This is a genomic window from Ureibacillus sp. FSL K6-3587 (assembly GCF_038593165.1).
Classification (GTDB): Bacteria; Bacillota; Bacilli; order Bacillales_A; family Planococcaceae; genus Ureibacillus; species Ureibacillus suwonensis.
On sequence record NZ_CP151969.1, the window covers coordinates 2,997,629 to 3,055,299 of the forward strand.

General features: G+C 40.2%; 54 protein-coding genes and 2 riboswitches (1 of these 56 cut by a window edge). Of the genes, 13 read left to right on the forward strand and 41 right to left on the reverse strand.

The annotated features are described in order from the left end of the window. From NSS77_RS14760 to NSS77_RS14770, 3 genes are all read right to left on the reverse strand, one after another. Positions 1-23: the 5' portion of a YxcD family protein gene (locus NSS77_RS14760; RefSeq protein ID WP_342469409.1), read on the reverse strand. Its footprint begins 274 nt before the window's first position; the window shows 23 of its 297 coding nt (coding positions 1-23); it begins with the start codon at positions 21-23; the stop codon falls past the left edge of the window. After that, positions 11-481 carry a hypothetical protein gene (locus tag NSS77_RS14765; protein WP_342469410.1) on the reverse strand — a complete coding sequence of 157 codons (471 nt, stop codon included), beginning with the start codon at positions 479-481 and terminating at the stop codon, positions 11-13. The genes NSS77_RS14760 and NSS77_RS14765 overlap by 13 nt, the downstream gene beginning before the upstream one ends. Before the next feature lie 227 nt (positions 482-708). After that, the gene (locus NSS77_RS14770) at positions 709-2,064 is read right to left on the reverse strand and encodes a transposase (RefSeq protein WP_342469411.1); all 1,356 of its coding nucleotides are present in this window, start codon (positions 2,062-2,064) and stop codon (positions 709-711) included. A 247-nt stretch (positions 2,065-2,311) separates the two neighbouring features. Here NSS77_RS14770 and NSS77_RS14775 point away from each other — a divergent pair, with 247 nt between their 5' ends. Then, entirely contained in the window at positions 2,312-3,292 is a 981-nt protein-coding gene (locus NSS77_RS14775) for a diaminopimelate dehydrogenase (RefSeq protein WP_342469412.1), read from the forward strand. Between the two features lie 540 nt (positions 3,293-3,832). On the opposite strand, the gene NSS77_RS14780 is transcribed toward NSS77_RS14775, so the two are convergent. The 3 genes from NSS77_RS14780 to NSS77_RS14790 all read right to left on the reverse strand — a co-directional run bounded on the left by NSS77_RS14780 (position 3,833) and on the right by NSS77_RS14790 (position 7,987). Then, a complete protein-coding gene (locus NSS77_RS14780) occupies positions 3,833-3,970 on the reverse strand; it encodes a hypothetical protein (RefSeq protein ID WP_342468482.1) in 138 nt (45 codons plus the stop codon). A gap of 467 nt (positions 3,971-4,437) precedes the next feature. Continuing rightward, positions 4,438-7,149, reverse strand: a complete 2,712-nt coding sequence (gene acnA, locus NSS77_RS14785; protein ID WP_342469413.1) for an aconitate hydratase AcnA — start codon at positions 7,147-7,149, stop codon at positions 4,438-4,440. A 283-nt stretch (positions 7,150-7,432) separates the two neighbouring features. Next, positions 7,433-7,987, reverse strand: coding sequence for a hypothetical protein (locus NSS77_RS14790; RefSeq protein WP_342469414.1), 555 nt, complete (start codon positions 7,985-7,987; stop codon positions 7,433-7,435). Between the two features lie 324 nt (positions 7,988-8,311). On the opposite strand from NSS77_RS14790, the gene NSS77_RS14795 reads away from it, so the two are divergent. After that, positions 8,312-10,225 carry a right-handed parallel beta-helix repeat-containing protein gene (locus tag NSS77_RS14795; protein ID WP_342469415.1) on the forward strand — a complete coding sequence of 638 codons (1,914 nt, stop codon included), beginning with the start codon at positions 8,312-8,314 and terminating at the stop codon, positions 10,223-10,225. Positions 10,226-10,358: 133 nt separating this feature from the next. Beyond that, the gene (gene yfkAB, locus NSS77_RS14800; protein ID WP_342469416.1) at positions 10,359-11,480 is read left to right on the forward strand and encodes a radical SAM/CxCxxxxC motif protein YfkAB; all 1,122 of its coding nucleotides are present in this window, start codon (positions 10,359-10,361) and stop codon (positions 11,478-11,480) included. Positions 11,481-11,512: 32 nt separating this feature from the next. Here the strand turns inward: yfkAB and NSS77_RS14805 are convergent, their stop codons facing one another. Continuing rightward, entirely contained in the window at positions 11,513-13,336 is a 1,824-nt protein-coding gene (locus NSS77_RS14805; protein ID WP_342469417.1) for a hypothetical protein, read from the reverse strand. Positions 13,337-13,621: 285 nt separating this feature from the next. Between NSS77_RS14805 and NSS77_RS14810 the strand changes: the two genes are divergently transcribed. Continuing rightward, positions 13,622-14,635: a C39 family peptidase gene (locus NSS77_RS14810; RefSeq protein ID WP_342469418.1), complete on the forward strand. Its 1,014-nt coding sequence runs from the start codon at positions 13,622-13,624 to the stop codon at positions 14,633-14,635. Between the two features lie 391 nt (positions 14,636-15,026). Here NSS77_RS14810 and leuD read toward each other — a convergent pair whose 3' ends face one another. The 8 genes from leuD to ilvD all read right to left on the reverse strand — a co-directional run bounded on the left by leuD (position 15,027) and on the right by ilvD (position 25,308). After that, positions 15,027-15,620 (reverse strand): 3-isopropylmalate dehydratase small subunit, encoded by a 594-nt coding sequence (gene leuD / locus NSS77_RS14815; RefSeq protein WP_342469419.1) that lies wholly within the window; start codon positions 15,618-15,620, stop codon positions 15,027-15,029. A gap of 18 nt (positions 15,621-15,638) precedes the next feature. Then, positions 15,639-17,051 carry a 3-isopropylmalate dehydratase large subunit gene (leuC, locus tag NSS77_RS14820; protein ID WP_342469420.1) on the reverse strand — a complete coding sequence of 471 codons (1,413 nt, stop codon included), beginning with the start codon at positions 17,049-17,051 and terminating at the stop codon, positions 15,639-15,641. A 15-nt stretch (positions 17,052-17,066) separates the two neighbouring features. Beyond that, on the reverse strand, positions 17,067-18,164 hold the full coding sequence (gene leuB, locus NSS77_RS14825; RefSeq protein ID WP_342469421.1) for a 3-isopropylmalate dehydrogenase: 1,098 nt from the start codon (positions 18,162-18,164) through the stop codon (positions 17,067-17,069). A gap of 121 nt (positions 18,165-18,285) precedes the next feature. Continuing rightward, positions 18,286-19,830 carry a 2-isopropylmalate synthase gene (locus NSS77_RS14830; protein WP_342469423.1) on the reverse strand — a complete coding sequence of 515 codons (1,545 nt, stop codon included), beginning with the start codon at positions 19,828-19,830 and terminating at the stop codon, positions 18,286-18,288. Next, positions 19,830-20,843 carry a ketol-acid reductoisomerase gene (gene ilvC, locus NSS77_RS14835; RefSeq protein ID WP_342469424.1) on the reverse strand — a complete coding sequence of 338 codons (1,014 nt, stop codon included), beginning with the start codon at positions 20,841-20,843 and terminating at the stop codon, positions 19,830-19,832. Before ilvC ends, NSS77_RS14830 begins: the two co-directional genes overlap by 1 nt. Positions 20,844-20,956: 113 nt before the next feature. Beyond that, a complete protein-coding gene (gene ilvN, locus NSS77_RS14840; RefSeq protein WP_342469425.1) occupies positions 20,957-21,478 on the reverse strand; it encodes an acetolactate synthase small subunit in 522 nt (173 codons plus the stop codon). Continuing rightward, entirely contained in the window at positions 21,475-23,232 is a 1,758-nt protein-coding gene (gene ilvB / locus NSS77_RS14845; RefSeq protein ID WP_342469426.1) for a biosynthetic-type acetolactate synthase large subunit, read from the reverse strand. The genes ilvN and ilvB overlap by 4 nt, the downstream gene beginning before the upstream one ends. A gap of 405 nt (positions 23,233-23,637) precedes the next feature. Continuing rightward, the gene (ilvD, locus tag NSS77_RS14850) at positions 23,638-25,308 is read right to left on the reverse strand and encodes a dihydroxy-acid dehydratase (RefSeq protein WP_342469427.1); all 1,671 of its coding nucleotides are present in this window, start codon (positions 25,306-25,308) and stop codon (positions 23,638-23,640) included. A gap of 689 nt (positions 25,309-25,997) precedes the next feature. On the opposite strand from ilvD, the gene NSS77_RS14855 reads away from it, so the two are divergent. Continuing rightward, entirely contained in the window at positions 25,998-26,255 is a 258-nt protein-coding gene (locus tag NSS77_RS14855; protein WP_342469428.1) for a GlsB/YeaQ/YmgE family stress response membrane protein, read from the forward strand. A 135-nt stretch (positions 26,256-26,390) separates the two neighbouring features. On the opposite strand, the gene NSS77_RS14860 is transcribed toward NSS77_RS14855, so the two are convergent. Further along, positions 26,391-27,080, reverse strand: coding sequence for a lytic transglycosylase domain-containing protein (locus NSS77_RS14860; protein WP_342469429.1), 690 nt, complete (start codon positions 27,078-27,080; stop codon positions 26,391-26,393). 245 nt (positions 27,081-27,325) lie between these two features. Between NSS77_RS14860 and NSS77_RS14865 the strand changes: the two genes are divergently transcribed. Next, positions 27,326-28,426 (forward strand): methionine biosynthesis PLP-dependent protein, encoded by a 1,101-nt coding sequence (locus NSS77_RS14865; protein WP_342469430.1) that lies wholly within the window; start codon positions 27,326-27,328, stop codon positions 28,424-28,426. A 96-nt stretch (positions 28,427-28,522) separates the two neighbouring features. On the opposite strand, the gene NSS77_RS14870 is transcribed toward NSS77_RS14865, so the two are convergent. The 5 genes from NSS77_RS14870 to NSS77_RS14890 all read right to left on the reverse strand — a co-directional run bounded on the left by NSS77_RS14870 (position 28,523) and on the right by NSS77_RS14890 (position 30,789). Further along, positions 28,523-28,666, reverse strand: coding sequence for a hypothetical protein (locus NSS77_RS14870; protein ID WP_172597784.1), 144 nt, complete (start codon positions 28,664-28,666; stop codon positions 28,523-28,525). Positions 28,667-29,350: 684 nt separating this feature from the next. After that, positions 29,351-29,977, reverse strand: a complete 627-nt coding sequence (locus tag NSS77_RS14875) for an SCO family protein (protein WP_342469431.1) — start codon at positions 29,975-29,977, stop codon at positions 29,351-29,353. Positions 29,978-30,095: 118 nt separating this feature from the next. After that, on the reverse strand, positions 30,096-30,245 hold the full coding sequence (locus NSS77_RS14880; RefSeq protein WP_342469432.1) for a YvrJ family protein: 150 nt from the start codon (positions 30,243-30,245) through the stop codon (positions 30,096-30,098). A 92-nt stretch (positions 30,246-30,337) separates the two neighbouring features. Beyond that, the gene (locus NSS77_RS14885; protein ID WP_342469433.1) at positions 30,338-30,550 is read right to left on the reverse strand and encodes a DUF2922 domain-containing protein; all 213 of its coding nucleotides are present in this window, start codon (positions 30,548-30,550) and stop codon (positions 30,338-30,340) included. Positions 30,551-30,570: 20 nt separating this feature from the next. Further along, positions 30,571-30,789, reverse strand: a complete 219-nt coding sequence (locus NSS77_RS14890; RefSeq protein ID WP_342469434.1) for a DUF1659 domain-containing protein — start codon at positions 30,787-30,789, stop codon at positions 30,571-30,573. Positions 30,790-30,924: 135 nt separating this feature from the next. On the opposite strand from NSS77_RS14890, the gene NSS77_RS14895 reads away from it, so the two are divergent. Next, positions 30,925-31,347 (forward strand): DUF2621 domain-containing protein, encoded by a 423-nt coding sequence (locus NSS77_RS14895; RefSeq protein ID WP_342471302.1) that lies wholly within the window; start codon positions 30,925-30,927, stop codon positions 31,345-31,347. Between the two features lie 87 nt (positions 31,348-31,434). Here NSS77_RS14895 and NSS77_RS14900 read toward each other — a convergent pair whose 3' ends face one another. From NSS77_RS14900 to NSS77_RS14925, 6 genes are all read right to left on the reverse strand, one after another. Continuing rightward, positions 31,435-31,947, reverse strand: a complete 513-nt coding sequence (locus NSS77_RS14900) for a cytochrome c biogenesis protein CcdC (protein ID WP_342469435.1) — start codon at positions 31,945-31,947, stop codon at positions 31,435-31,437. A 167-nt stretch (positions 31,948-32,114) separates the two neighbouring features. Further along, positions 32,115-32,831, reverse strand: a complete 717-nt coding sequence (locus NSS77_RS14905) for a cytochrome c biogenesis protein CcdA (protein WP_342469436.1) — start codon at positions 32,829-32,831, stop codon at positions 32,115-32,117. 124 nt (positions 32,832-32,955) lie between these two features. Further along, positions 32,956-33,582 carry a hypothetical protein gene (locus NSS77_RS14910; protein WP_342469437.1) on the reverse strand — a complete coding sequence of 209 codons (627 nt, stop codon included), beginning with the start codon at positions 33,580-33,582 and terminating at the stop codon, positions 32,956-32,958. Between the two features lie 99 nt (positions 33,583-33,681). Beyond that, entirely contained in the window at positions 33,682-34,584 is a 903-nt protein-coding gene (rarD, locus tag NSS77_RS14915) for an EamA family transporter RarD (protein ID WP_342469438.1), read from the reverse strand. 198 nt (positions 34,585-34,782) lie between these two features. Continuing rightward, positions 34,783-35,610 (reverse strand): N-acetylmuramoyl-L-alanine amidase, encoded by an 828-nt coding sequence (locus NSS77_RS14920; RefSeq protein WP_342469439.1) that lies wholly within the window; start codon positions 35,608-35,610, stop codon positions 34,783-34,785. A gap of 173 nt (positions 35,611-35,783) precedes the next feature. Further along, positions 35,784-36,737 (reverse strand): alpha/beta hydrolase, encoded by a 954-nt coding sequence (locus NSS77_RS14925; RefSeq protein ID WP_342469440.1) that lies wholly within the window; start codon positions 36,735-36,737, stop codon positions 35,784-35,786. Positions 36,738-37,106: 369 nt separating this feature from the next. Here NSS77_RS14925 and NSS77_RS14930 point away from each other — a divergent pair, with 369 nt between their 5' ends. Beyond that, positions 37,107-37,424, forward strand: coding sequence for a CotD family spore coat protein (locus tag NSS77_RS14930; protein ID WP_342469441.1), 318 nt, complete (start codon positions 37,107-37,109; stop codon positions 37,422-37,424). A gap of 50 nt (positions 37,425-37,474) precedes the next feature. Here the strand turns inward: NSS77_RS14930 and NSS77_RS14935 are convergent, their stop codons facing one another. The 7 genes from NSS77_RS14935 to NSS77_RS14965 form a co-directional block, all read right to left on the reverse strand. Continuing rightward, a complete protein-coding gene (locus NSS77_RS14935; protein ID WP_342469442.1) occupies positions 37,475-38,617 on the reverse strand; it encodes a toxic anion resistance protein in 1,143 nt (380 codons plus the stop codon). Positions 38,618-38,807: 190 nt separating this feature from the next. Next, positions 38,808-39,401 carry a peroxidase-related enzyme gene (locus tag NSS77_RS14940; RefSeq protein ID WP_342469443.1) on the reverse strand — a complete coding sequence of 198 codons (594 nt, stop codon included), beginning with the start codon at positions 39,399-39,401 and terminating at the stop codon, positions 38,808-38,810. 94 nt (positions 39,402-39,495) lie between these two features. Then, the gene (locus NSS77_RS14945; protein ID WP_342469444.1) at positions 39,496-40,278 is read right to left on the reverse strand and encodes an SDR family oxidoreductase; all 783 of its coding nucleotides are present in this window, start codon (positions 40,276-40,278) and stop codon (positions 39,496-39,498) included. Positions 40,279-40,474: 196 nt separating this feature from the next. After that, positions 40,475-40,585, reverse strand: coding sequence for a YjcZ family sporulation protein (locus NSS77_RS14950; RefSeq protein WP_342469445.1), 111 nt, complete (start codon positions 40,583-40,585; stop codon positions 40,475-40,477). A gap of 88 nt (positions 40,586-40,673) precedes the next feature. Further along, positions 40,674-41,441 carry an NRDE family protein gene (locus NSS77_RS14955; RefSeq protein ID WP_342469446.1) on the reverse strand — a complete coding sequence of 256 codons (768 nt, stop codon included), beginning with the start codon at positions 41,439-41,441 and terminating at the stop codon, positions 40,674-40,676. Between the two features lie 84 nt (positions 41,442-41,525). Beyond that, positions 41,526-41,666, reverse strand: coding sequence for a hypothetical protein (locus tag NSS77_RS14960; RefSeq protein ID WP_342469447.1), 141 nt, complete (start codon positions 41,664-41,666; stop codon positions 41,526-41,528). Between the two features lie 291 nt (positions 41,667-41,957). Next, positions 41,958-42,527, reverse strand: a complete 570-nt coding sequence (locus tag NSS77_RS14965; RefSeq protein ID WP_342469448.1) for a carboxymuconolactone decarboxylase family protein — start codon at positions 42,525-42,527, stop codon at positions 41,958-41,960. A gap of 197 nt (positions 42,528-42,724) precedes the next feature. Here NSS77_RS14965 and serC point away from each other — a divergent pair, with 197 nt between their 5' ends. Further along, positions 42,725-43,819, forward strand: a complete 1,095-nt coding sequence (serC, locus tag NSS77_RS14970) for a 3-phosphoserine/phosphohydroxythreonine transaminase (protein ID WP_342469449.1) — start codon at positions 42,725-42,727, stop codon at positions 43,817-43,819. Positions 43,820-43,909: 90 nt separating this feature from the next. Here the strand turns inward: serC and NSS77_RS14975 are convergent, their stop codons facing one another. Next, on the reverse strand, positions 43,910-44,278 hold the full coding sequence (locus tag NSS77_RS14975; protein ID WP_342469450.1) for a Replication termination protein: 369 nt from the start codon (positions 44,276-44,278) through the stop codon (positions 43,910-43,912). 795 nt (positions 44,279-45,073) lie between these two features. Here NSS77_RS14975 and ltrA point away from each other — a divergent pair. Further along, the gene (gene ltrA / locus NSS77_RS14980; RefSeq protein WP_342471303.1) at positions 45,074-46,330 is read left to right on the forward strand and encodes a group II intron reverse transcriptase/maturase; all 1,257 of its coding nucleotides are present in this window, start codon (positions 45,074-45,076) and stop codon (positions 46,328-46,330) included. Between the two features lie 98 nt (positions 46,331-46,428). Here ltrA and proS read toward each other — a convergent pair whose 3' ends face one another. Continuing rightward, positions 46,429-47,865, reverse strand: coding sequence for a proline--tRNA ligase (proS, locus tag NSS77_RS14985; RefSeq protein ID WP_342469451.1), 1,437 nt, complete (start codon positions 47,863-47,865; stop codon positions 46,429-46,431). Between the two features lie 596 nt (positions 47,866-48,461). Here proS and NSS77_RS14990 point away from each other — a divergent pair. After that, positions 48,462-50,453: a methyl-accepting chemotaxis protein gene (locus NSS77_RS14990; protein ID WP_342469452.1), complete on the forward strand. Its 1,992-nt coding sequence runs from the start codon at positions 48,462-48,464 to the stop codon at positions 50,451-50,453. Positions 50,454-50,508: 55 nt separating this feature from the next. Here NSS77_RS14990 and NSS77_RS14995 read toward each other — a convergent pair whose 3' ends face one another. From NSS77_RS14995 to NSS77_RS15015, 5 genes are all read right to left on the reverse strand, one after another. Beyond that, a complete protein-coding gene (locus tag NSS77_RS14995; RefSeq protein WP_342469453.1) occupies positions 50,509-51,672 on the reverse strand; it encodes a cation:proton antiporter in 1,164 nt (387 codons plus the stop codon). A gap of 170 nt (positions 51,673-51,842) precedes the next feature. Beyond that, on the reverse strand, positions 51,843-52,469 hold the full coding sequence (thiE, locus tag NSS77_RS15000; protein ID WP_342469454.1) for a thiamine phosphate synthase: 627 nt from the start codon (positions 52,467-52,469) through the stop codon (positions 51,843-51,845). Further along, the gene (gene thiD, locus NSS77_RS15005; protein WP_342469455.1) at positions 52,462-53,277 is read right to left on the reverse strand and encodes a bifunctional hydroxymethylpyrimidine kinase/phosphomethylpyrimidine kinase; all 816 of its coding nucleotides are present in this window, start codon (positions 53,275-53,277) and stop codon (positions 52,462-52,464) included. Before thiD ends, thiE begins: the two co-directional genes overlap by 8 nt. Further along, positions 53,277-54,026 carry a hydroxyethylthiazole kinase gene (gene thiM, locus NSS77_RS15010; RefSeq protein ID WP_342469456.1) on the reverse strand — a complete coding sequence of 250 codons (750 nt, stop codon included), beginning with the start codon at positions 54,024-54,026 and terminating at the stop codon, positions 53,277-53,279. Before thiM ends, thiD begins: the two co-directional genes overlap by 1 nt. Before the next feature lie 84 nt (positions 54,027-54,110). Beyond that, a riboswitch (TPP riboswitch) is annotated at positions 54,111-54,212 on the reverse strand. A 65-nt stretch (positions 54,213-54,277) separates the two neighbouring features. Beyond that, positions 54,278-54,379: riboswitch (TPP riboswitch) on the reverse strand. 97 nt (positions 54,380-54,476) lie between these two features. Further along, positions 54,477-55,130, reverse strand: a complete 654-nt coding sequence (locus NSS77_RS15015; protein WP_342469457.1) for a reverse transcriptase-like protein — start codon at positions 55,128-55,130, stop codon at positions 54,477-54,479. 224 nt (positions 55,131-55,354) lie between these two features. Here NSS77_RS15015 and NSS77_RS15020 point away from each other — a divergent pair, with 224 nt between their 5' ends. Further along, positions 55,355-56,086 (forward strand): hypothetical protein, encoded by a 732-nt coding sequence (locus tag NSS77_RS15020; RefSeq protein WP_342469458.1) that lies wholly within the window; start codon positions 55,355-55,357, stop codon positions 56,084-56,086. A gap of 39 nt (positions 56,087-56,125) precedes the next feature. Then, the gene (locus tag NSS77_RS15025) at positions 56,126-57,640 is read left to right on the forward strand and encodes a polysaccharide deacetylase family protein (RefSeq protein ID WP_342469459.1); all 1,515 of its coding nucleotides are present in this window, start codon (positions 56,126-56,128) and stop codon (positions 57,638-57,640) included. The last annotated feature ends 31 nt before the right edge of the window (positions 57,641-57,671 follow it).

Sequence of the window (57,671 nt, forward strand, 5' to 3'; positions counted from 1 at the left end):
TCAGACAATGTTATCTTCTCCAATGTTCCGTTACCTCTTTCTCATTTTTGCGTTTTAACATGAAATAAATTTTCATGATGAGATAGGCAATCAATAAAATCGCACCGAGATTGATCATTAATCCCAAAAGGCTTCCAAGAATGCCCATATCCGCAAACAGGCTGCCGAATAATAAGCCGGCAAGTCCGCCTACAAGGAGGCCTTTCATTAATCCGCCGGAAGAGAATCCGCCTTTCGTTGTGGAAGTGCCGGTTTTATTTGAATTTTGATTTGTTGTCGACTTATTAACATTGTTGTTTTTATTAGTGTCGTCGTTGGTTACACGGTTTTTTGAAGGGAATGTCGTTCCGCTGAACCCTTTTTTACCGGATTTATAAGATTTTGCTTCTACTGTCACATCCCCGCTGTCATGAAAAACAACCGTACCAACGTTAGAGAATACCAATGCGAAAGCAAGCAGTACCGCTGAAAGTTTTTTCATTCAAAATCCTCCTATATTTTCTCTTAGGTGTACATAAATTAAGTATAGCAAAATATAGGTTGCGAAAAAACTAAATGCACCTCTTAATTTCTATCATTTCCACCATGGATTAGAAAAAAATGATTTGTCCAAGCGTCGCATCGAATAGTCATTTGAATCAATTTCATAAATCATAGTTTTTCTGAAGTATAGAGTACCCCTATACTAAAAACTTTGTTTTTTTTAAATTATGCAACTTGGTTTTGTTGCTGTAATAAAGCATTGATTCGATCAACTGCTAGTTTGCAGGTATTATAAATTAACGTCACCAGATTGAAATGCATTTTTGCTTTCTTTCCTGTACGATGACGGACATTGTTTAATTGAAAGTATTCCTTTAAATAAGCGTTAACGCGTTCGACTGCTGTACGTTCTTGATAAAGCTGTTTCCATCGTTCTGTCCCACGTGCTGGATAGGTAAATTTACGGATATCTATATCACATTTGATTTTGAAAACTTTTTGGCAAAGGGTGTCTTCTCGTAATGGGCAAGTTGCACATTCCTTTGGACGTGTGAATTTTAATGTATTGTACTTAGCGTCAAAGCTGTCATATTGGTAACTATGTTCACGCACACAGGTTGGACGAAAATGTTCATCGAATCCTATATATTCTCCTTCTCGGCGAACGTTGTAAGGAATCACGACTCGCATGGACTGTGATACGGCTTGACGGTAAATAGGTTCAACATCATAACCAGCATCAAATATAGCTATTGTAAATTGACCGTTTCCTAAGTGATGAAGTTTTTTCAATAATGGAATCGCAGCTTTACAATCACTTAAATTACCTGAGGACATCAAACGAGTGATGATATATTGACTTTTCGTCGAAACAGCTAAATGTGCTTTATAACCAAACCAGAATGTATTTTTTCCTTTACTATTCTTTTTCACACCCCATTTTGGCTCAATCGGTACATCCTTCCAAAGGGTTTCTAATGGGATATCCAGCTGTTCTTTCAGTTCTTTTTCATAGGTTGATTGATTTCCTTTTTTCTCTACTTGTTCGGCTAACCAAACAGCTCGTTCAGCTTTCGTTTTACGACCACGTTTTTTAGGAGTTTTAGGTGCTTTCTTTTCTGATGGTGTGAAAGCATCACGAGCTTCAAAGTGACTCGCATCGATGGCGACATGTTCATCATTTAGAAAGCCTTCCAACATCGCTGTTTTGATGAGTGTATCGTTCATTTTATCTAGCACATCTGATTCACTAATGACTTGAATCATGCGTGAATAAGAGCTTTCAGATGGTACGACATCAGACACAAGGAATCCACAGTCGAAACGAAATAAAGGATCATGAACCAAACGTTTGACTAAATCCTTGATAGTTGGAATACGTTCGACAATACGTATAATCAGCGATTGAATCATTGCACCATCATTCAATTCACGTGGTGCACCTTTCAATGTCTTTTTAGAAAACAATTGAAATATAGGCTGAATGTCGATAGCACTAAAAATGGCTTCATAACGATGGGAACTTTCCATTTCTAATAATTGATGGATGTCAAAAAGAGAAATTTGTTTTACAATAGTCATAGGGTACTCACCTCTTTCGTATGGTTTGTTTGGTTACCTACCATTATAACGAAATTTGGGGAGGTACCCATTTTTTATTGTCTTGAATCCCTTGAAAATCAAGGGGTGAGAATTATGAAATTAACTCATTTAGTATAAAAAAAATATAATTTTATGCAAATCATTGTATGAAAATTTATGGTAAAATTATCTTCTGCGAGGTATTATAAAACATATATTTGTTGTTGTTTAGGAGGAAGGAGAACATATGAGTAAAATTCGAATCGGGATTGTTGGATACGGAAATTTGGGTAGGGGTGTAGAAGCAGCAGTTCAACAAAACCCTGATACAGAACTTGTAGCAGTTTTTACGCGTCGTGATCCGCAAACAGTGACGATCAATTCAAATGCGAAAGTCCTTCATGTGGACGATGCGTTATCCTATACAGACGAAATTGACGTGATGATTTTGTGCGGCGGTTCTGCAACAGATTTGCCTGAACAAGGACCATACTTTGCACAATATTTCAATACAATCGACAGTTTCGACACACATGCAAAAATTCCAGAATATTTTGATACAGTAAATGCGGCAGCTGAAAAAGCCGGAAAAGTTGCCATCATCTCGGTTGGTTGGGACCCAGGTTTATTCTCATTGAACCGTTTAATCGGCGAAGCGGTATTACCGGTTGGGAATACATATACCTTCTGGGGTAAAGGTGTGAGCCAGGGCCACTCTGATGCCATCCGCCGTATTGAAGGTGTAAAAAATGCGGTACAATATACAATTCCAATTGAAGATGCGGTGAATCGCGTGCGCAGCGGCGAAAATCCTGAACTTTCCACACGCGAAAAACATGCCCGTGAATGTTTCGTTGTGTTGGAAGAAGGCGCAGATCCAGCGAAAGTTGAACACGAAATTAAAACAATGCCAAACTATTTCGATGAATATGATACAACAGTGCATTTCATTTCCGAAGAAGAATTGAAGCAAAATCACAGCGGCATGCCGCATGGTGGTTTCGTCATCCGAAGCGGTGTGAGCGGATTGGGCGACAAACAAATCATCGAATTCAGTTTAAACCTTGAAAGCAATCCGACATTTACATCAAGCGTTCTTGTGGCATATGCACGCGCTGCATACAGATTAAATCAAAATGGCGACAAAGGTGCAAAAACAGTATTCGATATTCCATTCGGACTGCTATCACCTAAATCTCCGGCCGATTTAAGAAAAGAACTTTTATAATCTTGATTGTCAAAGAGGCTGGGACATAACTAATAAAGTGAACGAGCTGCAAAAAGATTTTTTGTAATAAATTGATTGGAGTGACGGGGCGACTCCTGCGACGAGCCCTCTCGAGACCCCGCAGGAGCGAAGGATTGAGCTCCGAGGAGGCTCGAGCCGGGCCCGCGGAAAGCGTCCCCGGAACGGAAATCAATTTTCTTCAATTATCAAAAAAACACCATTTTCTCCCGGGAGAAAATGGTGTTTTTTATCTCTTTTGTCCCAGCCTCTTTATTTGGTTTCTATACCAGCTGTATTCCCTGCCCTATTTCTTCACAAGATTGCAGCTCTTGCCATTTTGCAATGAAAGATTATAGTCAATCTCGTCCCGATCATAGTCAATCAACGAAGGATAATAGCCAAAGGGAAGATAATATTAGTCAAACTCCGCAAAATAATTGCCATCCCTTTTGAACGCACGATCGAGTAGGAGGGAGCGATTAACTCCCGTCCTCTCACACCACCGTACGTACGGTTCCGTATACGGCGGTTCAATTAAGATCATTGACGCAAGTTTTTATAACTTCCGTGAATAGCTGTTCTCTTTATGCCAGTGGTCACTCCACCCTCCAAGAGGTCTCCCACGGGATTCACCGCTTCCTTCCTCAAGTGAGGTACTACGTTTTCTGTGTTCATCATGACTCACTGAATGCCAAGGGCTATTCTCTCTTCATTGTTCGGTCCTTCTTAGTAGTTCTAAACCAACTAATACGATGACCTCTGCTGACTTCTGACGGTTCAGCTACTAATCGCTAAGTAGGTTATGAAGCGTATTTCACCTATCAGCCAGACCTCCCCGGGTAAGAATGTAATCTTTCCTTCCATCTATCTGCTTCATTTACTCTGTACCACCTTTGGCAGAAAGGACTTTGTTTTGTTTAGCAAACTCATCCAATGATACCTAGCCTTATCTGAAGTTCGTGTTCCTCAGACCGGAAGTTTGCCGCTCGCTTTCAGATTCCGCGTCACCACGGACACCCTTGCTCTTGGCTAACCTCTACTTCTGTCTTCGGGGTTCGGGACTTACACCCTATAGATTACACCCATGCCAGGCGCACCAAAAAAAGCAGGTTGATCAAATCAACCTGCTTTCATACTGCCAGAAATTATTTTCCAGCCAATTTGTTTCTTAATACCATTTGTAGGATACCGCCATGACGGTAGTAATCCACTTCCACTTCAGAGTCGAAACGAGCCAACGCTTTGAACTCAGTTACTTTACCTTCTGGAGATACTGCAGTAACTGTTAGAACATCGCGTGGTTTTACATCGTCTGTCAAGTTAACAGAAATTGTTTCGTCACCTTTTAATCCTAAAGTTTCTGCGTTTTCACCAGGCATGAATTGAAGTGGTAGAACACCCATCATCACTAGGTTAGAACGGTGGATACGTTCATAGCTTTGTGCGATAACTGTTTTGATACCTAATAAGTAAGTACCTTTTGCAGCCCAGTCACGGCTGGATCCCATACCGTAGTCGTTACCAGCAAGTACTACAAGACCTGTACCTTGCTCTTGGTATTTCATAGCTGCATCGTAAATGTACATTACTTCACCAGTTGGCCAGTAAGTAGTGAATCCACCTTCTGTACCAGGTGCAACTTGGTTGCGGATACGGATGTTTGCGAATGTACCACGCATCATGACTTCATGGTTACCACGGCGAGAACCGTAAGAGTTGAAGTCGCGGATTGCTACACCTTTTTCTTGTAGGTATTTACCTGCAGGTGTATCTTTACCGATTGCACCAGCTGGTGAAATGTGGTCAGTTGTAATAGAGTCACCAAACTTCGCAATTACGCGCAAGCCTTTAAGCTCTTGAATTGGAGCTGGCTCTTTAGAAAGACCTTGGAAGAATGGTGGGTTTTGAATGTAAGTTGAATTTTCATCAAATGTGTATAAAGATTCAGTTGATGTTTCAATTGCATTCCATTTTTCGTTTGCAGTGAATACTGTTTCGTATTCTTTTTTGAACAATTCAGGTGTAACCACTTTATTTAAGATCGCGTAAACTTCTTCAGTTGATGGCCAAATGTCATTGAAGAATACGTCGTTACCGTTTTTATCTTTCGCGATTGGATCTTTTTGTAGGTCGATATCCACTGTACCAGCTAAAGCATAAGCCACTACTAATGGTGGTGATGCCAAGTAGTTCGCTTTTACAAGTGGGTGAACACGGCCTTCGAAGTTACGGTTACCGGAAAGTACAGAAGTTACGAACAAGTCTTTTGCTTTGATCGCTTCTTCGATTTCTGGAAGCAATGGACCGGAGTTACCGATACATGTTGTACAACCGTAACCTACTGTGTTGAATCCGATTTGGTCTAAGTAATCTTGTAGACCTGAATCTTTTAAGTAACCTGTAACAACTTTGGAACCAGGTGCTAATGAAGTTTTCACCCATCTTGGTGGTTTAATGCCAAGTTCAACCGCTTTTTTCGCAACAAGACCAGCAGCGATCAATACGTATGGGTTGGATGTGTTTGTACAAGAAGTGATCGCAGCGATTGCTACAGCACCTGTAGGCATTTCTAATTCTTCGCCATCAGCAAATTTGATTGTTGAAGTTTTGCTGAATTCATCTTCAGTTAAACCGAAACCTTGTACGCCCATTGGAGCAACTACTGCTTCACGGTAGCGTTTTTTCATTTCTGAAAGTGGAATCAAGTCTTGTGGACGTTTTGGACCAGAAAGGTTTGGTTCGATTTCGTCCAATTTGATTTCAAGTACATCAGTGTAAACTGGCTCGAAGTTTGGATCGAAGAACATATCGTTTTCTTTCAAGTATTTTTCAATTACTTGTACATGTTCTTCATCACGGCCAGTTAGACGCAAGTAGTTAAGTGTTTCGTTGTCGATTGCAAAGTAACCGCAAGTTGCGCCGTATTCTGGTGCCATGTTGGAAATTGTCGCACGGTCGGCAAGTGGCAATGTCGCTACGCCAGGACCGAAGAATTCAACGAATTTACCAACTACACCGCGTTTACGTAATACTTGAGTTACTTTCAACGCCAAGTCAGTTGCAGTTGCACCGTTTGGAAGTTTACCAGTTAATCTTACACCGATAACTTCCGGAATTGTGAAGTAAGATGGTTGTCCAAGCATACCAGCTTCCGCTTCGATACCACCAACACCCCAACCAAGTACGCCAAGACCGTTGATCATTGTAGTATGGGAGTCAGTACCAACCACTGAATCCGGATAAGCTTCAAAAGTGCCGTCTTCGTTTGGTTTAACGTGAATTACTGGCGCTAAGTATTCCAAGTTTACTTGGTGAACGATACCTGTTGCAGGTGGAACCGCACGGAAGTTATCGAATGCAGTTTGAGCCCATTTTAAGAATTTGTAACGTTCTGCGTTGCGTTCAAATTCTAAATCCATGTTCGCTTGTAAAGCTTCAGGAGTACCGTATTTGTCTACTTGAACAGAGTGGTCGATTACAAGGTCAACCGGAATTTCTGGATTGATTTTTGCTGGGTCTCCGCCAAGTTCTTTCATGGCAGAACGTAAAGAAGCTAAGTCTACAACTACAGGAACACCTGTGAAGTCTTGTAGAACTACGCGGGAAGGTTTGAATGGAACTTCACCTTCAGGATCTGCTCCTTCTGCCCATTTTGCCAAGTTGTCTACGTGTTCTTCTTTGATTACATAGTTATCATATTGACGTAAAACAGATTCTAATAAAACTTTGATGGAATAAGGTAGGCGTGATACGTCTGCAATGCCTGCTTCTTTTAATGCAGCCAAACGGTAATAATAGTAAGTTTTACCGTTCAGTTCAAAAGAAGCGCGACTGTTGTGTAAGTTGCTCTTTGTCATATGTAATCCCCCTATATTAATTTTGAAAAGGCTTCCTAGTTCTTTTCTCCATGACCAATCATAACTCACTTATCTTCATAAGTAAATTACATTAAAATTATGTTTTGTCATTAGAGATTTTTATGAACTCGATGACCAATACAATTTTATTCCAAAAAATTCATCATTTCAATGATGTGATGAAAAATGAATATTTTGGATAATCTCACTTATAGTTTATACTTAAGCACAAAAAAATTAAAGAGACTTTTATGAATAATTATTCCCTTTTTCGAATGGATTATTAGATCGTCAATTCACTCAGGATTTCCCCTTTTCGATCCTTGACGTTGATTTGAAAATGCTCTTGATCATCCAGTTTTTCCAACCCAACATACCAAATGGAATATCCTTTGACGCCATACAACTCGAGGGTGCTCTCAGGTAAGCCGGACATTTCAATAAAAGAAGCTTTTTCGCCATTGACTTCAACTTCCGCTTCCCCGGTTCTTTTAATTAATCCAAAAAGAATTACTCCGTCTGAATAAGCTGAAGTGATTTTATTTTCCTCCAAAGAATCCGGCAACTTCGCATAGGCGCCGTCTCCGCTTGTCCAACCTTTGAAATTTTTCTTCACAACGCCGGTGCCGAAATAGTTTCCATTCGATAAAAAGAAATATCGATGTTCCTTTTCGCTTTTCGGTCCTTCTATCCATTCATAGTCCGCATCTTTTGGCAGTGCTTCTTCAGGCGTGTCAAACCCGTCCCCTGAAAAATGTACCGTAAATTCCCGGAATGCAAAAGCAAGCACGATGACCATTGCCGCAAAAATCAATATTCTTGTCATGCTGGTTTTCATTCGACCTCTCCCCCTTTCAACACGTTCATACTTTAAAAAAACTATAATATACTATTTTACCTTTTCATAAAATGAAACAAATTCGATTTAGCAAATCCCATCAATATTTACTTCACTTCCCACAAAAAACCCCGATTTCTCTTCTTAATGAATGCAAAAAATGGCCATTGACTCCTTTCATTCGAGCGTTCGGACTCAATACATATCATTTTAACGAAAACCCCCTTTTCACTACACCATTTTTGACTCCTTTTCATCAAAAAAGGAATAGAATTCCATTTTTTTAGTGAGAATAGTTGTACGTATGTGTTTAGGAGGGGTAACATGTTTCGTTCACTATACAACTTGTTTTTCTCAAAACTGAATACAATCAAAGGTTCCTTGGCGAAGGCGGATAATGGCGATGTGATCCGGCTGTATCCAAAAAAATATAAGGAATCCTTCCAAATAGATAAAGATGTCACGATCGTTGGGGATGAAAGCGGTCAAACGGTCATCGAAGGAATGTTCGTCATCCCGAAAAACATTCGTGCAACTTTTCAAAATCTCACCATTGCACCTACTGCCCATCTATACATTGAAGGTGAAGCGGTTTTTGAAAACTGCACCATCAAAAAAAATACCAATGTGCTGATTACAGTAAATGGCGGATATATTAAAGCCGTTCACAGCAATTTCCAAAAAGCGAAGGAAGTGGCTGTTGCCCTATTAAACAATAGCAATGGCGTATTCACCCATTGCAACTTTCACCATAACGGAAAAATGCATCTTTTCGTAAAAAACTCGAAAGCTTTTTTGGAATCGTGCGAATGTTCCAATGCTTTGAAAGGACTTTGGATAACGGATCAATCTTTCGCACAAACGAAAAAAAGCCATTTCACCCGACATGAGGACACACAAATTTTTGCGGAAAATTCAACATACTTCGATTTCCAAAGCTTTATCGAACGAAGCGATGGATTTGGAATTGTGGCAAAAAATGAATCGGAAGTAAATTTGCATTCAACGGTGTTATTTTCCCATGTTTCCACTCAACTGGTCATAGACAAAAGCAGGCTCAACGGAAAACAATGCCTTATACAATGCGGCAATGAATCGGGCGTCGTTTTGCAGGAAGGAGAAGGATTGTTATCCCAATGCGAAATTTCCAGCCATCAAAAGAGCAATGTTCAAGCATCCAAAAAATCTCTCCTTCATCTCGAACATTGTGAAATCCATTCCGGGTATGATAACGGCCTGGTCATCAACAAAGAATCCATTGTGAATTGCAGCAAGACAATGATTAAAGACCATTTATCCACCCAAGTGGTAATTACCGACAAATCCCAGTGTTCAATGAAAGAAAGCTCAATCATAAACGGCCGGCATGTCGGAATAGGTGTAGAGAGAAAATCGGAGTGTATGCTTTTGGAATGCCAAGTCATCCAAAACAACAATTCCGCATTCAATGTGGATCGCGGTGTGTTGAGGGTTTATCGCTGCGATATTTCTGAAAACAACGGGAATGGAATTTTGGCGATCAATCATTCGGAAGTGGAAGTGGAGGCTTGCCGCTTTTTTGGCAACCATATGCCGCATCTGGCAAGCAAAACGAAAGTGAAAATTCATATCAGCAATTCGGATTTTCACCATGGAAAAAGTATATTCCTATTGCATCGGTGTGAAATCCATGCGGTGCATTCCAGGTTTCATGACAGCATGAATATTCAAATAGAGATTACGGAACATTCAACAGCGAATTTTGAACATTGCAAAATTTATAACGGGAAATCTTATGGAATTAAAGTGTTGAAGAATTCCCATTTATCCCTTTATCATAGCCAGATCCATCACCATGAACTTGCCCAAATAGTGGTAAACGACAGCTCCGTCATTTTGAATAATTCAGAGATTTACAAAGGAAAACGAAATGCCTTGTTTATTCAAAACCATAGTGAAGTGTTTATCCAGGAAAGCTTCATTTCAAAACATTTACAAGCGCAAATTTGGATCGATCATGAGTCCAGCCTGGAGCTTTTAAGTGTGCAGTTGACCGATGGAAAACATTCCGACTTGCACGCCCAAAACCAGTCAAAAGTCTATGTCGAAAACAGCATCATCCGAAATGACCAATATCGTTATAATGTGCAGGCATTGAACAATTCCAAGATCGAAATCGTCAATACCATCGTTGAAAATAAATACGGCGACGTCTATTACAGTGAAAACAACAGTTCCATCAATAATTCCGATTATTGATGGAACTGCTTTTTTATAAATGGAGTCGTTTTTTTATAATTTGTGAAAAATGTTCTAAATGGCGCAATTTTTGTTTCCGAAACTTGAAATCTATGAGAAAATAAGGAGTTGGAAAGGAAGAGATTCGAAAACTATGACGACTTTAGAAAAAATTACGCCTAATTATGATCCTTGGGAAAGTTATTTAGATGTTGAGCAATACGGAAAACTTGTATTATCCAATATAGAATTTACCACTACTTATTTATGCAACATGCGGTGCGCCCATTGTGCAGTAGGGTACACTTTGCAAACGAAAGATCCCGATGCGTTGCCCCTCGATCTGCTTTTAAGAAGATTGGATGAAATTCCAACGTTGAGATCTTTGAGCATTACCGGCGGGGAACCGATGCTCAGCAAAAAATCCATACAAAATTATGTGAAACCGATATTGCAATATGCACATGAACGGGGCATCCGCACACAGATCAATTCCAACTTGACCCTTGACTTGGATAGATATTTGGAAATTGCTCCTTACATCGATGTTCTTCATATTTCCCATAACTGGGGAACGATTGATGAATTTGTGGAAACCGGTTTTGCCATGATGGATCGAAAACCGAGTTACGACCAGAGGGCCAAATTGTTTGAACGGATGATTGAAAACTCGAGGGCGTTGAGTGAAGCAGGGGTAATGGTTTCGGCTGAAACTATGCTGAATAAAAAAACCGTTCCATATATCGATCATATCCATCACCAAGTGGTCCATGAAATGAAGTGCAAACGTCATGAAATCCATCCAATGTACCCATCTGATTTCGCCCAATCCTTAACAGACACAACAAGCCTTTCTTTGGATGAAATCAGGGAGACCATTCACCACTTGCTTGACATCCGTGATGAAAATACGTGGATGTTGTTTGGCACTCTTCCTTTTTACCCTTGCAGTATGAAGGAAGAAGATCAAGCAATATTAAAACGGTTGAGAGAAGCGAAAAATGTGACAGTGCGGAACGACCCGGATGGACGATCCCGCCTGAATATCAATATTTTTACCGGCGATGTCATTGTCACGGATTTTGGCGACACTCCTCCCCTCGGAAATATTCAAACGGATTCGTTAACCGAAATATTTGATAAGTGGCTTGAAACGGATTTGGCCAAATCATTGAATTGTCATTGCCCTGCTGTGAAATGCCTGGGACCTAATGTACTCGTAAAAAATATGTATTATCCAAACACCGCATTCGTCAGTGGTGCCGCAATGAAGTAATAATAAAGGGATGGAAAGCTCCATCCCTCTTTTTATTGGGTTTTTTGTTCTTCCAGTATTTGCTGTATTTCGACAGGAGCGGGGATTGGCGGTATATCAGAGATGATATCCGTTTCCGTCAAGACTAACGGAGAGAAAGGGTATTTTTCCTTAAAATCCACAGCCAGTGTAAAATGTTGAGCCATTGAATCGACCGTTAAATGATTGAATACATCCACATCCCCGAACAGATCGGATGCTGAAATCTGATCGATGGCCGAAAGAATATGTACCATTTCATCTTTAGAAAATGCCAGTTGTTCCCTTTCAATAAATGCTTTCAAATCTTGCTGCAGATATTCCTGCATCTCCTTGAGGCATTCAAATTCCTTCAATTTATTAATATATTTTTCAATGTTCATAAGTTCCTTATTATGTATATCTTTCAAGTGCCGTGCCTTATTGACGATTTTCTCCAGCTGCTGTTCCGCCAGTTCGTTGATCATCGTTTGCACGGTATATAAGTCGTTCAATAAATCAAATTCGATTCTTTTTATGGCATTATAAGTTTCTTTGCATTTTCTCTGAAGCCGATTCAACTTTTCCGCTTTTTTCAATAACATTTCCGCTTCATTGGATTGATCTTGAAAGAGCGGTTTCAACATTTTATTGCGGACAAATTTTTTTTCAAGTTTTTCGTAATATTGATATTCCATCATATACTCACTATGAAGGCTGCGGTATTCCCGAACCTTTTCATGATATTTTAGCGCAAGGGCGACAAACAGTTCCACACTGTCATTCATTAAATACTTTTCATATTCAATCACTTTGAGCAACTGGTACAGGGTTTGTACCTCCTGTAAAACCTGGCTGACGTGGGCGTATTCTTTTTCATAATCCGATAATATCTTTAAATTTTTTTCAACAATGGACTGCTCTATCGAATGCCCACCATTCAAATATTTTTCCAATCGGTCCCGCATGGACATGAATGGTTCCCTTTCTTTGATTCCATGCACTTCCCTTTCAAGCAAAACCATCCATTGCTTAAATCGGAGAGCAATATTTCTTTCCCGTTTATCTTTTTTATTGGCGATATGGTTGATTTTATCCACTAACCGGTGGATCCGGCTGTCGATGAAAAGTTGGATTTGATGGGATTTTTTTGCTTCCATTGCCTGTTTGGCCGAAACGCCGACAAACTCTTCGATCATATGGCCGCACCCCTTTTGCAAATAATGGAGGAAACGTGCCATCTTCTGTTCATTATATTGATCCGTGTTGATAATTAAATAAGTCCGGTATCCTTGCCGATATATTTTCTTGATAACACTTATTTCCCGATCAGCGACATTGCAATGGTTGCCCAAGACCCAAAACACTTCATCCGTCCGTTGCAATAGCGCATCGGAAATGTTGATTTCCCCTTTTTCCATAGAAATGGTGTTCATCAAGATCACGTTTTTCAACAAATCGCATCGAAGATAAATTTCAATATACTTTATGTATGTTTTTAGAAACTGTCCGATATATGTATTTTTATCTGTGAATAAATAAAGATGCTCCATCCCAAAATAAGCGGCTGTGCCATCAACTAGAATCGCACGTATACACTCTTTTTGGCCGTATCGGATAAAAATATTGACATGGGGTTCATTTTTTTCCGGCAACAAATTTCTTTCAACAAGCGCATTAATCAAGGTGTTTTTTCCTTCAATCTCACTGCCTATGAATAAAATCCTATAGGGTGATTGGGCATCTTCAATGAGCTGGTCCAGTTTGAAGGAAGTATCTTTTATGTATGAATTTTTTTCTAAGATGGAAGAAAGGACTTTTAATTTTTCAACCATTCCCGTTATGTTTTCTTCTTTCATCGAATCCATCCCTTTTTCTTTTATATAGTATAATTATATATAGTTTCTTGTTATGTTAATGGTTTCTAATTTAAAATAAGTCCAGTTACTTATGAATTTTCCGAAAAATTAGTCGTTACATCCTAATTCAGTTTATGGAAAATGAAAAAAAACCGTATTTTTTTATTGATAGATGCAACAATAAGATAAAGTTTTTCAGATGCGTTTCATTTCTCGGTTTGGATAAAACATTTAGACTAGACTACTGCATGCATTTTGATCAAGGGTTGGGAGTGGCAATATGAAATGAAAAAATATCCCCTATTAACAGTCGGCATTTCCATCATGTTATTGGCCGGTTGTTCGCCATCGATGGAAAGCCAGGAATTGAAATTTTCGAGCAGACAACAATACAGCCCAATGCAACTTTCCACGAAACCGTCGGAAGTTCTGACTGTGCAAGCAGTGGAATTTTCCAGCCAACAAGGTGTGCCTAATCTGGGGGTTGTGCTGCTTGATTTTGAAACGAAGCAAGAAATTGATCGTGGAATCGTTGATCAGGAAGGCATGGTTTATTTTGATCAAGTTCAGCCGGAACAGCCTTATGATATTGTCATTTATCGAATATCCGATCAGGGAGAATGGATGGAACAATCCAGGGAAACCGTCGTATTTATGCCCGAAAAACCGGTGGTGCAAATTCAAACATTTAACGCCTCTCCACAAGACAGCTTGAAGGTTCCTGTTGTCTTGCAAAATCCGGAGTTGCCGAACGGTTGTGAAATCACTTCATTGACTGCCATTTTAAATTATTATGGTCTTAAAATGGATAAAATCAAAATGAATGAAGTATTGCCTAAAGGAAAGGTATATACAAAAAAAGGTGTCATGTACGGACCGGATCCAAATAAAGCTTATGCGGGAAGTCCAAAAGAGAAGGATGGCGGATATTACGTGTATGCACCGCCATTGGTCGATGTGGCCAACCAAATTTTAGAGGATGAGAACGCCGAATTTCGCGCGTTGGATATTACAGGCGCAACAAAAGAGGAACTGATCGATTATGTAAAATCCGGAGTGCCGGTTTTGACCTGGGTCACAATCGATTGGAAGGAACCCCGCAAATCCGGTTATTGGGTGATTGAAGGAACAAATAAAAAACATGGTATATATAAAAATCTGCATGCGGTCGTGATGACCGGTTACGGAAACGGAAAAGTGACCATTATGAATCCGTTGACAGGCATTGAAAAAATTGATGAGAAAACCTTTTTCCGGGCATATGAACAATTAGGCTCTCATGCATTGGTTGTTTTGTAATCATTGTCATCGGTTTGTATTGCCTGCAAATACTATATTGGCGGCCTCTCGGTATGAGAGAACCGCTTTTTTAATGCCATGAAAATCGCAGAATAAAAATTCAAGAGGCTGGGACATAACTAATAAAATGAATGAGCTGCAAAAGAATTTTTTGTAAAAAATTGATATCGTAGAAAATTGATAGGAGTGACGGGGCGACTCCTGCGGGAACAGCCCGAGTCTCGAGACCCCGCAGGAGCGAAGGTGTGAGCTCCGAGGAGGCTCGAGCCGGGCCCGCGGAAAGCGTCCCCGGAACGGAAATCAATTTTCTTCAATTATCAAAAAAACACCATTTTCTCACGGGAGAAAATGGTGTTTTTTATCTTTTGTCCCAGCCTCTTCCATTTTCTTCTTATTTAAATACGACCCGTTTTTCTTCATATGCTTTAATTTCATCTTCATATTTAAACGTTAATGCAATTTCGTCCCAACCGTTTAACAACATTTCTTTGTAGTAAGGATCGATATTAAAGTGGTAAACCGCTCCATCTTCCCCAGTGACAGTTTGTTCGGATAAGTTGACTTCCACCGTATATGGTTTTTGAAGACCTTTTGCTAAGATTTCATCCACTTCTTCTTCTTTTAATTTTACAGGCAAAATTCCGTTTTTGAAGCAGTTGTTATGGAAAATATCAGCAAAACTAGGAGCGATAATCACTCTAAATCCATAATCCAAAATGGCCCATGGCGCGTGTTCCCGGGAAGAACCGCATCCAAAGTTGTCTTGTGCCACCAAAATTTTTGCTTCTTTATATTCCGGTTTATTTAAAACGAAGTCAGGAATTTCGTTTCCATTTTCATCATAACGCCAGTGATAGAACAAATATTTTCCGAAACCTGTACGTTCGATCCGTTTTAAGAATTCCTTTGAAATGATTTGGTCTGTATCAACATTTTTTCGATCCAATGGTGCTATGACACTTTTTACAACATTAATTGGCTCCATTTGTCCCCCGCCCTTTCATTATGCTTCTTGTTCTTGTTTTAAATATTCTCGGACATCGACGAAGCGGCCTTCGATTGCTGCCGCCGCCGCCATTGCCGGGCTTACTAAGTGTGTGCGTGCCCCGGTACCTTGACGGCCTTCAAAGTTCCGGTTGGAAGTGGAAGCACAACGTTCACCAGCCGGAATGATGTCTTCGTTCATGCCAAGACATGCGGAACATCCGGAGTTGCGCCATTCAAAACCGGCTTCAATAAAGATTTTGTCCAAACCTTCTTCTTCCGCCGCTTTTTTAACTGAATGGGATCCAGGAACAACGATCGCACGAACGCCTGGCGCCACTTTCTTTCCTCTTACAATTTGTGCTGCTGTGCGCAAATCGGATAAACGTGAGTTCGTACAAGAACCGATAAATACGTGCTGAATTTCAATGGACGTGATTGGCTGGCCTTCTTCCAATCCCATATATTCAAGGGCTTTTCTTAACGCTTGTTTGTCCGTTTCTGATTCATAATCATCCGCAGTAGGCACATGTCCAGTAATTCCTGTACCCATGGATGGATTTGTTCCCCAAGTGACATATGGTTCAATTTCACTTGCATCGATTTCAAGCACTTTGTCATATGTGCATCCTGGGTCAGATGCCAAACTCAACCAATATTCAGCGGCTTTGTCAAATTCTTCTTTTGGAGCAAAGCGACGCCCACGTAAGAATTCAACTGTTTTTTCATCCGGAGAAATCAGACCGGCTTTCGCACCCGCTTCAATGGACATATTACAGATTGTCATGCGTTCTTCCATTGAAAGATTACGGATTGCTTCACCGGTAAATTCAATAATATGACCTGTACCTAAGCCGACTCCCCATTTGGCAATAATGGCAAGAATGATGTCTTTTGCTGTCACACCGAAGCCCAGTTTTCCATTTACACGAATTTCCAATGTTTTCGGTTTATTTTGCCATAATGTTTGTGTGGAAAGGACGTGTTCCACTTCTGAAGTACCGATACCAAAGGCCAATGCCCCAAAAGCACCGTGTGTGGAAGTATGGGAGTCACCGCAAACGATGGTTTTGCCCGGTTGAGTCAAGCCGAGTTCCGGACCAATCACGTGCACAATCCCTTGATCCGGATGGCCGATATCTGCAAGTTGAATGCCAAACTCTTCACAGTTTTTCGCTAATGTGTTGATTTGTTTTTTCGCAATCGGGTCATTGATTGTAAAAATATCTTTGGTAGGAACGTTATGGTCCATCGTCGCGAAGCAAAGATCCGGACGTCGGACTTTCCGGCCAGCAAGTCTTAAACCTTCAAAGGCTTGTGGAGATGTTACTTCATGAATTAAATGAAGATCGATATAGAGTAAATCCGGTTTCCCTTCTTCCCGATGTACCACATGTGATTCCCAAACTTTTTCAATAATATTTTTCGCCATCTTTACCACCAACCTTTAAATATATGATTCCATAATACTATCAGCTACAAAATTTGTATCGATTTCCGCAATGACTTTATCCGTCCATTCATCTGTAGTCAATGCGCTGTCTTTATCTTTCGCAAGGTCTCTAGTGAAGTAACCATCTTCAAATACGGCATTCACCGCCCGTTCGATTTCCGCCGCTTCTTCTTTCATGCCGAAGGAGTAACGGAGCATCATGGCAACTGAAAGAATCGTAGCTGCCGGGTTCGCAATGCCCAAACCTGCGATTTCAGGGGCAGATCCATGGACAGGTTCGTATAGACCGAAAGAATCGCCACGGATAGAAGCGGATGGTAATACCCCTAATGAACCTGTAATAACAGATGCTTCATCACTTAAAATATCTCCGAACATATTATCTGTCACAATGACATCATAATGGCTCGGATTTGTGATAAGCTTCATTGCCACAGAGTCGACTAAATTATGTTCCACTTCCACTTCAGGGTATTGAGCTTTTTTCTCTTCCACGATTTCACGCCATAAACGGGAAGTTTCAAGCACATTCGCTTTATCCACTGAACAAAGTCTTCCACGTCGTAATTTTGCAAGTTCGAATGCATTGTCAACAATGCGCTCGATTTCTTCACGAGTATAAATGTTTAAATCGCTTGCTGCTGATTCGGTGCGTTTTTTCTCGCCGAAGTAAATGCCGCCTGTCAATTCGCGCACAATCAACAAATCCACATTATCGGCAACTTCTCTTTTCAATGGTGAAGAATCCAATAGGCTTGGGAAAGATTTTACCGGTCTTAAGTTCGCAAATAGATCAAAGGTTTTGCGGATTTGCAACAATCCTTTTTCAGGTCTTAGTTCAGGCGGGTTGTTATCCCATTTTGGACCGCCGACAGCTCCAAGTAAAATCGCATCGCTTTGACTGCATGTTTCGATTGTTTCTTCTGGAAGTGGCGTATTGAATTGATCGATGGCAGCACCGCCAATCGCTGCATATGCTAAATGAAATTCATGTTTATACCGTTTTCCGATTGCTTGAAGTACACGAACAGCCGCCGCAACAACTTCAGGACCAATTCCGTCACCCGGAAGTATCGTAATTTTCTTTTCCATTGTGAAAAACACCTTTCCTTGAAGTGATGAATAAAAGAATTTTTTGAAATGGCTTCTATTTTTAACAAACGCCATCAAACATTTGCATATTTGATGGCGTCACGAAATGGATTAACAACATTTAAATTTGGGCAATATGTTTCTTAACAAAACTATCGTGGATCAAATGTCTGTTAATGGCGTCAACAAAGGCTTTTGCAGTTGCTTCAAGCACGTCTTGGGAAGAATCGCGGCCAGTTGTCGTCACATCATTGTAACTGATTTTAACAACCGCATCCGCCAACGCATCCCGTCCTTTGCTGACGGATGTTACTTGGAAATCCATTACATGCACTTTCGTATCCACCAATTGTTCCAACGTATTAAAGATTGCTTCCACAGAGCCTGCTCCTGTTGCTGCAAGAGTTTTCGTTTCTCCCTCAGGAGTGGTCACGGATGCAGTCGCAGTCGGAATGTTGTCAGTACCATATGATACTTGAACACTATTCAATGCAAATTTTGGAATGTCTTCAATGGATACGGATTGTTCAGTCAATAATGTGATCAAGTCTTCTTCCGTAATTTCTTTCTTGCGGTCTGCAAGCTTTTTGAATTCTTCGAAGGCTTTATTTAATTTCTCATCGGAAAGCTGGAAGCCCATTTTTTCAGCGCGATCGCGGAATGCGGCGCGGCCGGAGTGTTTTCCAAGCACAAGCGGCACTTCACCTTCTCCCACCAATTCAGGAGAAATAATTTCATATGTTTGTTTGTTTTTCAACACGCCATCCTGGTGAATACCGGATTCATGGGCAAAGGCGTTTTTACCGACAACCGCTTTGTTTGGAGGCACCAAGAATCCTGTTAAGCGGCTTACCAATTGAGATGTTCTCTTAATCTCTTTCAAATTGATGCCAGTTTCAGCGCCATAAAAATCTTTCCGAATATGAAGCGCCACTGCAATTTCTTCTAATGAAGCATTTCCTGCACGTTCACCGATACCGTTGATTGTACATTCAATTTGATCTGCCCCGTTTTGAAGTGCCGCCAGTGAGTTGGCGACTGCCATACCCAAGTCATCGTGGCAGTGTGCGGAAAATTTAACTTTGTCTGCTCCACGGACATTTTCTTTCAAAAATCTGAACAGCTCACCATATTCCTGTGGTGTCGCATATCCAACCGTATCTGGAACGTTGACCGTTGTCGCTCCGGCTTCAATGACTTTTTCAATGATGCGGACCAAAAATTCGCGGTCGGATCGGAATCCGTCTTCAGCTGACCATTCCACAAGCGGGAAGAATTTCTTTGCGTATTTGACAGCTTCCACGGCCTGTTCAACCACTTGATCCGGCGTTTTTTTCAATTTGTATTCCATATGGATCGGACTAGTTGCCAAGAACACATGGACGTGTGGCTGTTCGGCAACTTTCAACGCTTCCCAAGCGCGGTCGATGTCGTTTTTCACACAGCGGGCTAGACCCGTTACGATGGAATTTTTCACTGTGCTTGCGATTTTATTCACTGCATCAAAGTCGCCAGGGCTTGAAGCAGGGAAACCTGCTTCAATGATTGTAACCCCTAGACGTTCCAATTGTTTGGCAATTTCAATTTTTTCGGCAGTGTTTAAGTTAATGCCAGGTGATTGTTCACCATCTCGAAGTGTTGTATCAAAAATATCGATCTTACGCACTATTTAATCACGACCTTTCGATTTCCAGCGTTGATGAAAGGCATCATTTTACGCAACTCTGCTCCAACTTTTTCAATTGGATGTTCTTGTTCGCGTTTTTTGTATTCATTGTAACGTGGACGGCCATTCGCGTTTTCTTCAAGCCATTCTTTTGCAAATTTACCGCTTTGAATATCTTCAAGCACTTTTTTCATGTTCGCTTTTACATCTTCTGTAATGACGCGCGGACCTGATACATAGTCGCCCCATTCAGCAGTGTCAGAGATGGAGTAGCGCATGTTGGAGAATCCGCCTTCGTAAATTAAGTCAACGATTAATTTCATTTCATGCAAGCATTCGAAATATGCACTTTCTGGTTGGTAACCAGCTTCAACTAATGTTTCAAAACCGGCTTTGATTAAGTGAGTTACCCCACCGCAAAGTACTGCTTGTTCACCGAATAAGTCAGTTTCTGTTTCTTCTTTGAATGTTGTTTCAAGAACACCTGCACGAGCGGAACCGATACCTTTAGCCCAAGCAAGTGCAAGATCTTTTGCGTTGCCAGTTGCATCTTGGTAAACGCCGATCAACGCCGGAACCCCTGCACCTTCAGTGTAAGTGCGGCGAACCAAGTGACCAGGACCTTTTGGCGCTACTAAGAATACGTCCACATCTGCTGGAGGTACGATTTGTTTATAGTGAATGTTGAAACCATGAGCGAATACCAAAGCGTTTCCTGGCTCCAAGTTTGGAGCGATTTCTGCTTCATACACCGCTTTTTGAGCTTCATCTGGAAGCAGGATCATGATAACATCCGCTTCTTTGGATGCTTCAGCAACAGATTTTACATCCAAACCATCTTGTTTTGCTTGTTCCGCAGATTTACCTGGACGAATACCTACACGTACATCAAAACCGGATTCTTTCAAGTTTTGAGCATGTGCATGCCCTTGGGATCCATATCCGATTACCGCAATTTTCTTCTCTTTTAATACAGTTTCATTAATTTCGTTATGATAGTACATTTTTGTCATCTTTCTTTTCCCCCTAAAATTGTTAATCTTTTCATAATTTATATTTTTTCAATGACAAAGACAGTTCAGAAAACTATCTTTGCATTGTTGGAACTAACAACTTGAATAAAAATTTATTTTAAAAGTGAAAGAGGTGTTTGATCATAGAATGTTTGTTGCACCTCACGAACAGTAGCAGTCACGCCTGTTCGCGTCAATTCCTTGATTCCATATGGCCGGACAAGTTCGATGAAGGCATCGATTTTGTCCGGATGGCCGATCACTTGATAAGTGACAACATTTTTTGAAGTATCGACGATTTGAGGCCGGAATGGCTCAACAATGGCATTCATTTCAAGTCTCAAATTCGGAGGCGATACCACTTTGACAAGTGCGAGTTCACGAAGAACAATCGCTTTATCAGTGATGTCATTGACCTTCAATACATCAATTTGTTTCGACAATTGTTTGATGAGCTGTTCCAATTTCACATCATCTTCAATATTGACCACCAGTGTCATTTTGGAAATGTTCGGTTGCTCTGTATGACCAACCGTAATGGATTCAATATTGAATTGTCTTTTCATCAATAAACCTGTTACACGGTTTAATACGCCACTTTGGTTGATAACTGTTACAGTAATTACTCGTTTCAAAATTTTTTCACCCCTACCATTTCATGAAGCGCTTTGCCCGATGGCACCATTGGGTACACATTTTCCAGTTGTTTCACACGGCAATCAACAACAACCGGCTCATCGGAATTGATCGCTTCTGCCAAAATTCTTTCTGCTTCATCGATTGTCTGAATTCGATATCCTTTTAATCCGTAAGCTTCAGCCAATTTCACAAAATCCGGCTGAACCGGCATTAAACTTTGTGAATAACGGCTATCGTAGAATAATTCTTGCCATTGGCGCACCATGCCGAGAGCGGCATTGTTGATGATAATGACTTTCACTGGTAGGTTGAATTCTTTCAATAACGCAAGTTCTTGGGAAGTCATTTGGAAACCGGCATCTCCCACAATGGAGATTACTTTTTTATCCGGTTTGGCAAATTGGGCTCCGATTGCGGCTGGTAATCCGAATCCCATCGTTCCAAGGCCGCCTGATGTTACCCATTGATGGCTGTGATTTTGCAGATAGTATTGGGCAGCCCACATTTGGTGCTGACCTACGTCTGTCGTCACAATCGCATCTCCGTTCGTGATTGTGTGTACCATTTCAATGATTTGTTGCGGCAATACTTCTTTTTCATCTTCCACATACCAGAATGGATATTCATCTCTTACGCTGTTCAAATAATCGATCCATTCAGCTGTGTCCGGTGCGTTGAAGTCGTTCTTCAACAATGCTTTCAACGCTTCTTTTGCGTCTGCCACAATCGGAATGTCCGTACGAATATTCTTTCCGATTTCGGCAGGATCGATGTCAATATGGATGATTTTCGCCTCCGGTGCAAATCTCAATGTATCACCTGTTAAACGGTCATCGAAACGCGAACCGATGTTGATGAGCAAATCCGATTTTGTAATCGCGTCGTTTGCCACTACCGCACCGTGCATTCCAGCCATGCCGTAATTCAATTCGTGATTGCCGGAAATGCTTCCTAAACCAAGTAATGTTGTGACTACAGGAAGTTTGTATTTCTCTACAAATTCGACAAGTTCGTCGCATGCATTTGCAAAGAGCACCCCTGCTCCAACAAGGACTACCGGCTTTTTCGCTTCGCTGATTGCCTGGATAGCTTTCTGAATTTGCAGATAATTCGGTTTATAATTTGGTTGGTATCCTGGCAAATACACTTCATCCGGCACATTTGCTTTTGCTTCATCAAAAATGGCTGTCGAAATGTTTTTTGGCAAGTCGATGAGAACAGGCCCTTTTCTTCCGGAGTTCGCAATATGGAATGCTTCTTTGACGATGCGCGGAATATCGTTTACATCCTGCACTTGATAATTGTGTTTCGTAATAGGAGTCGTAATTCCGATAATATCCGCTTCCTGGAAGGCATCCGAACCAATCACCGTCGTTGCCACTTGCCCTGTGAAAATCACCAGTGGAATCGAGTCGATCATCGCATCGGTAATTCCTGTTACTAGGTTCGTCGCACCTGGACCGCTTGTCGCAATCACAACACCCGGTTTATTTAAAACACGCGCATATCCTTCTGCAGCGTGGATAGCTCCTTGTTCATGACGAGTCAAAATATGACGGATCGGATTCTTATACATTGCATCATAGACGTGCAACACAGCACCGCCTGGGTAGCCAAAGACGATATCAACACCCTGATCATGTAACGCTTTAATTAAAATATCAGCACCATTTTTCGGTCTGTTTTCAACTTCCTGCATCCCTGATGGTGAGGCATCCATTTTTGCGTTTGTTGACGCATTTGCAGTCATTTCGTATACATCCTCCTTCTAAAATATCTAAAATAAAAAAGCCTTTTTCTCCACCGCAAAAGATTACCTTTTGCGAAGGGATGAAAAAGACTTTTCATGGTACCACCCTTTTTCGTAGCAAGAACGCTACCTCTGCGAATAGCTGTCACATTCCACCCACGGCAACATAGATGGAATAGCTATTCATTGGTAACGGTGCACGAAACAGTGCCCGGAGCTATCTAATGGCGTTTTCGCGTTTAATAGCTCACTCCGAGGGGATGTCGGATATAGTTGTATCATCGGTTTCCACCAATCCCGACTCTCTGGTAGATACAATGCTCTATATCCTTTTACCTCATCATTGAGTTATACGTTTATAATTAAATATTTTAAAGTTCAAGACTCATCGAAATTTTATGAAAATTATATTTTCATAATACCGCCTTTAGAAGCGTTTGTCACGAGTTTTGAATATCTTGCTAACCATCCGGTTTTAATTTTCGGTTCGAATGGTTTTAAATTCTTACGGCGTTGTTCCAACTCTTCGTCAGATACTTTTAAATTGATTGTCCGATTAGGTAAATCGATTTCAATTATATCACCATTTTCAACTAATGCAATAGGTCCGCCTTCAGCTGCTTCTGGTGAAATATGGCCAATTGAAATTCCTCTTGATGCACCGCTGAAACGGCCATCTGTAATCAAGGCCACTTTTGTTCCAAGGCCTCGTCCCATAATGGCAGAAGTCGGAGCAAGCATCTCCGGCATACCAGGACCGCCTTTAGGGCCTTCATAGCGAATGACAACAACGTGTCCTTCCCTAACTTCCCCGGAATCAATGGCAGCCAATGCTTCATCTTGCGAATTGAAGACAATTGCTTCGCCAGTAAAGACTTTGATGGATGGATCTACGGCACCAACTTTGATGACAGATCCTTCAGGTGCGATATTTCCATAAAGGATGGATAATCCTCCCACCTTGCTGTATGGATTGTCTTTTGTACGGATGACATCAATATTTGTAATTTCATGATCTTTTACAAGTTCACCGATTGTTTTACCGGTTACCGTTATGCGATCCGGGTGAATGCAGCCAGGGATTTTTGCCAATTCATTGATGATTGCACTTACTCCGCCGGCTTTATTGACATCATCCATTGAAATGTCGGAAGCTGGCATGATTTTCGCAATATATGGAACGCGTTCAGCGATTTTATTAATGTCTTCCAAGTTATAATCAATTCCTGCTTCGTGGGCAATGGCCAATGTGTGCAGCACTGTATTTGTTGAACCGCCCATTGCCATATCCAGTGCAAAGGCATCGTCAATCGCTTCTTTTGTGATGATGTCGCGTGGACGGACATCTTCTTCAATCATACGAATTAAATGTTTTGCAGCCTCACGGATTAATTCTTTTCTCTTTTCGCTTGTAGCAACAATTGTTCCATTTCCAGGAAGAGCAACTCCCAGCATTTCCATTAAACAGTTCATGGAGTTCGCAGTAAACATTCCCGAACAGGATCCGCATGTCGGACAAGCGTGCATTTCAATATCTTTAAATTCTTCCTCAGACATTTGACCGGATTTGAATGCCCCAATCCCTTCAAAAACTGAAGTTAGAGACAATTGTTTACCTGTGGCACTTCTTCCCGCTTCCATCGGTCCACCGGAAACGAATATGGAAGGAACGTTTGTGCGAACCGCAGCCATCAACATTCCTGGCGTGATTTTGTCACAGTTTGGAATGAAGAATACGCCATCAAACCAGTGAGCATTTATCACTGTTTCAGCAGAATCTGCAATCAGTTCACGGCTAGGCAACGAGTAACGCATTCCGATGTGACCCATCGCAATTCCATCGTCAACACCGATTGTGTTGAATTCAAACGGAATTCCTCCTGCTTCAATGATCGCTTCTTTTACTTCTTCAGCAAATTCACGTAAATGTACATGACCTGGAATAATATCGATGTAAGAGTTGCAAACACCGATGAATGGTTTTCCCAAGTCTTTTGGTTTTACCTTGCCTGTAGCATAAAGTAAGCTACGATGAGGAGCACGGTCAACTCCTACTTTGATCATATCACTTCTCATACTTCAAACGCCCCTCACAAATACTAATATTTCCAATGTTTAAAAAAACGGGTTATAAAAAATTTTCCGACAATTATTCTCATTTAACATCTTTTATAAAAACTGTCGGTGAAATTGTTGTCATAATAGTACAAAAATGCCCCTTTCGTCAACAGGGTTTTTGAAATTTTTTATAAAATTTTAAAAATTTGAATTTTAATGAAAACGTTTTCTTTCTATTTAAATGCTGCACTTTACTTGAAATATTCCGTTTTTTCTCCGTTGATACATAATCAATTTTTTTGGCGGCAAACTAATCATGATGAGTGGGTATTTGACATCTGTATAGACAATGATTGTTGAGTTTTGTCAAAAAAAAATCTAACCCTTTGAGGGTTAGATCAGATAATAGGAACCAGTGTAAAGTCGATGGCTAAATTGAATAATACAAGCGTATGAAGAATTGCAAACATAATCCCTTGGCGATTTAATTTTTCAGATGCATTAATAGTGATATGCATAATGTATCCACCCCATCCCCAAAATATTTGACCTCTTTGTGAACATTATATGACATTTTTGTTCAATTTGCAAAATATTTTGAAAATAAATTTTATTGATAACCCGCTTTGGATTGTCTGCATATCTTCAAAGCATTTGAGCACACTAACACAAGAAAAGTTGCACACAATTAAAGGAGTGGATTAATCGTGAATTTTATTTGGTATTTAATTATCGGCGGAATCATCGGCTGGCTTGCAGGAGTCATTGTAGGTAAAGATATTCCGGGTGGTATCATCGGTAATATAGTGGCGGGCATTATTGGCTCCTGGATTGGAAGTGCATTTTTGGGAAACTGGGGTTGGGAAATCTCCAATTTCTACATTTTCCCTGCTTTGATCGGTTCCGTGGTTTTAGTCTTCATTGTAAGTTTAATCATGAAAAGTTTCAGAAAAGCAACGGATTAAAAATTGCCCATTCACAAAAATCAAAAATGATCATCCTGACAAATGGATGATCATTTTTCTTTTCCAACAATAAAGTTGGCCACAATGCCTTTCATCAAAAAACCGTTGCCTTTCGTTTCCGTATCCATATCCGTTTCAGTCAATCGCCGCCAATGCTTCCCTTTCCAATAACGGTCCGACACGATTATATTGTTCATAATAATACAGGACTTTCTTTACATACTCCTTGCTGTGGTTATAACGGAAAACCGCTTTCTCAATTTCCCCATCCTGTACACCGGATTTGGACAAGAAATTGGCGGCACTATAAATCGCATCTTCTATATCAAACGGATCGGCAATACCGTCCCCATTCGCGTCCACTCCATAACCGCCGTACTTTTCAATCACTTTCGGATCGGTTTTTTCAGATTCCGGAATGTTTCCCTTCCCTAATCCCGCACAGGTCGGATGATCCCATCCAACAAATGTGCATGGCATGAACTGCATATGCCCTTCCGCTCCCACCGGTGAGACTAATGTGTCCATTGTAGAAAATCTTGTTTCCACCCGATGATGGGCGGCAAGCAACGTCCATGGAACATTGTATTTTTCCCCGGCCGCTATGTAGATTGGAATATATTCTTCCGGTATTTTTAAGTCAAATCCTTCTTGAATTTTTTCGATTTCAGATAATTCTTCAGGGTAAATAATTGATTTCAAATCTTCCCAAGCGAAATAAACAAACGAGTAAATAATCATTGATGCCGGAATGAGCAGAATGATCAGGAAAAACTTCATTCCGGGACTGATCAAAGGTTTCTTCCGTTTTTTCTTTTTAGCCATGATTTCCCCCTGTGAGAGCGCATTTAACTATTCTAACCATTGATTATAACCTAAAAACGAAAAATTGATTTGAAAACACTAATGAATTTTGGAAAATAGTTCAATTCATTGTTTTTATTATTATTTCTATTTATAAAATAAGAAAAATTTTATTAATTCTTGAAACTATTGTTTTTGAATTAAGACCTGTGATAAATTGTTTAATAAACAATTCAATAAAGTATTTCGAGGAAAGAGTGACAGTCATGACAAAAAATTGGATTGAAACAAAATTAGTTCAATTGGGAAATCAAAGCGACATCCGAACAGGTGCTGTAAATCCCCCAATTTATATGTCCACAGCCTATAGACACACTGGCATTGGGGAATCTACAGGATATGATTATATTCGAACAAAAAACCCGACCCGTGAAATTTTGGAAAATGGCATTGCGGAATTGGAGGGGGGGGATGCGGGTTTTGCCTGTAGCTCCGGAATGGCCGCCATTCAATTGGTTCTTTCCATCTTCAAACCGGGTGATGAAATCCTTTTGCCGGAAGATGTGTATGGGGGGACTTATCGTTTACTAAAAGTATTTAACGAAATGTATCAAATCCGGCCGGTGTACTTCTCAAAAGTGGAAGAAGTTGAAGGATTGATCAACGAACATACAAAAGCCGTTTTCCTTGAAACACCTACAAATCCATTAATGATCGAATTTGATTTGGATTATTTCAATGACATCTGCAAAAAACATAACTTGTTATTTATCGTTGATAATACATTCTACTCCCCATATTTCCAACGGCCAATGGAACATGGGGCGGATATTGTTGTGCACAGTGCGACCAAATATATTGCGGGACATAACGATACATTGGCCGGTCTTGTCGTTTCAAAAGGGAAAGAGCTTAGCGAAAAATTGTCATTTAATCAAAACAGCATGGGGCTTGTGCTGTCCCCTTTCGATAGCTGGCTGGTCATTCGCGGTTTAAAAACATTGCATGTGAGAATGAAGCAGCATGATGAAAATGCGAAAAGAGTCGTTGCATATTTGAAAGAGGAACCTTTAGTTTCCGATGTACTGTATACCGGCAAAGGCGGAATGCTTTCATTCCGTTTGACGAAACCTGAATTTGTCAATCCGTTCTTAAAAAATATGAAACTCATTACGTTTGCCGAAAGTTTAGGCGGTCCGGAAAGCTTTATTACATATCCTGCAACTCAAACACATGCCGACATTCCATACGAAGAACGAATTGCCCGCGGAGTGGACGATTGTCTCTTGCGCTTTTCTGTGGGAATAGAAAATGCGGAAGATATTATCGCCGATTTAAAACAGGTCTTTGATTCATTAAGAGGCTGATAAAAAAGAGGCTGGGACAAAAATCGAGTAGGAGGGAGCGATTAACTCCCGTCCTCTCACACCACCGTACGTACGGTTCCGTATACGGCGGTTCAATTAAGATAATTGACGCAAGTTTTCATAACTTCCGTGAATAGCTGTTCTCTTTATGCCAGTGGTCACTCCACCCTCCAAGAGGTCCCCCACGGGATTCACCGCTTCCTTCCTCAAGTGAGGTACTACGTTTTCTGTGTTCATCATGACTCACTGAATGCCAAGGGCTATTCTCTCTTCATTGTTCGGTCCTTCTTAGTAGTTCTAAACCAACTAATACGATGACCTCTGCTGACTTCTGACGGTTCAGCTACTGATCACTAAGTAGGTTATGAAGCGTACTTCACCTATCCGCCAGACCTCCCCGGGTAAGTACATGCACTTTCACACCATCTATCCGCCTCATTTACTCGATATGACCTTCGACAGAAAGAGCTTTGTTTTGTTTCGCAAACTCACTCAATCATACCTAGCCTTATATGAGGTTCGTGTTCCTCGGACCGGTGTTTTGCCTCCAGCTTCCTTCAGATTCCGCGTCACCACGGACACCCTTGCTCTTGGCTAACCTCTACTTCTGTCTTCGGGGTTCGGGACTTACACCCTATAGTTCATGTACATGCCGGGCGCACGATAAAAAACACCATTTTCTCCCGTGAGAAAATGGTGTTTTTTTGATAATTGAAGAAAATTGATTTCCGTTCCGGGGACGCTTTCCGCGGGCCCGGCTCGAGCCTCCTCGGAGCTCACACCTTCGCTCCTGCGGGGTCTCGAGACTCGGGCTGTTCCCGCAGGAGTCGCCCCGTCACTCCTATCAATTTTCTACGATATCAATTTTTTACAAAAAATTCTTTTGCAGCTCATTCATTTTATTAGTTATGTCCCAGCCTCTTTTTATTTATTCTTCATATTATTGATTAATGTTTCCATATCCAATGCAATTTCATCATATGGTACAGCTTTAGCTGAATTTTCCTCTTCGGAATAACCTGAATAATATTTTACGGCAACCCCATTTTCATCAACGAGATAGAATGAGGAACCATGAATCACTTGATCATCATCTTCCGGTTTTTTTACAAGCGCTTTAAATGATTGAAGTGCAAATTGTTCGATGAATTTTTGATCATAGCCTGTAAGCAGATGCCATTTCGATTCATCAGGAACTGTAAAGTAGTCCAAATACTTGGATAACGCTTCCGGCGTATCATTTTCCGGGTCTACTGAAAACCCGACGATTTTGTAATCTTCGAGGCCTTTTTCAACCAATTTTTCTTGCACTATCGACATGTTTAACGTCATTGGCTGGCAAATCGTTTTGCAGTTTGTAAAAATAAACATAGCAATCCAAGGTTGCCCTTTTAAGTCATCTAAAGTAACCGTTTCTCCCCGATGATCAATCATAGTAAAGTCTTGTATCTTATACTCGATTGTCGGTTTAAAATTATAATTGCTGCAAGAAGATAATAGGACCCCGACAATCAGCAACAAGGTGATGATGATTAATTTCTTTTTCTTCATTACGATTCAACTCCCTTGGAATACTATGTTAATCATAAATGAAAGGCGTATTTTAGTAAAACTTTTTCTCATGAAAGATTTTTAACAAATTTGTGAAAAAAATTTCACTTCTTGCTTCTCATTCAAATACTTTTTCTCCATTCATACTTTTCATGGATGCAAGCACCGAATAGATTGCTTCCAGCTTAACTTCAATCCGATGCAGCAAATAAAACGAAATGACAATCGGAAAACCGATTTCCTGAATGAGCGTAATCCATTGTTCCATTTGCATCTCCCCTTTCGATTGGACACCATGCCGAATTTCAATTGATTAGAAAATCGACAAAATCCATTCAGGATTTTGCCGATTCCAAAAGATTAAAATAGATTTTCAATGGTTTTATCAATCATGCGGGCCTGTTTGATGGAAACAAGCGCCGATCCATTTACATGAAACACATCCTGATTCATGATGGTTTCCATTGCGCTTGATACATCTGATGGAGTCAGATCCGGTTTTGGATCATTGATTGAAATGGTGAAATTCTTTCCGTTGGCAGCTTCAAATTTCATTTCGAGTACCTTAGCCATTCACTATCCCCCCTAACAGATTAAAGTTCGATTTTTTCCGTTTTTGACACTGAAGCCTGGACCACCGGGTGACCGGAAAGTTGGATGAATGCTTGTACCACCCCGGCTAGTTGCTCGGCTGTCACATTGTTGCGCACATTTCTGTAAGTTCTGGACGCCAAAATCGTATTGCCGGATTCATCAACGCCCGTTTCATAAACGAGTTTTAGTGTCCCTTGCTCGAACGTCAAGTTGGCCATCTTCTTCTCCCCCCTTTCATCTACCTATATATCAATTTGTTGAAAAAATAGAGACAACGTTAATGAAAATTTTTTCTTCCTTGTTATAATGATTTAGAGAGAGAAAAAGAGGTGAGCAAATTGGTAGGTTGGGTAATGTGGTTACTCGTTGTTTGGAGTTTTATAATGGTTATTTTGATGGCCATTGGCGGGTTTTTTATGTTCCGGAAGTTTTTGAAATCATTGCCAAAAGAAGATGGAAAATCGGAGTTGGATTGGCAAAATTACTATATCAATAAGACTTTGCATTTATGGAATGATGAAGCAAAACAGCTATTGAATGAACTGGTCAGCCCCGTACCCGAATTATTCAGACAGCAAGCCAAAGAGTCCATTGCAGGAAAAATCAGCGAGCTTGCCGTAAAAGAAAAAGCCAAAAGCATTACAGAAGAACTGATCATTAGAGGCTACATCGTTGCCACGCCGAAAAGGGACCATAAATTTTTGCGGAAAAAATTGGCCGAAATGAACATTGATGTTACACCTTACGAAAAATATTTTGCCGAGAGCCAAAAATAAAAGACAAAAAAATGATCATACAATCATCTTTTGGATTGCATGATCATTTTTTTATTTATTCATTATCCCCTTCGTGAAAGCCGCCACTCACAAGTTCCCTTTTTCCAGCGAATCAATCAAATGGGATTTCTCAATTTTTTTATATTGAATGAGCATTGCGATGCGCCATGGCCAAAGCATGGCAAATGCCAATAACCAGAACATGCCGGCTAATTCACCGGGATCAAAAGAATCGGTTAACACCACTTTTCCGAGAGTCCGTATCAATAACAAGCTGACTAAAATGATAAAAAACGCTTTGGAACGTTTCATGTAAATTTCGTTGTCCCGGATTTCAAATTTGGATGTGGCAATCAATACAAAAGAAAAAATGACTCCGACAACAATGGCTTCTAATATTTGTAACGGCGGAACCCGAAACTCCTCAAATACAAACATCAAAGCCCCTGTGGACATGGCGATGGGCGGTATCAGTATTTTTTTTGCATTCACCGGTTTCCTTTGGGATCGCAATCTCATCATCATGATGAAGGTACCCATCAATATAGCCATCAACGTACTCGCAATAATGATATAGCGAGAAGGTATATTTTCAAACATGTTATCCCTCCTCATAGGCTTAAAAAAACTGCCTGTTTGCAGGCAGCGCTCCTTAATAATATACCATAATGTTTTATTCATATGTATCTAAGAACCTTGAAATATTCATTTTTCAATACACCTAGAATGATTGACATGAAATTTCAAGGTCCTAACATCCAATACAATTAGAAACCGGTAAAACCTCCAAAGATTGGTGACAACACCCGGATGATATAATTCATGCCGTCAAAGAACAGCAAAACTCCCATGGCAATCATGATATACCCGCCGATTTTTACAATTTTCTGGCTGTATTTCCGAAGCCATCCCATTCTGGAAATAAAGAAAGACAATATAAAGAAAGGGATGGAAAAACCTAATACGTAAGCAATCATGTACCCCATTGCGGAATTGGGATTTGTCATGGCCAGGGCGATGATCGCTGCCAAAATCGGACCGGTGCACGGCGTCCAACCCGCCGCAAATGCAAGGCCGATCAATGATGATCCGAAATAACCTGAAGGTCTGCTCTTAAATTGGAATTTATGATCTTTCATTAAAAAGTCGATTTTTAACCAACCGACAATCATCAATCCAAAGGCGACAATCAAAATGGCCCCGATTTGACGGATCAAATCCTGATAATTCAGGAAGAAGTTCTCAATGGACAACAATCTTGCACCAAAACCGAGGACGATAAAAATAATCGAGAACCCTATCAAGAAAAAGAGCGTATGCAAAATGGCCCTTTTTTGCAGCATCCCTTTATCATTTTTTATTTCATCGTAGCTCATTCCGGTTATGTACGAAAGAAAAGCCGGATAGAGCGGCAATGTACACGGGGAAATGAAGCTTAAAAACCCTGCCCCAAAAGCGAATAATACGTTAATATTTGAACCCATTTCTGTCTCTCCTTAAGTCCTTATTGTTACTATCATATCAAAGATTTGTTAGAAAATAGTGAAATAAAATTGAAGGATTCATAACAAATGAGAATTCCAAAAGCTCCCGAAATTGATTTCCCCATTAATTATACGTATAAATGACATCGCTTCCAAATCTTAAATTCCACAATGGTTCAAAACGGTCAATGAGCCAGTTTTTTACTGATTTCATTTCCTCCAAATCATTCAATGGACACACTTGGAAATAGATATTTGAATCCAAGATGTGCCGGGCTATTTTTGAATTGATATGACAGTGGGTCGCGGTGCCATCACGGAAACATGACTTTGGAGAGACATTTCCGATATGCTGATTAAATCTCAACTTGAATTTATTATTGCAAATTCCTGCAAATACAATTTTATCGTTCATGATAATCGTATATACGCCCTTTTTATTTAGTAATGTCTCATTGCCCTTTACGACGAATTGGCAATAAGCCAAATCACCGTAATTATTCAGAAATTCTTTGTAAAATGGGTCGTTCTTTTTTTTCAAGTTATAAAGGGCGGGACCAGCAGGCACATCCAAAATTTCTTCATATTCATTCATCACCTTCTCTCTCAGATGTTGGTAACGGTTATGCCGGAGAAGATCGCGAATCGTTTTCTTATCAAAGAAACGAAATGGTTCACGTATATCCGTTTCCAAAAGATCAATTCGAACCCGATGGAAATGGAACTCCTTACCATTCATTTTCACATACATGAACACTCCCCCTCCACTCATCTAAAAAATCGGATATTCAAGAAAGAGATAGAAAATATCACAATTTTTGATATTTCTATAAAATTTTAAAAAATCCTTTTATGTCAGGGTACGTTTTTTCCGATTTTCCAAAATGGCGGATAAACTGAAAATGATGATGGCCATCCATATGAAACCAAAAGAAATCAATTCCACACTTGTAAACGGTTCACCGTAAACCGCAGCCCCCAAAATCAATAGAATCGTCGGGGAAACATATTGGATAAAGCCTAAAATGGATTGGGGCAAAGCTTTCGCTCCCTTTGCGAATAAAATTAAAGGATATGCTGTCACTAAGCCTCCTAAAATAAGAAACAGATCCGTTTTCCAATCAATATGTAAAAATGAAATATCAGTAGTTGACATAAGAAAAATATAATAAACTATTGCAACAGGCAAAATGAACAATGTTTCAATTGCCAACCCCCTGGTGGCATCCAGTTGAATTTTTTTCTTTAATGCGCCATAGATGGCAAATGACAGGGCGATGCACAATGCGACCCATGGGATTTTCCCGTAACGCACCGCCATCAATGCGACTCCACAAAATGCAAGTATCACGGAAAGGATTTGGGCTTTCGACAATTGTTCTTTGAATAGAAATACGCCAAACAATACGGTGATCAACGGGTTAATATAGTACCCAAGGCTTGTCTCCACCACATGATCATTCGTTACCGCCCATATGTACAAAAACCAATTGCATGAGATGACAAAAGAAGCCAGCATCAATGAGAAAAAGATCTTTTTATTGTGCCAAAGATATTTCAAGTCAGCGGCCAATTTATTCTTTTGGCCAATGATTAATATAAAAAGGGTTGTAAATACAAAAGACCAAATAATCCGGTTTAACAATATTTCCATGCTATTTACATGTTCGAGAACTTTCCAATAAACGGGAAAGAATCCCCAGATGGTATAAGCTAGAATGGCATTAAGCATGCCTTTTTTCTCTTCAGTCATAAAATTTTAACCATGCCTTTCAATCATTTTTGAAATATAAGATATTATAAAAATTATAACGATGGAAAATAGGGAAGTAAATGTAAAAACCAAACGATCATTTAGAATGATTTTCCAAAAGTAACATAAATCCCCTTTCGAAAGAGCGCAAAAAAAATTAAAACGTTATTTTTTTATAAAAGTGGCCATTGTCTCAGCTCACTTTTTACCCGCATTTTTTATCTGATGCTCGATAATTAAAGTGCTGATACCCAACAAATCAGCGGAAGATAACGTGCCATCGCGCAGTTTTTCGAGCCAAACCCCATGGATGGCCTGTTCATCAATCCCTTTTCGGACAATGGCTTCAATCATTTTTTGGTCTTTTAATATCGCATCAAGCCGTTTTTTTAATTCCGGACTAGTAAATTCTCCTTTTGTACCAACGGAAGGCAACGTCTTTTGAATTTCGCCCTCAACGTTTTCCAGATCGCTTTCTTTATTGGTCAGGTTTGGTGCAACATACGCAATGCACTCTTTTGCGATCGCCTCGCAGATTTCATTGAATTTCGATTGATAGATTTTCACATCTTGCACTGAGTTAACGAAACATACTTCAATGAGAACGGCAGGTTGATTTGTCCCTTTCAAAAAAGCGAGCTCACTTCTTTTTTTGGCACCTCTATTTTTTAATCCGCTTGCTTTGGCAATGGCCTGACTCATTCTCGCCGCAAAGGCCTGAAGTGAATCATTAAGATACAAAACTTCTGTGCCCAATGGCTGGTCTGTTCTTTTGCCGGAAGAGTTGAAATGAATACTCACATCCAGCTTCCTGTTTTTGGAGTTATGTTCACGTATCAAATAATTCAGGTTGTCACTCTGCTTTTTCGAACGATCATCCACAATTTTGTGGACCGTTATTCCTTCCTGCTGCAATAAATAGGCAACCCGATCTACCACTTTTCTTGCTTCCGTCACTTCATCTATGATATCTCTTGCACCACTGCCAACGCCGAAATGCCCTGGACTGATTGCAATAGAACTCATGATTTCACCTCCAAACATATAAAGACTTATTAAAAAATCTTACACTTTATAGTACGTTGCATCCAAAATCGGAGAAGGGCTCATAGCTTAATCCACTTAACCTTCTATCAATTAAATGATCAAGAAAGGCTATAACAGAGACAAAAAAATGGCCAACTTTGAAAAGTCGGCCATCAAGAAGCGTTGATTTCTCCTTTAGTAGTGATTGTTGATAAAAAAGCGCGAATTTGAAAAATAGTATCCTTGATATTTTCATCGAAGAATTGATTTTTTGTGAAATAGCTATGAACAAGTCCACGGGCAACGGTCAATTCAACCTTTCCTCCAAATTCAATCAATTTGTTTGCGTAACGGATTCCTTCATCCCTTAATACATCATTTTCCGCAACAACAATGAATGCAGGAGGCAGATTCGACAAATCGTCCGCCAATAAAGGGGAAGCATATTGGTGGAAAGTTTCATTCACATTGTTCAAATAGTGTTTTCTAAACCACGCCATGTCTTCTTTCAACAGGCCAAATCCGACTGCGAATTCTTCATAAGATGGCGTACTGAAAGTTAAATCGGTTACGGGATATAACAAAATTTGCGCATGGATTTCAGGCCCTTGCAAGTCCCGGTTTAACAATGTTACAACTGTAGCCAAATTGCCGCCTGCGCTGTCTCCCGCCACAATAATTTTCTTGTTGCCGTTTAATCGATTGTTGTTTTTCACTGTCCATAGGAACGCATCATATGCATCATAAACCGGTGTCGGGAATTTGTATTCAGGAGCCAAACGGTAATTTACAGAAACGACAACGGAGTTCGTTGACTCTGCCAACAACTGACACGACTCATCGCAGGTTTCAATACTGTTCAATACCCAGCCACCGCCATGATAATAGATGATGATGGGAAATGGGCCATTTCCTGTCGGCCTATATATGCGAACCTTTATCTTGCTTCCATCTCTGACAGGAATCAATTGGTCTTTCTTCTTTATAAAACTGGAACGGGTTTTGGTTTTCAATTTTAAAGCAATTTCCCTTCTATTTCTTTCTTCGGCTGGATCCATTGTATATAAAGGGGGTTGTTGATTCGCTTCTTTTAAATATTCGATTGTATTGGACAATAAATAGGACATTGAGGATCATCCTTTTTTCTTATAATTCTTATTCGTTTACTATGTTTTAATTGTATACCTAACGGGCCCCACTTTCAACAAAAAACTTTCCAAATAAACAACTTTATATGAAAAGCCTTGATGGCGCTCTAAAATTTCAAAAGATGGAATTTGAAATTTAGAAACTTCCTCATAAAAGTAAAAACCCCATCTATCTCCCTCAAAGACCGGCGTTCGGTCATATCTTTCAATCCTTAGAAATAATAGAACCCCAAAACTCTTTTCTAACCGTTCCGTTTTATTTATTTTTCTCTAGGTGTTTATCTAATCGAGCATTTCAATCTCCCATATGCTATTGATGAACAGTGATTTGCAAGGAGGTGAAAATAAATGTATGGTAGAAAACATCATCAAATGAGACCAAGACCTATTTGTTGTCCACCGAATATTATGCCAACACAGATTGCACCTGCACAAGTTTCACCAACGCAAGAAGTGGTTAAAACAAACGTTTTCAATACAATTGTTCCACACTTTCATCCAGTGCATACAACTACTGTCAACCGGCATATCTATCACCATCAACACTATTTTCCTAGAACGTATTCCGAAGTGAATGAATATTACCAAATGTCCCAGCAATGCTGCGATCCACGAAATCCAAATCCGCAATGTTTCCCAATGCAACAAAGAAGATTCGGATTTTAATTAAAAAACAACTGCACCACCATTTTGTTGAACGTGGTGCAGTTGTTTTTTTACATTTTTTTCAATTTTTCATATTCAATTTGCAGTTGTTCAAGCCGCTTTCTTCCTTCTTCCCGGTTTCGAACGGTTTCCGCCTGGATTTGTTTTGTTTCTTCAATGCCTGCCAAAATGGTTCTCCAAGTATTTTCAAGGGTTTCAATCTTGATGCCCGGCTGACTTGCCGTGCGGGCGATATCCACACTGTTGCGGCGGATATTTTCTGCGTTTCTCATCAACATTTCGTTCGTCCGTTTATCCAATTCCTGCATCGAATCAGAAATCAATTTTTGACGTTGAATCGTCACGGCATGGATTAGTCCCTGTTTAAAAATAGGGATTGTCGTTACAAAAGCGGAATTGATTTTGGCAATCAAGTGGTTGTTCCCCTGCTGCATTAACCGGATTTGCGGTGCTGCCTGGAAGGATACTTGTTGCGCCATTTCCAAATCGTAGCGGCGCTGTTCCAGCAATTCGATTGCCCGCTGCAATGATTCCAGTTCCATCAGCGCTTCCTGATCCCCTTCGTTGGCACGGGCTTCCAAATTGGCAAGTTCCGGTTTCAGCTCCTCCACTTTTACTTCGATCGCAGCGATATATTCACTCAATGTTTTGAAATATTCAAGATTTTGATCGTACATTTGTTCAAGTTCGACCGTATTTTTCTTCATTTCCTGCTCGTATTTTGTAATCTCTTGATAGATGGCATCAATCTCTTTATTCATCGATTCGTATTTCGATAAAATCTTCTGAAGCTGCTCTTTTCCTTTTCCAAAAAGACGCGCCAAAAATCCTTTCTTTTCTTCTTTAAAATCTTCCGGATCGAAGCGGGCCATGATTTTATTTAAATGATTGATCAACTCGCTCGATTTTTCCAATTTGCTTTGTTTTATGGAAGATAACATCCGGTCGGAAAACTTGGAAATCGAATTTGCGGTTTCCTTCCCGAATTCCAAAACGGCGATTTGATTTTTGACGTCTATTTTTTCGGCAAGCGCAAGGACAGCCGGATCTTTTTTCAATTCCAATTGCCGCTTACGCAATTGAGACATCTCTTCTTCCGTTACAAGTTGTGGAGGCGCTTCAACAATTTCATGTTTTTCTTCATTCAATTTTGCATCCAAATCTTCAAACAACGGGTTTTTCGTTTCTGACATGGCAATCCTCCGTTCTTCATGCGTCATTTATTGTTTATAGTTTACACTAATTTCGATAGTTAGCATACGATTGATTGATAAAGAAAGTTTCAATTTTTACCCATGAAAAAATCCTTTCCACAACATAAAACTTAGGCAGATAAAAAAGACCACGTTCCCATCGAACGTGGACATTTTAAACAGAAACGGTTTAACGATGATTTTGATTATGTTTCGGATTTGGTATCGCCCCAATTGTGCTGACCCAACGATTCGTGTAATTAAAGAAACCGACAACAAAGGCAGCTTCCAGGATTTCATGATCATTGAACCCCGCTTCCCTCAGCAAATCCACTTCTTTTGTTGTAAGTTCATCCGGATACTTTGTCGCACGGAATGCATAGTCGCATAGTGCCCGCTGTTTTTTTGTCAATTCTGCACTTCTGTAGTTATACGTCAATGTATCGACCCATACCGGATCCCCTGTAAGTCTTCTCAACGTATCACTATGAGTGGTCAAACAATAATTGCAGCAATTCACAGAAGACACAACAAGACCAATCATTTCTTTGTCAACCAAATCCAAGTACGTGTTTTTCGTGTTAAACAAGGAATACATGAAGTCGAGGAAAGCTTTGAATTGGATGGGGTTCAAAGGCAAAATATTGAATAAGGTGTTTACAACCCCCAATTTTTCTTCCTGTTTACGGACGTTTTCCTCAAAATACGCTTGCAGCTCAGACGGAATTTCTTCTAGTTTCGGCTTTTGCAAATAAGACCATTGTTCATCATACATACCCATCATTCTTCCCCACTTTTCTATCAATTTTCTCATATTATTTTATATGAATGAAGGATAATATTTTAGAACAGCGTGAGGAAAAAGATAAAAATCGGTCTTACAATGTTCCGGCTGAACCTCCGTCAATGTTTATGGAAGAGCCCGTAACGTAAGAGGCGGCATCGGAAACGAGAAAAGTGATGACTTTTGCCGCTTCATCCGTTTCCCCGATTCTTCCAAGGGGAATCTTTTTTCCGACTTCTCTCGAATATTCTTCCCAAGTGGAAGCCGGCATTTCCCTCTTCCATTTCGCTTCGATTTGTCTGCTTCGGATAAGTCCAATACATACGGTATTTACTCGAATATTATATTTTCCTAAATCTTTGCTCATCGCTTTTGTGAGTGCCATACCGGCAGAGCGGCTCACCGTTGTCGGAAGGCTGTTTTCACCCGGTGTTTTTGCAATGGAAGCAGTCACATTGACGATTGCTCCACCTCCACTCTCTTTTAAATGTGGAAGTGCATATTTTGAGCAATGGATGGCACCGAATAATTTTAAATTCAAATCCGCATGCCATAATTCGGAATCCACTTCTTCAAAAGAATGGGCAGAGGATGTGCCGGCATTGTTCACCAGAATATCTAATCTTCCGTAGTGGGATACCGTCTCCTCAATCAACCGTTTGCAATCCTCTTCTTTTGTCACATCCGCTGCAACCGTAAGAATCTCCTTACCGGTTTGGCCCTGAATCCATTCCTTTGCTTCTTTCAATGAATCCTTATTGCGGCCGCAAATGGCCACTTTTGCCCCCTCCTTGGCAAGTTGGAGGGCCGTATGTAACCCAATTCCTTTACTTGCCCCGGTGATGAGAGCAACTTTATCTTGCAAACCCAAATCCATTCATTCTTCTCCTTTACTTTTTTATGAATATTGTCCATGAAAAATAGAATCCCTTCAATGAATTTGTCAATGATTCATATTCAAAGGTTCAATTCTATTTATTCTTGCACGATGCGCTTTAGAATCTGTTCGTATCAAAAAAAAATAAAACTGATTCTAAAGAAGAAATCCTTTAGAATCAGTTTTACATGGTGAATTAACACGAATATTTAAAATGTGTACCTACAATGATTAAAAGGATGAACAATACAACGATTAACGCAAAGCTGTTTCCACAATAGCTGTATCCTCCATAGCCATAGCCCATGAATAATCCCTCCCTCATTGATGGTACTCTAGTGTATGCTTTTATAAAGGAGGGTGTCAGGACAATAGCATAATTTCTATAATTTTTATCATTTTTGTATTTTGAATCGAAAACTTTTTTCAAACTTAAAATGCCCGCTATTAAAAGTTCTTTCTACAAAAGTGACGTTCCCTTCCCTATCAATCAACAATACTGTTGAACAACGGGTGCCGTAGTGTGGCAATTGAATAAACGCCGGGGATAAATTTCTCTCCATTTCCAAACCGACACCTGTATCTGGCAACTCTTCATCCGGTGCGATTTCACGATCCATGACAATTTCAAATAATTCATCAATATCCACTTGTCCAGGATTATTTTTCAAATATTCAACCAGGCGTTTTTTCCCTTTCACCACTTTCGGCCATGGAGTATTTAATGTATGATTGCTGACACTATGGACGCCGGGGAAAATCTCATTTTTTTCATCAAAAATATTATTATAATGCATTAAACGGTTTTGATCTCCGACGATTACGTTAAATCCTCCATAACAGTCTTTCATTTTTGCCAATTCATCAATAAACTCGCTTGGATGAACGGATTCTTTCAAAAAATTTCTCACAATTTCCCCACGGGAACGCGGTCTTTTTGGTAAAGACGGATCGCGGAAATTCGTTAAGGCTGCGAATCGTCCGTTTTTTGATATTCCCAGCCACGTGCCCATTTCAAGCAGGTCCCTTCCCGCCAGAATCTCCGGTTCATCCTCCCAAAAATGGGCAGGTTCCGCCGGACGGTCATAAATTTCATCCCGATTTGCTACAACGATTAATTGAAATATTGGATGTTCCCCATATTGAAAATGAATTAAACACATACTCCCAACCCTTTTTTCATTATTTCTATCAATAGTTTATCATCGCTGGTCCCATTTCCCAAAGAAGAATGATAGCAGTCCGGTTCAATTTTTCTTCTTCATTTCTTCCAAGATCGCTTCCAAAATTTTATTTTTTCTTCTTAATGCGGAAACCACACTCACCATAAACCAAATGATCATCAAAGCTGGAACGACATAGAACAAAACGGATACGAATATTGACATTGCACTTCCCCCATTTCCATTTTTTATATACTTCGTGCGGCACACTTTTTATATAAACTGATCGATGCTACTATATTTCTTTATATGCGAATACAGTTCCATTTAACGATCATAGGCGGATGGTTTCTTTTTTTGTAGAAAGTATGAAGATAAAGTTGTTAAATTTTTCAATAATCCATCCCTATTTTATTCCAAATAATTTGTTTGGAAGAGGAACAGGGGTGTCCGGTGCCCCATTCCATCACTTGTCTTCGCATGGAACTGTTGTGAATGACATCCATTATTACATGCTTACTCCATATAGCTGTCCAGTACTTGCAACAAATGTGCATAAGCGCTTCCCGCCTTTAAGGCGGAGGCAACGGAAATCGCTTCATCCAATTGTTCATTGGTGATTCCAAGTTCCATAGCATTTTTCATATGGCGATCGGCCAAACCGGGACATTGGATTGCAAATGCCACTGCAGCTGCAATTAACTCTTTATAAGCCCGGCTTAAATGCCCCGCTTCCAGGACACTATGGGAAAAATCGGTATATCCTTGAGAAAATCCATTGTCTCTCATCTCATTGGAATTTGCGGCAACTCCCGCTTCCATTGCGGAAACCACAAACACGGCTTCCACCAGTTCTTCCAGGCTTGCACCTGCTCTTTTCGCTTTTTTTGTATGAACATCAATGCAATAAGGACACTTTGTTGCGTGGGCAATGGCGACAGCAAGTATTTCCTTTTCCTTCTTCGTCAAAGCTCCCGGTTTAAACACCTTTCTGTCGAATTGGGCAAATGCTTTGAATGGTTCCGGTACCAATTCTCTTAAATACTTCATCCCATGTTCTTTATTTTTTTCGTAATAACTGGCCATACTATTCCCCTTTACAAATCGTTTGTTATCCTAATAAATAAAATGTGGCATTTGTAAAAACCGTAAGTTTTTCAGTGAAATCGGCACGAATTTTATGGAATTCGGAAATTTTCACTATTTCTTTTAAAAATATTGTTCGATTTTCAAAAAAAGAGTATATAATCAAAATATATTGAAATATTCAAGGAGTGTTTGAAGTGAGTACAAATAAACGTGCATACAATTTTAATGCAGGACCATCCGCATTACCTCTTGAAGTATTGGAAAGAGCTCAAAAAGAATTGGTAGACTTTAATGGATCAGGCATGTCCATTATGGAAATGAGCCACCGCAGCAAAGACTATGATGAAGTTCATAACAATGCAATCAACCGATTGAAAAAAATCTTATCCGTTCCAGACAACTATGACGTGCTCTTCTTGCAAGGCGGGGCAAGCTTGCAATTTGCAATGGTGCCAATGAACTTTTTGACAAAAGACAAAACAGCAAGCTATGTGTTGACTGGTTCTTGGTCAGAAAAAGCTCATAAAGAAGCAAAACTTTTTGGTAATGCAGTGGTAGCAGCAAGCACGAAAGAAAATGAATATCGCAATATTCCGAACCTGGATGAAATTCAATTCAATGCGGACGATGCGTATGTTCATATTACTTCCAATAATACTATTTACGGCACTGAATGGAAAGAATTCCCTAATACCGGAGATGTTCCATTGGTTGCGGATATGTCCAGTGACATTTTATCCCGCCCAATCGATGTAAACCAGTTCGGCATCATTTATGCTGGAGCCCAAAAAAATCTTGGACCATCCGGGGTTACTGTAGTCATCATCCGCAAAGACTTGATTGAAAAAGCAAATACAGATATTCCGACAATGTTAAAATATAAAACACATGCAGTTAAAAACTCTTTATACAATACTCCTCCAACATTCGGCATTTATATGTTGGGCGAAGTGTTGCGTTGGGTTGAAGAACAAGGCGGCCTTGAAGCCATTCAACAACGCAATGTGGAGAAAGCGAAATATATTTATGATGTGATCGATGAAAGCAACGGATTCTACAAAGGACATGCAGAACCAAACAGCCGTTCACTTATGAACATCACATTCCGTTTGGCTGATGAAGAATTGGAAAAACAATTCCTGGCTGAAGCAAAAGCGGCTGGTTTCGTAGGACTAAACGGCCACCGTTCCGTTGGAGGATGCCGTGCTTCAACTTACAACGCTGTGCCTGTGGAAGCTTGCATCGCTTTAAGAGATTTCATGTACGATTTCCAAAAGAAACATCAATAAAAGAATGACAAAGGGGCATCAATGATTGATGCCTCTTTTTTATCGAATCGGCAAACCAATCAGAACCTGAAATGTTAAAAAAAGAAAATTTTATCCCCTCTTTTGGGAATAGTTATCTTTAAGGGCTCGCTGAAGCAATGCAATCGAACGGTCAAGATCCGCTTTCAACGTATCTTTATAAGCTTTCACTTTCTCCCGGTCACCAATTCGATAGATATACAATGTTTGCATCTCTGCACCTTCTTTAATTATCGGTTCCCTCGTGACATATCCATCTTTCAGCAACTCATGAAGGGATTTATACACTTCCGATTTGGTCGGTTTATAACCAAGATCTTTAAAATAATTTTGCAGATTTTCAAGAATTTGAAGACCATACAGCCTTCCCTTCTCTGCTTCATGAAGCATGTACAGTTTCAAAAAAGCCCGCTGTTTTATGATGAAGGTATTCTTCCTCATTCATTTACAACTCCTTAAGTGCTGTACGTGGATTGATAGGTTTTTTATGAAAATACATGGCGCGAGAATTTTTTGACCATGATGGTGGTTTAATTAGAACCATGTTTAATTAGAATATATAATAGACAAATTTATTTTGCAAAGTATTTGTGAAAATTCACATGCATGTGCGCTTTATGAATCCTTCATAATAAGATGAAAAATGAAAAAGACTGTTGGATATATTTTCCAACAGTCTTTTCTTTGTGTGCGCCTGGCATGGATGTAATCTATAGGGTGCAAGTCCCGAGCCGTGAAGGCAGAAGTAACGGTTAGCTTAACGCAAGGGTGTCTGTGGTGACGCGGAATCTGAAGGAAGCGAGCGGCAAACTTCCGGTCTGAGGAACACGAACTTCATACAAGGCTAGGTATCATTGGATGAGTTTGCACAACAAAACAAAGTCCTTTCTGCCAAAGGTGATACAGAGTAAATGAAGCAGACAGATGGAAGGAAAGATTACATTCTTACCCGGGGAGGTCTGGCGGATAGGTGAAGTACGCTTCATAACCTACTTAGTGATAAGTAGCTGAACCGTCAGAAGTCAGCAGAGGTCATAGTATTAGTTGGTTTAGAACTACTAAGAAGGACCGAACAATTAAGAGAGAATAGCCCTTGGCATTCAGTGAGTCATGATGAACACAGAAAACGTAGTACCTCACTTGAGGAAGGAAGCGGTGAATCCCGTGGGAGACCTCTTGGAGGGTGGAGTGACCACTGGCATAAGAAGACAAGCTATTCACGGAAGGAGAATAACGATGCTTTTGAATCAAATCCTGTCACGGGAGAACATGCTTCAAGCACTAAAACGTGTAGAACAGAATAAAGGAAGCCATGGAGTAGATATGATGCCCGTACAAAACTTACGACAGCACATAGTTGAAAACTGGCTATCGATTAAAGAAGCAATTCTCAAGGGAACTTATGAACCGATGCCAGTCCGCAGAGTCGAAATCCCGAAACCTGATGGCGGTGTTCGTTTACTAGGAATCCCTACCGTAACAGACCGTTTGATTCAACAAGCAATCGCCCAAGTACTTTCAAAAGTGTATGACCCTACATTCTCTGAAAACAGCTACGGATTTCGACCAAACCGAAGTGCTCATGATGCGGTGAGGAAAGCGAAAGAATATATAAGAGATGGATATCGATGGGTTGTAGATATGGACTTGGAGAAATTCTTTGATAAGGTCAACCATGACAGATTAATGGGTACACTCGCGAAGAGAATCCAAGATAAACCATTACTGAAATTGATTCGTAAGTATTTACAATCGGGAGTCATGATAAATGGTGTGGTGTCAAGCACATTAGAAGGAACTCCACAAGGAGGACCATTAAGTCCGCTACTGTCTAATATTGTACTAGATGAACTAGATAAAGAATTGGAAAGAAGAGGACACAAATTCGTTCGATATGCGGATGACTGTAACATTTACGTGAAAAGTAAACGAGCAGGACTTCGCACAATGGCAAGCATTCAACGATTCATTGAAGGAAAACTACGACTGAAAGTAAATGAAAAGAAATCAGCGGTCGACCGTCCATGGAAACGTAAGTTTCTAGGATTTAGCTTTACCTATCATAAAGAGCCAAAGGTTCGTATCGCAAAAGAAAGCCTTAAACGAATGAAGAATAAAGTTCGTGAAATCACATCACGCAAGATGCCCTACCCGATGGAATACCGCATTCAGAAACTGAATCAATATCTAATGGGATGGTGTGGATATTTTGCGTTAGCAGACACCAAATCTACATTCCTTGAATTAGATAAATGGATTCGTAGAAGACTTCGAATGTGTCTATGGAAGAACTGGAAGAAACCGAAAACAAAGATGCGCAACCTTATTCAACTTGGCGTACCACAATGGCAAGCGTATGAATGGGGAAATACTCGGAAGAGTTATTGGCGTATTTCAAAAAGTCCAATATTACACAGAACCCTTGGTAACTCCTATTGGAGAAACCAAGGGCTGAAAAGTCTTGAAGCTCGTTATGAAAACTTGCGTCAATGATCTTAATTGAACCGCCGTATACGGAACCGTACGTACGGTGGTGTGAGAGGACGGGAGTTAATCGCTCCCTCCTACTCGATTGAAGTTTGTTAAATTAATTAATAAGCTCTACCGAACCAAACAGTATGTTTTGCTTCTTTTCCGCATGTGATGCAAGTATGTTTCGTTGTTGGCGGATTAAACGGAATATTGCGCGATGTGAATTTCGTTTCTTCCTTCACTTTCGCTTCACATGCATCGTCGCCGCACCAACCGCCAAGAATCCAACCTGGGATCGTACCGTTTTTCTCACAAATTGCGATATGTTCTTTTAATTGGTCTAATGTATCAATATCTGTATGAGAGTTTGCATCGCGGAATGCTTTTGCTTTTTCATATAGACGTTGTTGCATTGTTTCCAATTCTTTTTCCACCGCTTCCACAACGGATTCAATGGAAACAGTGATTTTTTCATCTTCATCGCGGGCTTTCAAGATGACTTGATTGTTTTCCAAATCGCGAGGTCCAAGTTCAATACGGACTGGCACTCCTTTTAATTCCCATTCATTGAATTTAAATCCTGGAGATTGGTCTGAATCGTCGATGCGTACACGAATTCCTTTTTCTTTTAAAGCTTTTTGGATTTCTTCCAATTTTTCGATGATGGCAGGCGTTTTTTTCCATGGGCCGACAGGAATTAAGATCACTTGTGTCGGTGCAATTTTTGGAGGAAGAACCAATCCTTTTTCATCCCCATGCACCATAATGACCGAACCGATCAAACGTGTTGACGTACCCCATGAAGTTGTATGAACATGAACGTGTTTGTTTTCACGGTTCAAATATTTAATGTTGAACGCTTCTGCGAATTTTGTACCTAAATAGTGGCTTGTCCCGGCTTGTACGGCTTTTCCGTCTTTCATCATCGCTTCGATGGAGTAAGTATCCACAGCGCCGGCGAAGCGTTCAGATGGCGTTTTTTGTCCATCATACACCGGAATCGCCAATACGTTTTCTACCACATCTTTATAGATATTGAGCATTTGCATCGTTTCTTTTCGTGCATCTTCTTCATTTTCATGAGCTGTGTGCCCTTCTTGCCACAAAAACTCGGAAGTGCGGATAAATGGAAGAGTTTTCTTTTCCCAACGGAATACGTTTGCCCACTGGTTGATCAGTACAGGGAGATCACGATAAGATTTGATCCAGTTGGAATATAAATAACCAATCATTGTTTCGGAAGTAGGACGGAGCGCCAAACGTTCTTCCAATTTTTCCCCTGCCGCTTCCGTCACCCATGGAAGCTCCGGAGAAAATCCTTCCACGTGTTCTTTTTCTTTTTGGAAGAAAGACTCAGGAATCAGCATTGGGAAATATGCATTGCGATGCCCTGTTTCCTTGAAACGCCGGTCCATTTCCGACTGAATATGTTCCCAAATTTCATATCCATCCGGTTTGAATGCGATACAGCCGCGCACTGGCGTGTAATCCATCAAATCCGCTTTTTGAATTGTGTCAATATACCACTTTGTAAAATCATTCGTTTGTTGTGACATAGTCATCCTCCTCGCAACAAAATAGCGTAAAGATGCCCTTCTTTGGACGCCTTTACGCTGAATAGTCGTGTAACCACCAAAAAGGCATATGGAATCATTTTGACCATCAATTAATATTCATGGTTTCCGGTGGCGATATAGCTCTCAGCGAATGCTATTTATTCCATTCACACTTTGGATTGTTTTGTATACGAATATCTATTTCTAATATAATGTACCAAATTCAAGCAATAAATACAATTCCTATATAAAAATTTACATATAATTGTTCCGTTGATATTTGCGGCAAATGCTCCTAATGAAGGTCATATCCCATAAATAATAAGGGATATAACCCGAAAGAATTTTCAAAAAAAATAGAGTAATGTAATAAATTTCTCAAAAAAAATTATTATAAATCAATCGAAAATTGATATTTTTTTGATATCTCCTTCCATAATCCATCTATTATGATAGAAAATAATTCGGAAAAAATATTTCAAAAATCCTAAAATCCATTCTTTTATTAATACTCAAAGTTTACTGAGAAATTAGACAACCTCCCCTTTTTTTACTAATATTAAGTTTGTTGAAAATAATAAAATGGAGGTTGCAAAATGAAAGTTTCCATACGATGGAAAATTATTGTGGTAGTGCTCCTGATTATCATGATAGGACTTGGTGCCCTATCCACCGCCAGTTCCATCCTAATTTCATCGAAAACAGAAGAAACGGTCATTGATCAAAGTGAGAACCTTGTCAGTGAGTTGACCAATTCAATCTCAAATTTTATTGATGGTTATGAAAAAAGCATTTTAAAAATCACTTCAGACCAGGATGTCAAAGATTACTATCATCATTCAACAACCTATAATGATGAAGGGGATCAGGCATTCCGTCAACAATTGAAAAAATATTTGGACATTTATGATTCCGCCGCAAACATTTACTTTACTGATGGCAATAAAATTATTACGGAGCCTCATTTTGACGAAATTTTTGATTTGGATGTGAATTCCCGCGCATGGTATACGGAAGCAAGAAAAAATCCGGATGAAGTGTTATGGTCACCACCGTATGTGGATGCCCAATCGGGAGAATATGCCATTGCCGGGTCAAAAGCGGTGAAAGAAGGAAATGAAGTCATCGGCGTTTTGGGAGTTGACATATTATTATCCAGTTTAACAGAGGAAATTTCAAAAATAGATTTGGGGTTTGAAGGATATCCGATTGTGTTGGATTCTTCCGGCATGGCAATCGTCCACCCGACACAAACAGGCGATGATTTGAGTTCTGTGGGATATGTGGAAGAAATTCTGAAGGATGAAAAACAAAAAGACGCAATAAAAACGAAAATAGGAGATCAACAATCTGTTGTCGTTTATGAAAAAATTCCTTCATTAGGCTGGACTGTCGGCGCCGTTTATAATGTGGACCAATTGCATAGCACCGCCAAAAGCATACAGCATATGATTATTTTGTTTGCTTTGATGATACTTGTGGCAACTGCGATCATTCTGTATTTCACAATCACAAAAACGATTAAACCGCTACATACATTGAGCTCTTCCATGGAAAAGGTTGCACAAGGCGATTTAACTGTACATATCGATACGAAAAGAAATGATGAAATCGGCCAATTAGCCCAGCATTTCAATAAAATGCTAAAAGAAATGAAAAAAATCATCGGGGTTGTTCAAGACTCATCCCGGCAAGTCGAAGACCGTTCCCATCATTTGAGCGCCCTTGCGGAAGAAACGAATGCATCCAGTGTTGAAGTGACAAAAGCGGTAAGAGACATTGCCATCGGAGCAACTCAATCAAGTGAAAATGCGGATCAAGTTACAGTATCCTCAGCAAAATTGGGAGAAAAAATCAACCAAATGACGGAACAATCAAAAGCGCTCAAAGGAATTACAAATGAAGCCAACGATCTGAATCAAGAAGGGCAAGATAAAATGTATAGCTTATTGAATTCCTTTGAAAACTCGAAAGCGGAATTGGAGAATATGGCCCGCGCCGTAACTTCCCTAGAAGGAAAAATCGAAGCCATTGAATCGATTATGGATACCATCTCTGAAATCTCTGAACAAACAAATCTTCTCGCTTTAAATGCGAGCATTGAGGCGGCCCGTGCAGGGGAACACGGTAAAGGATTTGCCGTTGTGGCCGATGAAGTCCGGAAACTTGCGGAACAATCCGCAAAAGCGACAGAACACGTCAAATCGACCATCCAACAATTGCAACAGGAAGCAAATACGGTTGTCGATGAAATGAATGAAATGCAAGAGACTTTCAAAGATCAGGAAAAAGTGGTTGAAGATACAGGAAACCTATTCCAGAACCTTTCAACGTTGATTCAAAATATGGAAAATACATTCAAAAACGTGATTGAAGAAATAGACGGCATTATCAAATACAAAGACCGTGTCGTTCAAACGATTGAAGAAATGTCCATGACGGCTCAATCAACGGCTGCAGCTTGCGAAGAAGTGAGCGCGGCAAGCGACGAGCAGCTAAATGCCATCCATTCAGTGGCTGAAGCTTCCGAAGAACTGAACCATTTAAGCAAAGAGTTATCGGAAACCGTAAGCAAATTTAAAATTTAATCAAAAAAATGGGCTGACTGGAATCCAGTCGGCCCATTCATTGTTTCCAAATCATTTATGCATCTTCTTGAGTTTCCAAGCGTTTGCCGAAGATCAGCTTCAATAACGGCGGAGTAACCAAAGTAGTAATGATGATGACGACAATCATGGCTCCATAGAACTCATGGGATAATATGCCGCCAGACAGTCCGATGGAAGCCAAAATTAACGCCACTTCCCCGCGGGAAATCATTCCTGCGCCAATGCCGGCAGAGGATTTCCATCCAAATCCGCAAACTTTTGCCCCAAGTCCGCAGCCAATAAATTTGGAAAGCACAGCAATCAATGAGAAGGCAATGATAAATACGATTTGATCCCCTATACCATCAAAGCTCATTGGCAATCCGATGTTGATAAAGAAGAACGGAACAAATATGCCATAGGCAATCGGGGAAATCCCGTGTTCAATTTCTTTTGCATATTTTGTTCTGCTGATGGCAACCCCCATGAAATATGTACCAATGATTCCTGATACACCGAGGAAATCAGCGAAATACGCCGCAGCGAATAATAAAATCAATCCGGCTGTAACAACCGGTTCTGTAATCTGCATGCCTCCAAACAGATGCATGAATTTTGGAACAATATATTTTCCAACAATGTAAATGATGATAAAGAAAATAATTTGTTGGGCAACGACCCATGCGATATTTGTATCCGTCCCCATAAAGAAGCCTATGGCAACCGCGATGAGAATGACAACGATGACATCATCCAATACCGCTGCCCCAAGCAGGGTCGCACCTTCCCTGCTGTTCAACCAGCCGATTTCCCGCAATGTTTGAACGGATATACTTACGCTAGTTGCAGCGAGCAATAACCCTAAGAATACACCCTCGGATGTAGGGATATGGAATAGAGGAGATGCAGCCCATCCCATGATGATCGGCATAACCACCCCTAAAACGGCTACAAGGGTTGCCGCCTTCATATTTTTGTTCAAACTCTCCAAATCCGTTTCAAGTCCGGCGAGGAACATCAATAATAAAACGCCGATTTCACTGAAAACATGAATCAGTTCCGTTTGCTCAATCCAACCGAGAACAGCTGGACCCAGGATAATCCCGGCAATGATTTTTCCGAGGACGGACGGTTGACCAAAGCGAAGGCTGATTTGACCCGCTATTTTGGCAACAAGCAGCACGAGAACAATCTGTAAAATAAAGTCAAAAACATCCACCTTTGTAACCCCCTGTTGTCAATTTTCTATGAAAGGAAGCCAAAAAAGACATGGTGGAGCCCTGTTGACAGACTCCACCATGTTTCCGCTCCCTATTTAATTACGAATTCAATTATAATCGAATTTTATTATTGTGTAAATTCCTTTTTTTCAGTTTATTTAAAATTCCTTTATTTCCCTTTCAATAATTGCACAGTTTTATGCCGATCATCGCTTTCGCAAATGGCGGAAATCACCGCCACCCCATCCGCTCCGGCTTCTTTCACTTTTTGTGCGTTCGCTGGTGTGATGCCGCCAATTGCCACAATGGGGAAATTCGGATACATTTCACGAGCCTTCCTTAAAAAAGCCACTCCCGCAGGCTTTTTTGCATCCGGCTTTGATTTCGTTTCATAGATTGGACCGATGCCCACATAATCGGCGCCGCTTTGGACGGCTTTCACCAATTCTTCTTCATTATGGACGGAAACACCGATAATTTTATTTTGAAACTTTTCCCGAATTTCTTGGATCGGTGTATCGTCTTGTCCCACATGAACACCATCGGCATCAATTTTTAACGCAAGTTCCACATCATCGTTAATGATAAAAGGCACCTGATACTGTTTGCATAAGGATTGGCATTCCCTGGCAAATTGTTCAAGCTCCCCACCGGTTAACGGTTGTTTCCCTTTTTCCCTCAGTTGAAAAAAAGTAATTCCCGCTTGCAATGCATCTTTCAATACTTCAAGGGGATGTTCGCTCTTGCAATTTTCCGTTCCCATAATGAAATAAACCGCCAACTCTTTTCTATTCAATGATTTCCACCTCCGCTTCATATCCCAACCGATGGGCAAAGTGATTCGTCGGTCCATGGCCATGGCCGATATTGAGCGGATTTTCGATTGCCCCTTGGACAAATTTTTTCGCTTCAATAATGGCTTCCTTCAAAGACAGCCCTCTTCCCAAATGGGCGGTAATGGCTGCAGAAAAAGTGCATCCTGTCCCATGGGTATGTTTCGTATTGATTCTTTTTGATCTCATTTTGAATGAAGACCCGTCTTTGAAAAACACCGTATCAACTGCGGATGGCCCGTCCAAATGCCCCCCTTTCATGACGACGCAATCAACTCCAAGCTGCAAAATCTTCTCCGCCGCTTCCCGGATCTCTTCCGCAGTTTGAATGTTCATGCCGGTGATGGTTTCCGCTTCCGGGATGTTTGGGGTGACAATGTTCGCAATCGGCAGCAATTCCTTTTTCATGGCCCGCACGGCATCTTCTTGCAGCAACGCTTGTCCGCCCTTCGCAATCATAACCGGATCGACAACGATTTGAACTTCTTGATCCCTCAAGCTTTTCGCGATTCTTTGAATAATATCCGCAGAAAACAACATTCCCGTTTTCAAGGCTTTTACATCAAAATCTTCGAAAACCGCCTTCATTTGAAGTTCGACAAAATCAGGAGTTGTTGGATAAATCCCTTCCACACCCAACGTATTTTGGGCCGTCAATGCCGTAATGACGGATGTGCCAAAAACCTTCAGCTCCTGGAATGTTTTCAAATCCGCCTGAATGCCGGCGCCTCCACCGCTGTCCGAGCCTGCAATCGTCATAACGATATTCATTATAATTCACCTCTTGAAATTTGATGTAGACCGTTTATGATTTCCACTTGGAATGAACCAAGGTATTTTTCTTTCGAAGCAAATTCGGCCACTTTTTTATAATCGGCCAACACGTTCCGGATATTTTCGAGTCTGTCCCCTTCCAAACATAATGCTCCCGCGCAAATGGCGCTCAATAAACAGCCCGTCCCCGTCACCTGCGTCATCCACTCATGGCCGCCGCTGACAAAAAGAATCCATTCCCCATCCGTTACTACATCTTCTTTTCCTGAAACCGCAACCATTGTTCCAAATTTCTTGGCCGTATCCTTTGCCACAAGGACAATATCCATCTCCCCTTCTCCGCTGTCCACACCTTTTGCCTGCCAATCGATTCCGGCGATTGCAGCCAATTCACCGGCATTGCAACGGATTAAATCAAACTTGATTTCTCTCAACAGATTTTCAGACACCTCTTTACGATATTTCGTGGCACCTGCCCCCACCGGATCCAATACAACCGGAATATTCAATTCATTCGCTTTTTTTCCGGCTAAAAACATGGCTTCCACTGAATTTTTATTCAATGTGCCAATATTGATTAACAATGCATCGGCAATCGATGTCATATCTTCAACATCCAATGGCTCATCCGACATGACAGGTGAAACGCCAATGGCAAGCAAGCCGTTTGCTGTAAAATTTGTCACCACGGTATTGGTAATGCAATGGATCAATGGATTCTTTTGTCTGATTTTGTATAAGCTCATTTGTTTTCTCCTTTCAATCCGGATTAATCTTTTGAAACTTAAAAATGCTCTTTTGCACGGCGCAAAAGAGCATTGAAAAGACTGCAAGTATCTTCAATTGCTCCCTACGGCAGTGCTAACTGCATCAGGTTCAAAGGGTTAGGTGTTTTCACCTTCTCAGGCACTCGGCCACCCCTGCAATTTCCAAAATTCCCTATGTAATTAAAAAGCTCTCCAGTAATTGGAGAGCAAAAAATTCACAATATCCATCTATGAATTCATGGATTGCTCCCTACGGCAGTACTGGCTGCATCCGGTTCAAAGGGTTAGGTGTTTTCACCTTCTCAGGCACTCGGCCACCCCTGCAAAAAAACATAATAATTCAGTTGTTTCCTACATTATACCATATGGATTTTTCAATTTTACATGATTTTATAAAACTAACAAACTTGGTTATTTCGATTCATTTATTCATTGCAGTTCGATTTTCCCGTCTATTTCGATATCATCCAAAGCTTGGTTTGCCAACCGGTCCGCTTCTTCATTTTCTTTTCGGGAAACCGGTTCAAATTCGGGTTTGATGCCAAGCCGGTTCAAATATTCATCAATTCGATCCGCCCAATTCATCAACTCTTTTTCATAAACCGGCCATTCACCGCTCATTTGATTGATCACCACTTGCGAATCGCCGATAAATCGGACCGTTTGGTGATGGACGCCAAGAGACTCCAATTCTTGGACAGAAAAATGAAGCGCTGCGTATTCCGCTTCATTATTGGAAGAAAGACCATCCAAAGTCAAATTTTTCCGCAACCGATATTTCTTTCCGTTTTGCTCAAAATAAATGACACAACCCAACCCGGATATGCGGCTTTCAAGATTAAATCCGCCATCAAAATAAACCGTCACATTCGAAGGTTCCGTTTCCATCTCTTTTATATATTTTTTTATTTCTTTCAATGTCCAAGTCGAATCATGTTCATCCAAAAAAAGAATGTTTTTTGTTCTTCCGGTTTTCATCAGCTCTTCCGCGACGGAAAGTGCGTGCGCTGGAGGCATTTCTTCCGAACGAAAAACCGTTTCCACACCCTTGTGGTGATACGTCCATTCGATTGTGATTTTCAAAAAGACCCCTCCCTTTTCCCTATTTTCTACAATAGTATTTTCAATTGGACGACAAAGATACGAAATATCCTTTCCCCGCCTTTATATGTTCACCAACGAGTTATTGACATTCTTCGACTTAGATATAAAATGAAAGTAGGAATTTGTATATAATTGTAACCCTTTTTCTATATTTATAGGAAATTTCGTTTATTTTTTTTTACAAGATATTAGGAGATGATATTTTGGCTAATGAAATGGAAAAAAAGAGATTGGGATGGTTTAAAAATCCTTTATCGAATCAGAGTGAGATGGAACAACGGGAAGAATCTCCCGAAATGGTTGTAGAAGATTTGCCTGCAGAAAATGAAAAAGTGGAAGAACAAGAAACGGTTCAACCGATTAAAGCTGAAGAAGAGTCTTTCATTTTTTCAAGGGATCAGCAAGACAAAGTGGCAATGGATGTCATTGTTTCAATTGAAAATATCATTAAAGACCGCCAATTGCTTTCCTATAAATATAATGCGCTGGTAGAACAATTGGAAAATGCGAACCAAATCATCAATCGCCTAAAGCGCGATCAATTGAAAAAAGATCAAATCATCCAGGAAAAAACAAAGGAAATTCGGGACTTGGAAATCAGCTTGACCAATAAGCAAATGAGCTATGATCAATTGCTTGAAGACTATAAAGAATATCAGCTGAAACACAATTTGGAATATGACAAATTGACGAACCAGCTGGAAACCGAAAAAGCGAAATACAATAAACTCTTTGAAGAATCTGCAAGAATCCAATCACAACAAGTACAAAAAATTAATGAACTGGAAGAGCGCATCCGTACACTAGAGATTGAAAATCAAAGATATTTGGAACAATATGAAAAAATTGTTGAAGAAAAGGCGCAACTAATGAAAACAATCTCAGATTTTACAGAAAGAATGTCTTTCTCCTTTTCACCAAAACAAAACGATTAAATGCCCTATTTACTTTTTCCCAGGAGAAAGGAGTAAGGAATGTCTGTCCATAATGTTAAAATTCTCGAATTGTTGTCGATTCATGAAGTTAACGGATATAGCTTGCTTAAATTGAAAGTCTTTTCTTTCAAAGATCAAATGGAACTTTACTGGCTTATCGATCATGAAACCGGCAATGCCTTGCAAGAGATTTGCAAATTCCGTGGTGCCGAGCGCTACCGTTTATCTTTGCAGACCTCTTTCAATGCCCAAACGCAACGGTATACCAGTTTTGTGACAAAAACCTACCGCGATTCGAGCCAAAAAATGAACTTCCACTGTTCAGCCAAGTTCCATCGGCAGCTGGAAAGAATAAAAAATTGCCAAAGTATTACAAGTTTATTGTCTTTTGATTTTTTATTCCCGAATTTGCCGAAGGAAGAAACCCTCAATGTGCTGGAAAATGTCGAAGAGGATATCCATGATTCAACCGGGACTGCCTCCGATGTTGAGGAAACTGCCCTTGTTGAGGAAACAATCGAAGCAATCGCTGATTCAAATGATATTCAGAATGAAACCGAAATCAAAGAGGAAACGGTTGAATCGGAAATTCTTACGGAAGAAGAGGAAAAAATTTCAGTCGATCCGGAAGAAAAGATTGAAGATTCCGGTGTTCAAGATAACATACCTGAAAAGGATTCGGTGAATGAACCGGCAAAAGAACAGAAGTCTGATTCTGTTGCCCATACATACATATTTTCGAAGCTGCCGCAATTGAAAAGGCGATTCCGTTCCAATAAAGGATTCCCCCAACATCTATTGACCGCTTCATTAATATGCGCGATCTTATTGATTGTTTTTATTATTATTTTTGACGTTTTATCCAGTCCAAAATCCAAAACCGTTGAAAATGCCGATTCTTCATCCACAATTAGCGAAGACAATTCAAGTACCGCCGATGAAAGTACCGATCCATCAGAGGGTGGCATACCTTCACTTCAGATTGATGACTTTTTGACTTTCAGTATTCCGGATGGTAATGTTGCATTGACGTTTAACGACGGTCCAACTAAATATACACAGGCGATTGTGGATGTATTAAAGGAAAAAGAAGTGGGCGGAACATTTTTCTTCATTGGTTACAATGTCCAAAAACATCCGGACATTGTTGAGTATGTTCATACCAACGGGTTTTCCATCGGCAGCCATTCAATGACTCACGCAGCCATGAATGAGCAAACGTTGGAGGAACAACAATATGAAATCAGCGAATCCAAAAAAGTCATAGAAGAAATCATCGGCCAGCCGGTAAAATTTTTCAGACCGCCAAACGGTTTAATCAACGAAACGACCCAAGCGGCGGCGGAAAAAGAACAAACCCAAATCATTTTATGGAATCTTGATCCAAGGGATTGGGAATCGGAAAAAGCGGAAGAAATTGTGGAAAAGATAAAAAGTGAACCGACATCCTCTTCGATTATTACTTTTCATGAATCGGCACAAGTCGTTGAGGCGTTACCAACCATTATCGATTATTTAAAACAACAAAATCTAAAAATTGTCAATTTGCAATAAGAAAAAGCTTGGGCCTGAGAGACATTTCAGG

Coding starts and splice junctions, on each gene's coding strand:
- NSS77_RS14795 (WP_342469415.1), top strand. CDS start 8,312: ATGTTTCGTTCACTATACAACTTGTTTTTCTCAAAACTGAATACAATC.
- NSS77_RS14875 (WP_342469431.1), bottom strand. CDS start 29,977: ATGAAGAAAAAGAAATTAATCATCATCACCTTGTTGCTGATTGTCGGG.
- ilvC (WP_342469424.1), bottom strand. CDS start 20,843: ATGACAAAAATGTACTATCATAACGAAATTAATGAAACTGTATTAAAA.
- NSS77_RS14770 (WP_342469411.1), bottom strand. CDS start 2,064: ATGACTATTGTAAAACAAATTTCTCTTTTTGACATCCATCAATTATTA.
- NSS77_RS14920 (WP_342469439.1), bottom strand. CDS start 35,610: ATGAGTTCTATTGCAATCAGTCCAGGGCATTTCGGCGTTGGCAGTGGT.
- NSS77_RS14790 (WP_342469414.1), bottom strand. CDS start 7,987: ATGAAAACCAGCATGACAAGAATATTGATTTTTGCGGCAATGGTCATC.
- NSS77_RS14925 (WP_342469440.1), bottom strand. CDS start 36,737: ATGTCCTATTTATTGTCCAATACAATCGAATATTTAAAAGAAGCGAAT.
- leuD (WP_342469419.1), bottom strand. CDS start 15,620: ATGGAGCCAATTAATGTTGTAAAAAGTGTCATAGCACCATTGGATCGA.
- NSS77_RS14860 (WP_342469429.1), bottom strand. CDS start 27,080: ATGGCTAAAAAGAAAAAACGGAAGAAACCTTTGATCAGTCCCGGAATG.
- NSS77_RS14805 (WP_342469417.1), bottom strand. CDS start 13,336: ATGAAAGAAGAAAACATAACGGGAATGGTTGAAAAATTAAAAGTCCTT.
- NSS77_RS15025 (WP_342469459.1), top strand. CDS start 56,126: ATGTCTGTCCATAATGTTAAAATTCTCGAATTGTTGTCGATTCATGAA.
- thiM (WP_342469456.1), bottom strand. CDS start 54,026: ATGAGCTTATACAAAATCAGACAAAAGAATCCATTGATCCATTGCATT.
- NSS77_RS14890 (WP_342469434.1), bottom strand. CDS start 30,789: ATGGCCAACTTGACGTTCGAGCAAGGGACACTAAAACTCGTTTATGAA.
- NSS77_RS14895 (WP_342471302.1), top strand. CDS start 30,925: ATGTGGTTACTCGTTGTTTGGAGTTTTATAATGGTTATTTTGATGGCC.
- NSS77_RS14775 (WP_342469412.1), top strand. CDS start 2,312: ATGAGTAAAATTCGAATCGGGATTGTTGGATACGGAAATTTGGGTAGG.
- thiD (WP_342469455.1), bottom strand. CDS start 53,277: ATGAATATCGTTATGACGATTGCAGGCTCGGACAGCGGTGGAGGCGCC.
- NSS77_RS14990 (WP_342469452.1), top strand. CDS start 48,462: ATGAAAGTTTCCATACGATGGAAAATTATTGTGGTAGTGCTCCTGATT.
- NSS77_RS14905 (WP_342469436.1), bottom strand. CDS start 32,831: ATGGGTTCAAATATTAACGTATTATTCGCTTTTGGGGCAGGGTTTTTA.
- NSS77_RS14955 (WP_342469446.1), bottom strand. CDS start 41,441: ATGTGTTTAATTCATTTTCAATATGGGGAACATCCAATATTTCAATTA.
- NSS77_RS14885 (WP_342469433.1), bottom strand. CDS start 30,550: ATGGCTAAGGTACTCGAAATGAAATTTGAAGCTGCCAACGGAAAGAAT.
- NSS77_RS14780 (WP_342468482.1), bottom strand. CDS start 3,970: ATGATGAACACAGAAAACGTAGTACCTCACTTGAGGAAGGAAGCGGTG.
- ltrA (WP_342471303.1), top strand. CDS start 45,074: ATGCTTTTGAATCAAATCCTGTCACGGGAGAACATGCTTCAAGCACTA.
- rarD (WP_342469438.1), bottom strand. CDS start 34,584: ATGACTGAAGAGAAAAAAGGCATGCTTAATGCCATTCTAGCTTATACC.
- NSS77_RS14965 (WP_342469448.1), bottom strand. CDS start 42,527: ATGGCCAGTTATTACGAAAAAAATAAAGAACATGGGATGAAGTATTTA.
- acnA (WP_342469413.1), bottom strand. CDS start 7,149: ATGACAAAGAGCAACTTACACAACAGTCGCGCTTCTTTTGAACTGAAC.
- NSS77_RS14880 (WP_342469432.1), bottom strand. CDS start 30,245: ATGGAACAATGGATTACGCTCATTCAGGAAATCGGTTTTCCGATTGTC.
- NSS77_RS14940 (WP_342469443.1), bottom strand. CDS start 39,401: ATGATGGGTATGTATGATGAACAATGGTCTTATTTGCAAAAGCCGAAA.
- NSS77_RS14870 (WP_172597784.1), bottom strand. CDS start 28,666: ATGATGAACACAGAAAACGTAGTACCTCACTTGAGGAAGGAAGCGGTG.
- NSS77_RS14950 (WP_342469445.1), bottom strand. CDS start 40,585: ATGGGCTATGGCTATGGAGGATACAGCTATTGTGGAAACAGCTTTGCG.
- NSS77_RS14910 (WP_342469437.1), bottom strand. CDS start 33,582: ATGTATGTGAAAATGAATGGTAAGGAGTTCCATTTCCATCGGGTTCGA.
- NSS77_RS14935 (WP_342469442.1), bottom strand. CDS start 38,617: ATGTCAGAAACGAAAAACCCGTTGTTTGAAGATTTGGATGCAAAATTG.
- NSS77_RS14810 (WP_342469418.1), top strand. CDS start 13,622: ATGAAAAAATATCCCCTATTAACAGTCGGCATTTCCATCATGTTATTG.
- NSS77_RS14865 (WP_342469430.1), top strand. CDS start 27,326: ATGACAAAAAATTGGATTGAAACAAAATTAGTTCAATTGGGAAATCAA.
- NSS77_RS14945 (WP_342469444.1), bottom strand. CDS start 40,278: ATGGATTTGGGTTTGCAAGATAAAGTTGCTCTCATCACCGGGGCAAGT.
- NSS77_RS14765 (WP_342469410.1), bottom strand. CDS start 481: ATGAAAAAACTTTCAGCGGTACTGCTTGCTTTCGCATTGGTATTCTCT.
- leuC (WP_342469420.1), bottom strand. CDS start 17,051: ATGGCGAAAAATATTATTGAAAAAGTTTGGGAATCACATGTGGTACAT.
- NSS77_RS14960 (WP_342469447.1), bottom strand. CDS start 41,666: ATGTCAATATTCGTATCCGTTTTGTTCTATGTCGTTCCAGCTTTGATG.
- yfkAB (WP_342469416.1), top strand. CDS start 10,359: ATGACGACTTTAGAAAAAATTACGCCTAATTATGATCCTTGGGAAAGT.
- ilvD (WP_342469427.1), bottom strand. CDS start 25,308: ATGAGAAGTGATATGATCAAAGTAGGAGTTGACCGTGCTCCTCATCGT.
- NSS77_RS14930 (WP_342469441.1), top strand. CDS start 37,107: ATGTATGGTAGAAAACATCATCAAATGAGACCAAGACCTATTTGTTGT.
- NSS77_RS14975 (WP_342469450.1), bottom strand. CDS start 44,278: ATGAGGAAGAATACCTTCATCATAAAACAGCGGGCTTTTTTGAAACTG.
- NSS77_RS14900 (WP_342469435.1), bottom strand. CDS start 31,947: ATGTTTGAAAATATACCTTCTCGCTATATCATTATTGCGAGTACGTTG.
- leuB (WP_342469421.1), bottom strand. CDS start 18,164: ATGGAAAAGAAAATTACGATACTTCCGGGTGACGGAATTGGTCCTGAA.
- ilvB (WP_342469426.1), bottom strand. CDS start 23,232: ATGACTGCAAATGCGTCAACAAACGCAAAAATGGATGCCTCACCATCA.
- proS (WP_342469451.1), bottom strand. CDS start 47,865: ATGTCACAACAAACGAATGATTTTACAAAGTGGTATATTGACACAATT.